The following is a 57,671-nucleotide window of genomic DNA, read 5'->3' as shown; positions in this document are numbered from 1 at the left end:
GGATACAAATCCAAAGTTGACGACAACATCGTCCACTTCGATTTCCTGCGTCTCTTTTGTTTTCGTATGAGCCAGAGTAACGCGTTCGATGTGTTCGTCTCCGTGCAATGCCACGATTTCGGTAGGGGTAATGACGCGAACTTTGGAGTTCATCAGATTTTCTACACTGTGCTCGTGCGCCCGGAATTTATCACGGCGATGGATAAGCGTAACCTGCTCTGCGATCGGTTCGAGCATTAGCGCCCAATCCACAGCGGAGTCCCCGCCCCCGCTAATGAGCACCTTGCGTCCGCGGAACCGGTTTAAATCGCTGACGAAGTAGTGCAGGTTGGTCTGTTCGAAACGCGGAGCCTCTTCAAGCTCCAGACGACGCGGCTTGAACGCCCCGACGCCAGCTGTAATAATGATGGCCCGCGCGTAATGAACGTCTTTGTCTGTCGTAACGACAAAGTGGCGTTCGTCTTTTTTCTCGATGCGCAGCACTGTCTCCCCTAGACGTACGTCTGGATTGAACAGCTTGAGCTGTTCATTCAGATTGTTAACGAGCTCCTGGCCGGTTACTTTAGGAAAACCAGCGATATCGTAAATATATTTCTCAGGGTAGAGGGCGGCTACTTGTCCCCCAAGCTGAGGCATACTTTCGATTAATTTGACCGATGCTTTTCTCATGCCGCCGTAAAATGCGGCAAACATGCCTGCCGGACCTCCCCCGACGATAAGCAGGTCTGTAAATTCACTCCCGGAATTCAAGGATGACACTGGCAAACACCTCCAGATAGTATTCAAACATTCATAATGTCAATTCTACTTTATTATAAGCGTCCGCCTTACTGTTGCAAAGTGAACGCATTATGGCAGTTTTTTCAGCTCGATTTATGACTAAAAACCCGCTAAAACCGCGTAAAATAAGACTTGATCTTTTATAGAAAAGTGGATATCATTCAAATTGTGTGCGCACATAAATGTGACGAAATAGGTAACTATTATGATTAGGAACATATTTTTTTTGATAAAACGGTGATAAAGGTTTAAAATTAATGTGACAAATGTCGCATTCCTCGTCGCGCATAAGTTATGGATAATTACCAGAGACTATAATTTTATGTGTTAATTTTCACATTTTCAGTTTTTGGTTTTATTTAAAATATAGAGTGTCCATACTGGAAGGAGAACAAACTCATGAGTACCATACCTAAAATTGTTATTCTTGGAGCAGGCTATGGCGGTATCCTGACGGCTCAGCGTTTGCAGAAAGAATTAAACTACAATGAAGCCGACGTAACGCTGGTCAACCGTCATGATTATCATTATTTCACGACGCATTTGCACATGCCTGCAGCAGGAACGGATTCGATCGAGAATACCCGCGTTCCGATCTCCAAGCTGATCGACGAGTTCAAAATCGATCTGGTGAAATCGAATGTTCAGGAAATTCGCATCGCGGACAAGAAGGTCGTGCTTCAAGACGGAACCCTGTCTTACGATTACCTGGTTATCGCGCTTGGCGGAGAGCCTGAATCTTTTGGTATTCCTGGACTTGGCGAATATGCCATGCCAATCCGCAGTATTAACTCGGTTCGCTTGATCCGTCAACATATCGAATACCAATTTGCACTGTACAAAACAGACGAAAGCCGTACGGACCGCTTGAACTTCGTAGTAGGCGGCGCAGGCTTCAGCGGCATCGAATTCGTTGCCGAACTGGCCGACCGAGTGCCTGAATTGTGCAAGGCTTATGATGTAGATCCAAATCTGGTTAACGTATATAATGTAGAGGCAGCTCCTACCGCTCTTCCGGGCTTCGACCCTGAATTGGTGGAATATGCCATGGATGTACTGCGCAAGAAAGGTGTTCAATTCAAAATCGGCGTAGCGATCAAAGAATGTACGCCAGACGGTGTTATTCTTGCTACAGGCGAAGAGATTAAAGCAGCGACCGTCGTGTGGACCGGGGGGATCCGCGGTAACCGCCTGATCGAAGCAGCTGGTTTCGAAACCGCTCGCGGCCGTGTGAAAATCGATGATTACCTGCGTGCGCCGGAGCATGACAATGTATTTATTATCGGAGACAACTCGCTGATGTTTAATCCGGAGGGCCGTCCTTACCCGCCAACGGCTCAAATTGCCATGCAGCAGGGCGTAACCTGCGCACAAAATGTCGTGGCTTCGATCCGCGGCAAAGAGCTGAAGAAATTCGTGTTCAGCAACAAAGGTACCGTTGCTTCCCTAGGTAAAGGCGAAGCCATTGCTTCCGCATTCGGCAAGAAATATAAAGGCTGGGTAGCGGCTCAATTGAAAAAGGCAGTGGACATGCGTTACCTCTTTACGATTGGCGGCATTCCGCTCGTTCTGAAGAAAGGCAGATTCCTGTAAAATGCGCCATTGCAGTGTTCAGGTGCGAGGTCTGTTGACGCGCGATGAGCTTGACAGGTACAATGCCTTGATGGAGGTCGGCTCTTATTTGGAGTCGCAGCAAAAATACGATCTGGCTTATCATGTGCAGAAGGAAGTCGATATTCTCATTCTTCCGGCGATTGAAAGATTGAAGGAGAAGGGGAGAGCCCGTGACCGTGCGACGGCGGAGTTTCTGGAATCGCTGCGGGATGCAGAGGAATAATCATTTACAAAAAATAAAAGGGGTGTTCCAGCATTGCTGGAACACCCCTTCTTACGTTTATCGCCTGAATCACAGCTTCAGCATTTCCTCGAAAAGCTGCTCATTCAACAAATTGCCAACGTAGAATGAGCCGAACTCGCCGAAACGGGCGCTAACTTCGTCAAAGCGCATTTCGTAGACGAGTTTTTTGAACTGCAGAGCATCGTCGGAGAAAAGGGTAACTCCCCATTCCCAATCATCCAGTCCGACGGAACCGGTAATGATCTGCTTCACTTTTCCGGCATAGCTGCGGCCGATCAGACCGTGGCTGCGCATCATCGCCCGGCGCTCATCCATTGAGAGCATGTACCAGTTGTCGCTTAGATCGCGTTTCTTATTCATCGGGTAGAAGCAGATATATTTCGATTTAGGCAGAATAGGCTGCAATCTCGCCATAACCTCTGGATTGGCTTTAGGGTCGCCGCCTCCGGATGCCAGGTAGTTGCTAAGCTCAACAACGCTGACGTACGAATAGGCTTTGACTGTATACTCTGCAAAAGTCGTCTTGTTAAAGGCGTTCTCCAGCGCGTTAAGCTCTTCGAGCGTCTCGCGGAGATGCATGAATACAAAGTCTGCTTTTTGGCCTACAACGGAGTAAACCGCTGTGCTTCCGTTCTTGGATTGTTCCACGCTGCTCCATTCCTGCAAGAAAGCGTGAAGCTCCTCCAACGCGACAGCGCGCGTCTCATCGTCGGCCTCTCTCCAGGCCGTCCAGTTCATGGAGCGGAAATCGTGCAGGGCGTACCAGCCCTCCAGGGTTAATGCTGCTTCATTCATTTATGATCACTCCTAAGGTTTCCTATAATTCCAAGTGTAGAATACATTGATCTTATTGTATCCTATGGCTGGCAAGGGGGCAAATCCATTCACAATCTATTCACGCAAAGTTCGTTGCTTCGCAACATTTTTTCTAGTAAACTTACTACTAGTGCAAAAAGATGTGATCTAGCTTATTGAGCTTGTTGAAGAAGGGTTGGGGAAACAATGGGTTGGCTAGTCGTATTCATACTGATGGTGTTATTTTTCGTGATGATGTTCGGTATCGGTTTCATTCTTAATATGCTGATGAAAACAACATGGTTTCCGGCCTACGTATTCATTATTGTCATTCTGCCGATCGTGGTATACTCGCTATGGAACCATGAGCAGAACTTCTGGACTTACGTCGCCTCCTATCGCCTCGTCGATTATTTGACGGCGATCGCCGGACTGCTCGGCGCGATCCTGAGCGGCTGGACGATCCGCAAGCTGCGCCAGGGCGGGTACAAAATGTTCTAGCCGTCGCTTCTGACGGCAAGATGCAACGTCTTATAGAGAAGCCCCGGGCTGCAGCCCGGGGCTTTGTTTTTTTAGATCATGTTATTTCCGTTCCGCGTTCCTGCCTTGTCCTTGCTTCCACTTCTGAAACGCCAGAAATTCCTTGAACTCCTGCTTGCTGATCCCTGAATCTATCGCTTCCTGCAATAGCAGAGACCACTCCGGATCGAGCAGATGTTCAGCCGGCTGATCTTCAAACAGCAGCATGGGAATCGTAACATTCAGCGCGCAAGCGACCTTCTCGATGAAGTGAATGGAAGGATTGCCCTGTATGTTCCGTTCAACGTTGCTTAAGTAGGACTTGGCGACATCCGCTTTTTCGGCTAGCTCCGATAACGACATTTTCTGCTTCAGGCGGAATTTTTGAATGCGCTCTCCAATATGTTCTGCCATAAGGACGACGCCTTTCTATCTTAATAGAAGATATTTCTCAAATCATTATAACAAAATGTGCAGCAGCCGACAAAAACGGACGGCAAAAGGACACCCTGATCCGCGGATGACGGATAGAGGTGTCCGGGACGGGGGAAGTAGCGGACTATTTAGCCGTGCCGGTTCCTTGCCGCGCCTCAAAGGTCCATTTCAGCTGGAGGGCGTCTCCTTGGAACTGGTTTTGATCCTCGTTGTTATCCACAAATTCAAATTTGACGATGAGATTATCCGAGGTGCCGGCTTTTAGCCCGCCCCGTTCTTCGAACCACTCCTGCCATTTGTTATCTACCGCGTCCGGCGCCAGGGATTGCAGTTCGTAAAGCGTCGTTTCATAAATGACGTCTTCCTGTTTGTCGAGATTGGTTAAAAACATCACCTTAATGTGTTTTCCGAAGTCGTCTGTATTTGCCGGGGCTCCCGCCATGTTGGTCACACTGTAGGAAGTGCGGAGAAGAACCTTTTCAATATCCAGCGTACCGTTGTTAAACAGCTTGAAGGTCCGGATCCCATAGTCGCCAGGCTTGATGTTGTCAAGGTTGATGACTACGGTAGGCTCTGCATTCAAGTCAAGCGTCCCTGAAGCGAAAGTCCCCGACGTTTCCACCGAATCGCTGAAGTAAGCGAACGTCCCTCCGCCAATCAATGCCAGACCTAAAGCGGCCGTTGCCATACCGAGACCTAATGTTTTCTTGATTCCCATAATCAAGCTCCTCCTTAAGGATAATTGATATATTGCGGCCTTATGATGGGCATAAGGACAACAATCAGGAGATAAAAATCATTCTGGCGCGTCAGCCCCTGAATCGGCTTGAACGCCGGAGCCTTGCTCCAGCTGGGAGATGGCCTTCCATATGGAGCAAGCGCCATAGAGAAGGAGTATCAGCCCTGGAACGATAAGGAGGAGAAGGCTGCCGGCTTTGCTGCCGGCAAAGTGAAGCAAATATCCAGCGTACGGGATGGTGAATCCGGTATAAACGCCGACGATATTGGCCGGGACAACGAGCGCGCTGTCAGGAGCATCATTGTTGTCTCCCTGGGTACGGTACAGTATCTGACCGCCGGCTTCGCTGGTTATGACCTCGATGATCCTATGGGTAATTAGCCGCTGTTCATCGGCCCGGTACGTGATGATATCCCCGTCCCGGAAAGGAATCCCCGTTCCAGCATGATGTGGAGAAATGGCGATGACGGATCCCGTTCGAATCGTGGGTTCCATCGAACCGGATAATACTGTTTTTAGCTGATATCCGTAGAAATTCGGCTCACCGCCAGTTATTCTGGACAACAGTACTGAGCCGAGAACCGTCAGGCAAACCGCAGCAGTCAAGTAATAAACCGTTTGAGCAGCCAGCTTCCATAGCAGCCTCATTGATCCTTCCTCCAATCCACCCCATTATTTGTTTTGTAATACCTCTTGGACCGAGGCGTCCTCCGTACTCTCCTCAGCGGATTGACCTTCATCACTGAACTGTTCTTCCGTTAGGATTATTGGCGCTGCCGCGAATTCAGCCTCTTCAGCCTCTTCTGCTTCCATCTCAGGACGGTCCTCTTCTGAAGTTACAAAATGATCGGGTTGTTCCTCGACAGCTGCCAAGTTCCCCTCCTCCTGGACCGTCTTTTCGCCATCCTGCAGACGATTCTCCTCAGCGGCAGCTTGGATCGCGAATAAGCGCGATTTCAGTATGTGAAGCTCTGCCGCACTTTCCCGTAACTCGGCTTCCAGCGAACGCTGCGAGGCTTCGTAGCATTGAAGCAGCTCCTGGCTTACCGCATCGCCGGTTGCTTCTCTCGGCATGGGATAGTAATCTTTCGCTACCTCTAGTTGATTTGTGAGCGAATTCGGGACGTTCTGAACCGCAATCCCGGCTTCATATACTTGTCGCAAGTATTCGATGAGATCGGCTAAGGAAGCAGAGAGCGGGGGGGATAACGAAGTATCCGCTTCAGAGAACCATTCTAGCTCCTTGAGCAAGCCCATCCCGGAGATCCTGGCACAATTGGCCGGAATATCCCTGACTAGCCGAACCATTTGGTTCAAGGCCGCGGATCCGGAGGCAAGTTCATACTTAAGTTCGTGGAAGGAAGCGGATGAGCTGGCAAGGCTGTCATTCATTGCACTAATCTTTTCCTGGAGGATGCTTATCTTCAGAGATGCATTCTCCGCAGCAGTTTCAAGTTCAGGGAGACTTAATCGGCTTAAGGAATTCTGTTCCGGTTCCAGATAGGTAGCGTTTGTTGCGGATGTAATGAGGACAGGTGCAGCCGTAACGGGTGTGTCCATAGCAGGTTCAAAAAAAGACGAGGGGGTCGAAGATTGGAGCCGACTAGCGAGAACGCTTGCATTCCGAAAATGAGCATGCATATCGGAGAGTCCGTTCTCGACTGCGCTGGGGAAGACAGGGCAGGCCTCAACACTAAAAGCAGTGTCGCTAAAGCTTGAAAACTCGCCATATGTGGCACCGATTTGATCTGGGAGGTAAAGTAAAAGCCCGGAAAGAAGGAGGAGCGTTTTCAGCAACGGTCTATTTCGCGGCTTCCTTCGCTTGCAAACCGCGGGAGCCTTAGTGCTGCGCAAAAGGATTCCTCCTTTCCAGAAGTTTGTTTCGCACCATTTGTTCGTTATTAAGAACACTTATTGAATTCAATATATACGGTTTAAGGCTAAATATAAAACTGTAAAAACTGCCAAATGTTCTTTATAAAGAACCAAATGATCATTATTTCTCCATCAAGCTTTTGATATCTTCAAATTTCTGGAATTGAATGGATGCTGTATGTAAACGAAAATTCCATCATGATTAGGAGGCGATGGGTGATGAATAAGGCTGTGCAGGTTGCGGGAAGCGGGGAAGTAGCCGAGCATGAGGCAGCGGAATGGTTCGAATTGCTCGTGACGGCCAAGGAGGCGGGAATTCCGATTGAAGTGGTGCGTTCCTTCCTGCAGAGAAAGTTTCCTTCTGCGGCGGAGCAAGCCGCATTCCGCAAATTTATCGGCAGCGGAAGCATTCAGGAATAAGAGGAAGAAACATCGTCTACCGTGTTGAGAGACTATGCTTTTCGGCGAAATTTGTAGGGTATTCACGATTCAGGGAGAATGCTTTTGTGATAGAATAGAGAAAGTCTACACGTACGTGAGCTGGGAAGGAGCGAAGAAATCATGCGCATCAACAATATGCTGCACTTTACCGAGAACCACCGTTATTGCGTATACCGCGACTTCGGCCTCAGCGCTGTCGACGGCAGAATGCTTAGTCTGGTTTATCAGCCGATGGCTGGCGCGTTTGCCATCGGCTTTTATCGCCTGCTTGCCGAACGCGTCTCCTTGGAGCAGGTCGGATATTCCCCGATCGAGCAGCAGCGGGAGCTGTTTCTTACGCTGGGTCTTGAGCCGAGCGAGAAGGGGCGAAAATATTTAATTGAACAGGCATCAAAGCTGGAGGCGGTTGGGCTCCTGCAGACAAGTCGATTGTACATACCGGAAAGGGATGACTACATTTACGAGTACGAGCTGCAGGCCCCGCTTTCTCCTGCCGATTTTTTCCGTACCCAGCATTTGACCTTGCTGCTCCGCGACAAGATCGGCAAGTTCGCCGTCCTTGCGCTGCGGGAGCGAATGTTCTGCGAGGAGCCGCCTGAGTGGACTGGAATGGCCTACAATAAAGAGAACATATCGGTGCCTTTCTATGACATATTTGAACTGAACACGCATGCGATCGATTACGAGCTGGAACAGGCGATTGCTGAATCTTCCATGTCCAGGCAATCCGGGGGATTGCAGGGCGCAGAGGAAGAAGCGATCAATTATGCCGACATCATTATCCGTTTTCCGCGGGAATCAGCGAACCGGGCTTTTGTGGAGGGGCTGCGATTCAATTCCGAAGGAATGGGAATCGCCAATTATGTCGCCCGCAAATATGAGCTTAGCGTGCAGGATCTATGCCGCCTGCTGGATGAAGATGGCGTATTTGCCCCTGACGGCAGCCTGCTGCTGGAAAGCCTGCAGCATAAAGCGAATCTTCATTTCAGGCAAGGCAAGCGGCGGAGGGACGAAAGAGAGGTCGCTTATGCCAAGGTCGTAGCTCTGCGCGCCTCCGAAACGGCTGCCGGCGAAGGGATGCCGGAGGAGGTTGCCGTTCAAATGGAATATTACGTCGAAGTTCCTCCGCAGTTCCGCAGCAAGTGCGATATACATCAGTACAATATGATGCTGCGCAATGAGCCGTATACCCGGCTGCTGAAGACGTTTTTCCCGGGCTCCGTACCCGATAATCTGCTGGATATTTTTGAGAAAATCGATCTGAACTACAAGCTGCCCGGCGAAGTCATTAACGTGCTGATCCATTACTTGATGGAAATGCTCACTTCGGGCGGAGAGCAGCGGATCAACCGCAATTTCGTGGATGCGATCGCTGCCAATATGCTGCTTAAGCGCATCGATTCTTATGAGAAGGCCGTTCAATATATTCGCAATCAAGCGAAGGTCCGTAAAGAGAAGAGCAGCGGGGCAGCGCCCCAGGCCGCGGCGGGAAGAAGCCGTGCTTACGGCAGAACTGGTACGGTCAAGCCGGACATTCCGATCGTGGAGAGCTCAGCGAACGGGGATGCCGTCACCGAAGAAGAATTTGCTGAGCTGCTCAAAATGGCTGAGCAAATGCAGGCCAGCAAACAAAATAAAGCAAGCAAATAAGGAAATATGGAATAAGAAGCATGTCATAAGGAAGGTGAATGTTAGCTTATGGAATCACTCGGAGAACTGCTGACGCAGATGAAAAGCCCGGTGCTGCGCCGGCGTTCGGAGGAATTGACGGCGAAGCTGATGAGCGATCCGCTGGTGCTGGAGCTAAGAGCTCGTTATCCTGAGCTGAGGGACGAGCAGCTTACGCTAAATATGGCCAAGCTCTACCAATATGTGCGAAGTTCGCGTCACTGTGACAGCTGTCCGGGACTTGATCGCTGCCCGAATGATTTTCCCGGCCATTATACAAAGCTAACGGTCGATACGCTCTACGGGGATGCTGCGATCAGTGACCGGCAAGTGCCCTGCAACCTGCAGATCCAGCGGGAACGGGATCTCGCCATCAAGAAGCGGATCCATAGCTTCTACATAGATGAGCGGGCGCTGGAGGAAGGCTATAGCGAAGTAGAAATCATGACCAAGGATTTGGATCGGGCACCTGCGGTAGGCCGGGTATTCCAATACATCAATGAGGTGAAGGAGAACGGATTATCGCCTCGCGGTTTGTATTTGGAAGGCCATTTTGGGACAGGCAAAACATTTCTGATGTGTTATCTGCTGCATGAGCTGGCCAAGGCGGGATATTCCGGGGTTATCGTCTATATGCCGGAATTCGTTGAAGATTTGAAGTCGATGTTCCAGGACAGCCAGAAGCTGAAGGAAACCGTGGAAGTGATGAAGCAGGCTGACCTGCTCATTTTCGACGATATCGGCGCTGAGAATTTGAATCCTTGGGTCCGTGATCATGTGATGGGTTCGATTCTGAATTTCCGCATGAACCGGAAGCCGACCTTCTATACATCGAATTACTCGCTCGCAGGACTCGAGAAGCATCTTAGCTTTACGAGCAAGGAAGGGGAAGAACTTCACAAGGGACAGCGTCTTATGGATCGTATTGCGCCGTTCGTGGAGGTAGTTCAGGTTCGCGGCGTGAACAAGCGGGGACAGAAGTAAGAAATATCAGGGTAAAAAAATAGCAGGCCGGAGCGGTACGCCCGGTCTGCTATTCTTCATGCTGCAAAGGGTTCCTTATGTATAAGTTTGCCTAGGAGACCCGTGCTGCCATTGATGATTCACTCATCATTAGCCGGCTAGAAACTTAAAAATGACCATGCCGAAGAAAATAACGGCCATGACCGTCAGCATGCCAAAAAAGCCATTCATCAGGTCAAACAAATCGTTGCGCGGTTCTTCGTTGATATGCTCCCGCGGGTCATTTACGTGCGTATTTGCGTCCATGGCGATGGGGCCTCCTCGAAAAATAATATTTATCAATGAAATACGTCATAGACAAAACGGTTTTGGGTTATTATTAGTATAACCAAACGTTCAACAGTTTGTAAAGAACAAGCAGGGAGTACGATTTTTCATTTGCTATATATTTGTGGTATACTTTGAATGACGCTAATTTTTAGCGGCATTATCCAATATGTATGACACAAACCATGTTTAATGAACATGTTATACATGCCCTTAACATGAAGGAGGAGATTTATATGGCAATCGTTAACGTATCCGATCAAACTTTCAATAGTGAAGTGGAAAGCACAGGAACCGTTCTGGTTGATTTCTGGGCTCCATGGTGCGGTCCTTGCAAAATGATCGCTCCTATTCTGGAGGATCTGGCATCTGAAGTAGGCGATTCCGTCAAAATCGCTAAAGTCAATGTTGACGATAATCCAGAATCGGCTTCCCGCTTTGGCGTGATGAGCATTCCGACGCTTATCCTCTTCAAGGACGGACAACCGGTCGATAAAGTGGTCGGTTTGAACTCGAAAGACGCTCTGAAGAGCCTTATCGCTAAGCATCAATAAGCTTTGGTGCAGGGATCGTGCTTTTTCACGCCTCCGGAATCTCCGGGGGCGTTTTCTATGTCATACCTTAGTGTAGTATCATGGGGAGAGGGGGAACATGGGTATGGATGAACCGGTGAAGGGGCTTCAGGAATTAGATCAGGATAAAGAGAAGGCGCTGGAAAACATTCGCCACAAGCTCGCGCTGCTGCCAGACTTGCCCGGCTGCTACTTAATGAAGAACAGCAAGGGCACGATCATCTACGTGGGTAAAGCCAAAGTGCTTAAAAACCGCGTGCGGTCTTATTTTACAGGCAGCCACGACGGCAAAACCCAGCGGCTTGTCTCAGAAATCCGTGATTTTGAATATATCGTAACGGCCAGCAACATGGAAGCGCTCATTTTGGAATGTAATTTGATCAAACAGCATCATCCGCGTTATAACGTTCTGCTTAAGGATGACAAGACGTTTCCCTATTTGAAGATCACCAATGAACCTCACCCAAGGCTGGAGGTTACCCGGCGGGTGCTTAAGGATAAAGCGAAGTATTTCGGTCCTTATCCGAACGCATATGCGGCCCAACAGACGAAGAAGCTGCTGGACCGCATGTACCCGCTGCGCAAGTGTAACGTGATGCCTAAAGAGGTCTGCCTGTATTACCACATCGGCCAATGCATGGCGCCGTGTGTGGAGGAGGTGCCGCAGGAGAAATACGATGAAATTACGCAGGAAATTCAATCTTTCCTGAGCGGCGGCCATGAAGAGATCAAAAAAGAGCTGCAGCGCAAAATGCAGGAAGCGGCCGAGGAGTTGTATTTCGAACGGGCCAAAGAGCTGCGCGATCAAATTATGAGCATCGATGCGCTGATGGAGAAGCAGAAAATTACGATGGCCGACGCCAAAGACCGCGACGTGTTCGGTTATGCTGTCGATAAAGGCTGGATGTGCGTGCAAATCTTGTATATGCGCCAGGGAAAAATGATCGAACGGCATGCCTCGGCATTTCCTTTCTACGGCGAGGCCTACCAGGACTTTCTATCGTTTATAACGCAATATTATAGCGATAACCCGGCATTGCCCCAGGAGATCCTGCTTCCGGCGGAACCAACCGGCACGGAAACGGGAGAGGACGGTTCAGAGGCGGATGCCAAGGAAGGCGCGGACGCGATCAGCGGGGCCGCGGAACTGCAGCAGTGGCTTGGCGTCAAGACGCTGGTGCCGCAGCGGGGGCTGAAACGGCAAATGATCTCCATGGCCGAGGAGAATGCCCGGGTGTCCCTGGAGGAGAAGTTCCGGCTCATAGAGCGGGACGAGGAGCGCACCTCGAAGGCAGCTGAAAATTTAGGCGCTGCGATCGGGTTAGAGTCGCTGTCGCGGATCGAGGCGTTCGACAACTCGAACATTCAGGGAACGAACCCGGTATCCGCCATGGTCGTATTCATTGACGGGAAGCCGGCGAAAAAAGAGTACCGGAAATACAAAGTCCGCACCGTAGAGGGTCCAGACGATTACGAGACGATGCGGGAAGTGATTCGCCGCCGCTATGAGCGGGTGCTCAAAGAGAATTTGCCGCAGCCGGATCTGATCGTCGTGGACGGCGGGAAAGGCCAAATTTCAGCAGCGGTTGACGTGCTGGAGAACGAGCTGGGCTTGTTCATTCCCGTGTGCGGACTCGTCAAGGATGATAAGCACAGAACCGCCCAGCTCATGGTTGGAGATCCGCCGGAGCCGGTGCATCTGCCTCGTGACAGTCAGGAGTTCTATCTCCTGCAGCGCATTCAGGAGGAGGTTCACCGCTTCGCGATTACGTTTCACCGGGAGCAGCGGGCCAAATCGATGGTGGCTTCGCGGCTGGACGCGATCCCGGGGATCGGAGAGAAGCGGCGCAAGCTGCTGCTGAAGCATTTCGGTTCGCTCAAAAAAATAAAAGAGGCCTCCGTCGAAGACTTTCGGCCTCTTTCGATCGGCGACAAGCTCGCCAATCAGATTATAAATGCCCTTCGGGATGAGGAGTCGTAAACTGCGGCTCCTCTTCTTTGCGTTGTACCGGCGGAATGCTCTCCGTCCGGCCCGGCGGGTTGAACAAATATATAACATAGGCTACGATCGCCGGCAGAGCGATGTAAACAATCCCTGCGGTCCAGTTCAGCACCCCGCCCATCAGCATAAGGCTGAGCGACATGAGAATGCTGTTGAAGATGACATGCGTGAACATGGCGGTAATATAGCCGTAGCGCAGAAAAACAAAGCTGAACAACAGCCCGACAATCGTCAATTCAATCGGGCGTGAATAGACGGGATAAATCGGATACAAGGAATGTCCGAACGCCCAAATCATCGATGAGATCAAGCTGGCTACGAACGTGCTGCGGAATATTTTCTTCAGCATCGGGATGCCGAACAAGCGATAGACAGCTTCCTCGCCGATCCCTGCTACCCAGGCGAGCAAGGGGAACAGGATGGGATAGAGCATGTTGTAGGCCGACTGGGTGGCATCAGTCGTTGACCAGGTGCCGATCGTGTGTCCAAGGACAAAGAAGATGACCGATTGCGCCCCGAGCAGGATCAAAGCCCACAAATAGGCGCTTTGCATCGAGAACAGGACATGCTGCCCGTATCCCGGCTCCTTGGCTCTGGCCCATAAATTAAGCCCCTGTTTGCGCCAGAGTCCGTCTCCTCCGATCAGGGAGAAGTAAATAGAGGCCGATATTACCAAAGTGAGTGCGCCTTGCACGATGAAGCCGAGGATCAGGACCTCTGTTCCGAGCCCGTCCTTCTCCAGCATCGGAAGCATATTAACCGCTCCGACCATCGTAAAAATAAAGTAAGCAGTGGACAGAACCAGGCCGCGCAGAAAAGAAGAAAACGGTCTGGTCTTCACACTGTAGATGATCGCCAGAATGCCGAGCACGAAGGTGAATAGGGCGTAGCCAACCCAGGTGAACCAGCTGGCCAGCTTCTTTTGGCCTTTTACATACTCCAGATGAGCGGCAGGGGGATCGAAATATGCTTCCATGGAGGACACGGTTCCGTCTTGGAAGCGAAATTCGATTAGCCCGCGGGATTGACCGGCTTCATAGCCCGGAATTTCGTAGATCAGACCCGATTCGTTTTCGGCGCTCTCGATCTTCAGTTGAGCGGGATCGAAGTCAAATGCCTTAAGATACGGAGCAGCCAGGCTTTCTTTGTCCTCGGGCGTCAAGTCTCCCTCCGTGACCTGCAACCCCCTGCCGCCCGTGATGCCTTGCTTCTGCAGCAGATCCCTGGTGGCGTTGCTGTAGGTTTCGATACGTTCGAATCCGGCCACTCTGCCGCCATACATGTTAACGTCCACGGTTAAGGCGCTAAGGATGCCGTCTGGCGGCTCGAAGCGAACGCGAAATATCTCGAGCGGAAACTGTTCATCGTAATTTTGCATATAAGTTTTCATCAGGCCCGCTCGGGTTAAGTAACCATATATGTCCGATCGAGATTCGTATGTAACCAAAGCATCGTCCAATGTTACAGGCAGCTCCAGTGTCGAAGCGGCGAACTCGGCAGCGATTTCCTTCGCCTGCTGCTTGGTGATCGTCTTCTGAATTTGCTGCAATGAATCCGGCGTGGCCATCGGCAGAACCTGCAGGGCCAGAAAAATGAGGAAACCTACGGCGGCCAGTACCCGAAGCGTGGTGCGCTTCGGAGTTCGCCCTGCGGACGAAAAGTTGGATAACATTCAAAAACCCCTTTGCTCTAGTGTAAATGGATATCATTGTAAAGATTATCATAAGCATGGAGCAATCGCCAGAATCGAACGAGCCAAGCGCAGAAAAGAGGCAATAATTCCGCAAAAATACAGTATGGCTCAGAGAATGAAGGATGGCGAGCTCCGTTTCAGGCGGCAAAGGTGATTTTCATGGTATTTCGGGTAAATCAAGCTTTGTGGTGAACGTTAATTAAGCTTATAATCCAATTCATAGAGATGGAATGAAAATGTGAAATGAAAGAATTGAAAAGAATATCGGCCGAATTTCCAATGGAAAACGGGGGAACCAATTTTTTGGGGTGAATTTCTCAGGCTCTGCACGGACCGGAAAGTCCGGCGCAGGAGGCGAATAGGGCTGCTCTGCAGGCCCGAACCCGTCAGCTAACCTCGTAGGCGTATTGCAGCAGGAACCATTACCGAAAGGGCTCTGGATTTCCAGTGCTTTTTTCTTTTGCCAAAGTGTCCATAATAAAGGGGTATAAATGTGAGGAACGCAGATCAAGGAAAGAGGAGGTGAGCACGATGCCGTCCCAATGGTTTAAATTATCACCACCGCGTATATTGGTGCTTGGCTTTGCGGCGATTATACTGGCCGGAACACTCCTGCTGATGACGCCGCTCGCCACCACAACCGGGGAATCTCTTCCTTTCGTTGATGCGTTGTTTACGGCGACCTCGGCCACTTGCGTCACCGGGCTTGTCGTCCGCGATACAGGGACTTATTTTTCAACATTCGGCCAAATCGTAATTATGACGCTTATTCAGATCGGCGGACTCGGCTTCATGACGATGGCAACCCTCTTCTCCCTTGTGTTCAAGCGGCGGATTTCACTGCGGGACCGCCTTCTGCTGCAGGAGGCGATGAATCAGAATACGATGGAGGGCATCGTGCGCCTCATACGCAAGGTACTGATGTATTCCCTGGTCATTGAAGTCAGCGCCGCCTTATTGTTTGCGATTCGCTGGGCGTTTGACATGCCGCTAGGACGGGCCGCCTACTACGGAGTGTTTCATGCGGTGTCACTGTTCAATAACGCCGGCTTTGATTTATTCGGAAATTTCCACAGCCTGACGGGTTATGTGGACGATCCGCTCATTAACTTCGTAGCGATGTTTCTGATCGTATCGGGCGGGCTCGGTTTTATTGTGCTGTCCGAGCTCGCGGATTTCCGCCGCAGCCGCAAGCTGTCGCTGCATTCCAAAGTGGTTCTGTCCATGACCGGATCGCTTATTATCATCGGGGCGCTCGTCATCTTTATATTCGAATTTACGAATGCCAAAACGATGGGCTCTTTGGATTGGAGCGGGAAAATATGGGGTTCGTTCTTCCAGTCGGTCACGACGCGGACGGCGGGCGCAAATTCAGTGGATATCGGGACTCTTCGCCAGGCCACCCAATTCTTCATAATCATCCTGATGTTCATCGGCGCTTCCCCGGGCTCGACGGGAGGCGGGATCAAGACGACGACGTTCATGATATTGGTTGGCGCGGTCATTTCTATGATTCGCGGACGCAATGATATGGTGCTCTTCCGCTATCGTTTGTCCCAGGAGCGGATTTTTAAGGCCGTCACGATTACGATGCTGGCGCTGTTTCTCGTCATAGCGGCGGCAATGATATTATCCACGACCGAGGAAGCGGGGTTTCTGAGCATTCTGTTCGAGACGACGTCTGCTTTTGCCACGGTCGGTTTAACGATGGGACTGACCCTGGATTTGACCGATATCGGCAAAATTATTTTATGCTTCATGATGTTTACCGGCCGCCTGGGTCTCTTGACGCTGGCGTATGCGCTTGGTCCGAAAAAGGGTAAGGAATTATACCGTTATCCCGAAGGGAAAATGATTATAGGATAGGAGTTCGACCAATCAATGAAAATGCAGCAGTTTGTGGTGATCGGCCTGGGGCGCTTCGGCTCCAGCCTGGCGCTTGAGTTAATGGATCTGGGATATGAGGTGCTTGGCGTCGACCTGAACGAAGAGCTGGTCAACGATATGAGCGCTTATTTAACCCATGCCGTCGCGGCTGATGCTACGGATGAAGATATGCTGAAATCGCTGGGTATCCGTAATTTCGATTGCGGCATTGTGGCCATCGGCAGTGATATTCAGATGAGTATCCTGACGGCGATTCTGCTCAAGGATTTGGGCATCAAAACGGTCGTCGCAAAGGCGATTTCCGTCCTGCACGGCCGGGCGCTGGAGAAGCTTGGCGTGGACCGGGTTATTTTCCCAGAGAGAGATATGGGGGTTCGCGTGGCGCATCAGCTGGTGACGCCGAATTTGCTCGATTATATCGAGCTGTCGAAGGAGTACAGCATCGTCGAGCTGAGTGTGCCTGCATGCCTGGCCGGCAAAACGCTGGGCGAGATCAATCCGCGTGTGAATTACAGCTGCAGCATCGTTGCGATCCATAAACAAACGGGAGTCATTGTCGCCCCTACCGCGATGGATGTGCTGAATGCCGGAGATATTATGGTCATGATCGGTTCTAATGAGAATATCGATAGATTTGAAGCTGTCATTAACGAGGACGAGTGACGGATACAATGGCAAAGGAAGCTGAGTCAGCCGGGAGGGGCGGACACAGCTTCCTTTATATTTGGCTCTTTTTTGCCGCTTATTTCAGAAAGACTTCAGCTCAGCGCTTCGGTACAGCCGCCAGCAGATGAAGGCCGCGCCGATGGAAATGGCGATGGCGAAATGGGGAGGGAGAATATCTACCAGTGTCTTGGCCGTCGCATCGATGAGCGTGGGATTGTTCGTACGAAGAGCATCTAGACTCAGAATATAAACAACGATTAATCCGACGCCCCAGAACAAACCGAACCGGTACATCAAGGTACTCGTCAGAAAGAACAGCATGGCCAGGAGGAAGAAGACTGCAGTCTGCGAATACCATAGCATGCCATATGAAATGACGGCAGTGCCCGGATCGAAGGTGATCAGCGGGAGCAGTTGCCTGAGCGCCGCGACAAGGAGCGTCTGCGCAAGGGATACCGCTATGCTGAAGGCAGCGAAATAGATCAGGCTGCTCCAATAGTATTGCTTGCGCGTCCAGCCCAAGCCCATTAACAATGGGAAAGAGCTGGCGGCAGTAATATAAGCGGTTAGCAGGATGAAAATAGAAATTGCGGCAAAATTATTATTCATCACCAATGCGATTGCATTTTCGGGCTCATATATGCCGTATCCGGCAATCAGCCAAAAATCAAGGAATAGGACGATAGCTCCAAACCATAACAGCCGCTTGCGGTGATTATGCCAATGGAAGGTGAGCTGGGTACGAAACGTTCTCATGGATGGACACCTCCGAACTTAACTGGTTCTTTGCGGATGAAATGTATTCTCAAGGAAGGCTCAACTCGTTGTATTACCCCATTTCCACCCTCGTGAATCATCGTAATGAAGCAAACGTTAGAAGAATACGCTAAAATCACTCCAGTTCCAAGGCATGGATCAGACTGCCCTTGATATCATTAATCCACTCTTTGGTCTCTTGAGTCAGCTCCGAGCTGCTGCCATAAATGAGACAGGTCTCCCGGCGCGTTTGCTCCAGCTCTTTCATTGGCAGAGCTACCAGTTCATTGTCTTTCAGCAGTTGGGGCCTCAGATACGATTGCGGCAGCAGCGCAGCGGCCCGGCATGTCGGGAGGAGACGCACAATGGCTTCGAAGGAATCGATTTCCATGCGCACATCCGGTATGATGCCGTAGCGCCCGAACAGGTCATCAATCAGCTTCCGGTACCATGTCCCTTTGGAGAAAATGATCATAGGCAGGCCGTTCATATCCTCCATGGCGGCCGGCTTTTCCCCGGCCAGGGCATGGTTCCGCGGGACGACCAGCTCCAGATGATCCTGGAACAGAGGGATGCATTTCAAGCCCTGCTCGGAAATCGACGAAGCGACGACGCCGAGATCAACTCTTTTATCACGGACATATGAGACGATTTCATGGGTTTTGCCGGTAACAAGCTTCACTTCGATGTCCGGCGATTTGTTCATCAGCGCGGTCACGAGCGGAGGGAGAGTCGTCTGAATCGTTGTCAGGCTCGCTCCGAGCGTGATGACCCTGCGTTCGGCCGTTTTAAAGCGGGAGACCGATTGCAGGAAATGTTGATGGCGCTGGCGCTGCTCCATGGCGTAGATGTAAGCCTCCTGGCCGACGCGGGTCAGCTCAAGCCGCTTTCCTTTCCGCTCGAAAAGCGCGACGCCCCATTCCTCCTCGAGCTTGGCTATTTTACGCGACAGGGCCGGCTGTGATAAATTCAGCAGCTTTGAGGCTTTGTTTAAGCTGGACTGCTCGACAACCGTAGTAAAGACGAGTAAATCTTCCATCATAGGTAACATCCCTCCGATTGTTAGACGTATAGTTATATTGAAAGAGAACGGTTTCTTAACTTGATCACCTTTTAATAGAAACTTTATGCTTGTAAATGGATATGCATAAATGTTATAACGATTAATACGTATATTGCAATTCCATTATAAGATAAAAAGGAGTAACATTAAAAGTGACACAAGATGTTCACATGTTATTAAAATCACATGTGGATATGGCTGTTTTGATGTGGAATATGTCATAGTACTTTCCTGACGGCCGGTGTCGAACGATGTTATCGAATAGGGAACGATGGAAACGAGAAAGGGGAACACGCACTTATGAAAGGGTTTTATTCCAGAAAGCTGCACTCGCTCCTGGGTGTCATTCCGCTAGGATTTTTTATTCTGGAACACATGATTACGAACTTTTCAGCCGTTGAAGGCGGAAGGCAGGGATTCATGGATGCCGTCGCATTACTGAACAGTCTGCCGCTTGTTATTGTTATCGAAGCGTTATTTATTTGGCTGCCGCTGCTGTACCACGGCGTATACGGCATGTATATCGCATTTCAAGCGAAGCCGAACAATGGCAGATTCCGCAATGAACGGAACCTTCGCTATTTGCTCCAGCGGATTAGCGGGGTTATTGTATTTGCGTTCGTAATCTGGCACGTTTGGGAGACTCGGGTACAAGTCGCATTGGGTAACGTGACGCACGAGGAGCTTGGTGCAGTGATGCACGGAATCGTTACGCAGCCGATTTTCTTTATTATTTACTTTATCAGCGTGATCGCGGCCTCGTTCCACTTTGCCAACGGCATGTGGTCTTTCCTGGTTAGCTGGGGAATTACGGTCGGCCCGCGTGCGCAGCGCGTTTCTTCGAATATTTTCATGGGGCTGTTTGTGATCGTGTCCGTGATGTTTATCTGGTCGTTGTTTGCATTCCGCAACGTAGAATTTGCTGCGGAAGGAACGGCTTTGCTGCAGACGCTGAAGTCGTTTGTCGGCTAGGATCGATAAATGAAATGATGTAGTAACGCCGAACAAAACTAAGCGAATGCTTACGAAGCAAGTTTTGTTACGAAGTAAATCGAAGAAGTAACGCTCAACAAAACTAAGCGAATGCTTACGAAGCAGTTTTGTTACGAAGTAAATCGAAGAAGTAACGCTCAACAAAACTTTTAGGAGTTGAAACATATATGGCTAAACAAAGCATTATCGTCGTAGGCGGCGGGCTGGCGGGGCTCATGGCTACGATCAAAGCGGCGGAGGCCGGGATTCAGGTGCATTTGTTCTCCCTTGTCCCGGTCAAGCGTTCGCATTCCGTCTGCGCGCAGGGCGGAATCAACGGCGCCGTTAATACGAAGGGCGAAGGCGACTCCCCATGGGAGCATTTTGACGATACCGTATACGGCGGAGACTTCCTGGCAAATCAGCCGCCGGTTAAAGCGATGTGTGAAGCGGCTCCAGGCATCATCCATCTGATGGACCGGATGGGGGTAATGTTTAACCGTACGCCGGAGGGCTTGCTGGACTTCCGCCGTTTCGGGGGAACGAAGCATCACCGCACGGCGTTTGCCGGAGCGACGACAGGCCAGCAGCTGCTGTATGCGCTTGATGAGCAGGTGCGCCGCTATGAAGCAGCGGGTCTAGTGACAAAGTATGAGAGCTGGGAGTTCATGTCCGCGGTGCTGGACGACGAAGGCGTCTGCCGCGGGATCGTGGCGCAGAACCTTCGCTCGATGGAGGTCGTTACCTTTGCTTCTGATGCTGTGATTTTGGCGACAGGCGGCCCGGGGATTATTTTCGGAAAAACGACGAACTCGGTAATCAATACAGGTACTGCGGCTAGTGCCGTGTACCAGCAAGGTGTGTACTACGCGAACGGGGAGTTCATTCAAATTCACCCGACGGCGATTCCAGGCGACGACAAGCTGCGCTTGATGTCGGAATCGGCTCGCGGTGAGGGCGGACGGATTTGGACTTACAAAGACGGCAAGCCCTGGTATTTCCTCGAGGAGAAATATCCGGCGTACGGCAACCTGGTGCCTCGCGATATCGCTACCCGGGAAATATTCAATGTCTGCGTAGAGCAGAAGCTGGGCATTAACGGCGAGAATATGGTATATCTCGATTTGTCTCACAAGGATCCGAAGGAGCTCGACATTAAGCTCGGAGGCATCATCGAGATTTACGAGAAGTTCATGGGCGATGACCCTCGTAAAATTCCGATGAAAATATTCCCGGCAGTCCATTATTCTATGGGCGGCATGTGGGTTGATTACAACCAAATGACGAATATTCCAGGCCTCTTCGCGGCTGGAGAATGTGAGTATCAGTATCACGGAGCGAACCGCCTGGGAGCGAATTCTCTCGTCTCGGCGATTTACGGAGGCATGGTGGCTGGACCGAAGGCGGTCGAATACATCCGCGGCCTGAAGAAATCGGCGGAAGATCTTAGCCCGGCGATCTTTGAGAAGAATCGCAAGGAGCAAGAGAGCAAGTTTGAGGCTTTGCTGGCGATGGACGGCACAGAGAATGCTTATGTTATCCATAAAGAGCTCGGCGAGTGGATGACCGACAATATGACGGTTGTGCGCCATAACGATAAGCTCGAGGCGACGATTGGCAAAATCAAGGAACTGAAGCAGCGCTATCAAAAGATCAACATTAACGATACGTCCCGCTGGAATAACGCCGGTGCCGCTTTTACCCGTCAGCTCTGGAACATGCTGGAGCTCGCGGAAGCGATGACGCTGGGCGCATTGCTGCGCAACGAGAGCCGCGGGGCTCACTACAAACCGGAATTCCCGGATCGTAACGATGAAGAGTTCCTGAAGACGACGAAGGCAAAATGGACGCCGGAAGGACCGCAAATCTCATATGAAGAAGTGGATGTATCGCTGATTACACCGCGGATTCGCGACTATTCGAAGGATAAATAGGAGGGGAATGTCATGGCTACTGCGGAAACAACAGCCAAAAAGGTGAAGTTCATTATAACGCGCCAAGACAAGCCGGATTCGGCTCCCTATACGGAAGAGTTCGAGCTGAACTATCGTCCGGGCATGAACGTGATCAGCGCCCTGATGGAAATTCAGCGCAACCCGGTAAATCTAAACGGCAAGGACACGGCTCCAGTATGTTGGGATTCCAACTGCTTGGAGGAAGTATGCGGTGCTTGTTCGATGGTAATTAACGGCAAGCCGCGTCAGGCTTGCGCTGCTTTGATCGATAATTTGGAGCAGCCGATCCGGCTGGAGCCGATGAAGACGTTCCCGGTTGTCCGGGACTTGGTCATCGACCGCAGCCGCATGTTTAATGCGCTGAAGCGCGTCAAAGCTTGGATTCCAATCGACGGAACATATGATTTGGGTCCAGGGCCGCGCATGGCGGAGAAGAAACGCCAATGGGCATACGAGCTGTCCAAGTGCATGACCTGTGGCGTCTGCTTGGAGGCCTGCCCGAACGTGAACGAGAAGACCGATTTTATCGGTCCGGCAGCGATCTCCCAGGTAAGGCTGTTCAATGCTCATCCAACGGGCGAAATGAACGCGGAAGAGCGTCTGGAGGCGCTGATGGGCGACGGCGGAATCGAGGGCTGCGGCAACTCGCAGAACTGCGTACGCGCCTGCCCGAAAGGCATTCCGCTCACGACGTCTATCGCTGAAATGAACAAGGCGACAACCAAGCACATGTTCAAAACTTGGCTGGGCGTGTAAATCGTGAACAGCTCTTGCATCCGTGCCTAACAGAATCTAGAGAGGCCAGTTTTCCCCATTTAGTTTGGGAGAAAGCTGGCTTCTTTTTTTGGGGAGGAGGACGATAGGCTGCTGGTGAATGATAGAATAGTGCTATGAGAAGGCAGTAATAACCAGATGCTTAGTCCCTTCCATGTCATATACTCTGCTCTACTAAAAAGATCTTTCGCAATAATGCTGTGAAATGATGCAATATATGTTTTATAAGACTCCGGTTCAAATCAAGTTAAGGGGCCGTGTAACTAAGTCAGTTTTTGCTAGCGCTTTATTGTTGGGATGGCGGCTTATTTACTTAGAATGGCTTAGAGTGTTGGTGGCGACCCTCCACGAATATAAAAGGGTAATTTAAAAATCGGAATGTATTTTATACATCTAGTTAGGCGGTTTTATACAAAAACCATGCGTTAAATGCAAAACATGCAGTTAGTTTGCCTGAATGGAGCGAATTCGCCGAAATAACTTGAAACTAAATGCAGGTTTTGCAGTTAGTTCTCTCAGAACCGGTCAAATCCCCTGAACTAACTGCATGAAATACATCTAGCTTGCTGATCTCGGCCAACCAGTCATAACCTAGCTACCGATCCGGGCCAGCTAGTCATAAACCTAGTACGGCCCCCGATCAACAGTCGTAAAACTAGCTAGCTGACCCCGTCCAACCAGTCATAAATCTAGCTACCTTACCCTGACCATCTAGAAACAGGCATATATCAGCAGTTTGGGAAGATAGACTCCAGTTCAATTAAGGAGGCTTGAGGAAAATGCAGGAATACTGTCCTCATCAAACTCAACCTGATTTTGACATTATCAAAACCGATTCGACGATACAAAAATAAATGTTGCTTTTTCGAAAAAATGCCCTATAATAAAATCCATACTTAACTTATAGGATTAATTTTAGTATTTGAGGGGGAGCAAAATGAAGAGGTCTTTTTTGGTAGTTATATTGGCAGGATTGCTTGTCGGTCTGTTGGGCGGTTGCGCCGCAAATGACGGATCGACGGCTAAGAGCGATACGATTCGGATTGGCCTTGCGGCGCCGATTTCCGGAACGCAGGCTCAATATGGACAGGCCTTCAAGAATGGCGCTGAACTGGCCGCAGCTCAAATCAACGACGCAGGCGGAATCGATGGCAAGAAGGTGGAGATCGTCGTTCAGGACGATAAAGGCGATTCCAACGAGGCTGTCAACGTAGCGAACAAATTCGTATCGGACAAGAGCATCCTGGCTGTCGTTGGCCACTTCAACAGCTCGGCTACGCTGGCAACGGCACCTGTATACAACAAAAATAAAATTGTCGAAATTTCCCCGTCCTCCAGTGCGCCTGGCGTAACGAATGCGGGTGAATACACCTTCCGGGTAATTACGACGGATGCGTTCCAAGCTGATTATTTGGCAAGCTGGTCCAAGGAGCTTGGATACAGCAAGGTTGCTTTAATTTATGAACAATCTGACTTTGGCCTCGGACTACTGGACGTTTATCAAAAATCTGCTCCAGCCAACAATATCGAGGTTGTGGCGGCAGAAGCCTATAACCCTGGCGACAAGGATTTCAGCACAATTCTGACGAAGATTAAGGACAAGCAGCCAGAGGCTATCTTTATCGGCGGATTCTATAACGAGGCGGCTCTCATCTCGCAGCAGGCGAAGAAGCTCAATCTGAGCGTTGATTTTATCGGTGTTGACAGCTTGTATTCCGAAGCTCTGCTTGAGCTTGGCGGGGAATCCGTGGAAGGCTTCAAGCTGATCGGCTTCTTCTTCCCGGGCGGAGACAATGAGGAGGCAACGAAGTTTGCCGCGGATTATGAAGCGGCGTACAGCAGCCAGCCGGATACCTATGCAGCTTATTCCTATGTCGCAACTTCGGTGGTCATCGAGGCAATCAAGGAGAAGGGCGCAGACAGAGAGAGCATCAAGACCTACCTGGAAACCTTGAAGGATTACAAAGGAGCGACCGGCGTCCTGAGCTTTGACGAGAACGGCGACGTTGAGACGATTCCTTCTAAATTGACGGTGCAAGGCGGAAAGTTCGAACTTTATAAATAAGCGCTTCTGGAGCAGGACTGAATTTCAATCCTGCTCCCTGGCTTTGAAAGGATGTTACTATGCTCCTTCAACAACTAACCAACGGATTGACGATCGGGATGATTTACGCCCTGATTGCGCTCGGCTATACGATGGTCTACGGCATCCTAAAAATCGTGAACTTCGCGCATGGCGATATTTTCATGATGGGCAGTTTCCTGGGGCTTTTTTTCATGAAAGAACTGGATTTGCCGTTATATCTAGCATTTCTGCTGTCTGCGGTCGTGACCTCCGGGATCGGAATCCTGATTGAGCGGCTTGCTTACCGGCCGCTGCGGATGGCAGACCGGATCGTTCCCTTGATCAGCGCGCTGGGCGTATCCACGTTTCTGATCAGCTTGGCCCAAAAATTATGGGGGACGGAAATGCGTCCTTTTCCGACGGCATTTGGCAGCCGTACTTATACCTTGGGCAGCATTACGTTTTCCGAAATTCAAATTTTAATTCTGATTCTGTCTTTTATTCTAATGCTTGGCCTGCATCTGTTCGTCACGAAGACGAAGACTGGCACGGCGATGCGGGCGACCTCCATGAGCCTGACCAACGCGGCTTTGATGGGCATCAATACGAACCGGATGATCAGCCTGGCCTTCGGAATCGGCTCCGCACTTGCCGCCTGTGCAGGTATCATGGTCGGTATTTACTATAACGCGGTCTACCCGACAATGGGGTATATGGCAGGGATCAACGCCTTTACGGCGGCGGTGCTCGGGGGAATCGGCAGCATTCCCGGAGCGATGTTAGGCGGCGTATTGCTCGGGCTGGTGGAGACGCTGGGCGGCGCTTATATTTCCACGCAGTACAAGAGTGTCATTTCGTTCGCGATCCTGATCATTGTGCTGCTGATCCGGCCGTCCGGCATTCTCGGCAAAAAAGATATCAACAAAGTGTAGGTGATGAGCTTGAGCTTAAGAAAAACAACGGCAGTAGGAGCGGCGGCTGCCGTATTGATCGTTCTGCCTTTGGTGCTGCAGCAGGTCAACGATTACTGGATGCACATCGTGATCATGATCGGGATTTTCTCCATCCTGTCAATGAGCCTCAACGTCATTATCGGATATGCCGGACAGTTCGCGCTCGGACACGCTGCTTTCTATGGCATTGGCGCTTACTCCGCGGCCCTGCTCATGATACATTTTCAAGTTTCATTCTGGATCGCACTGCCTGCCGCCGCTATGATTGCAGGATTCTTCGGCTTTTTGCTGGGAACTCCGGTCATTCGCCTGAGGGGGGACTATCTCGGGATCGTAACGCTCGGCTTTGGAGAAATCGTGCGGCTCATTTTCGTCAATTGGGTGGATGTAACGCGCGGGCCTATGGGCTTGCCGGGGATTCCTGCGCCGACTTTGTTCGGCTACACCTTTAGCGGCAAAACGGAGTTTTATTATTTGATTCTGGCGCTTGCGCTCCTTACTTTTTTTGTCATTCACCGCATTGTTCATTCCGGCGTAGGCCTCAGCCTAATGACCCTGCGCGAGGACGAGACGCTGGCGCAATCGATCGGAATTCGTCCGAATAAATACAAGCTGCTCGCTTTTACAGTAGGAGCGTTTTTCGCCGGTATCGCCGGAGCGTTCTGGGCTTCCTATATTTCCTTCGTCAGCCCTGATGCCTTCCGTTACTTGGATTCGGTCAATATACTGGCGATGGTGATCCTGGGAGGATCAGCCAGTCTGCCCGGCTCCGTGCTCGGCGCGGTCATTCTCGTACTCGCTCCTGAGCTGCTGCGGTATATGAGCGACTATAGAATGATGCTGCTTGGACTCGCGATCGTCCTGATGATGATCTTTAAGCCGACCGGATTCTGGGGAGAGAAGCACCGCAAGTATAATTTCTACGGCATGGTGCGGAAAGGTGAGGACAAGTGATGGAGAACGTACTGGAGCTGGAGAAGGTGTCAGTGAAATTCGGCGGGCTGGTTGCATTGAATAACGTGGATATGACGGTACGCCGGGGCGAGATTCTGTCGATCATTGGACCAAACGGGGCAGGGAAAACAACGCTGTTCAACCTGCTGACGGGCATCTATCAGCCGACCTCCGGCAGGATCATTTACAAGAGCCGGGTCATCAACAAGCTGAAGCCGTTCAAGCGGGTTGGCCTGGGGATTGCCCGAACCTTTCAGAATACGCGATTGCTGAAAAATATGACGGTGCTGGAAAATGTGCTTGTCGCGCATGCGGAGTGCAACGGGGAAGGCCTGCTGCAATCGATTTTTGCCCGGAGTTCTACGGCTAAGCGGCGTGCTGCCATCGTTGCGGAATGTACTCAGAAGCTGGAAGTCGTAGGCCTGGCACATAAGCTGGACGTCTTAGCCGGAAGCCTGCCGTACGGGGAGCAGCGGCTGCTTGAAATTGCAAGGGCGCTGGCTACGGGCTGCGAGATTCTGCTGCTGGATGAACCGGCGGCGGGCATGAACGCAGCGGAAAAAGCCGAGCTCGTGAAGAAAATCCGGCAGCTCTCCAAGGAATTCAACATCGAGATCATTTTGATCGAACACGACATCGGCATGATCATGGATATTTCCGACCGCATCGTGGTCCTGAATTACGGTCAGAAGATCGCCGAGGGCAGCGCGGAAGAGATACAGAACAACCCTGATGTCATTCAGGCCTATTTGGGCGGGGAGGTCGAGGAGCTTTGACTAGCGGCAGCCAAGCTATTTTGGAAATACAAGATTTAGGCGTAAATTACGGTGTAATCGCGGCCGTAAAACAAATGAATCTGCATATTCAGCGAGGGGAAATCGTGGCCTTGATCGGGACGAACGGCTCGGGAAAAACATCGGCCCTGCGCAGCATTTCTGGCCTGAATAAGAGCATTCAGGGACAGATTCGCTTCGAGGGGCAGGAGATTATGAAGCTGGATCCCCATAAGATCGTGGAACGGGGCATTTCGCAGGTGCCTGAGGGCCGGGGCGTATTCCCCGATTTGACCGTGCTGGAAAATCTAAAGCTCGGCGCCTATGTCCGGAACGACAAAGCGGGGGTTGCCGCAGATATTCAGGGCATGTTCGAGTTATTTCCGCGGCTGGAGGAGCGCAAGAAGCAGCTCGCCGGGACGATGAGCGGCGGGGAGCAGCAGATGCTGGCTATCGCCCGCGCTCTAATGGCCAGGCCGAAGCTGCTGCTGCTGGATGAGCCTTCGATGGGCCTTGCGCCGCTGATCGTGAAGGAAATCTTCGCGGCGATCCGCAAGGTGAACGAGGAAGGCGTATCCATATTGCTGGTGGAGCAGAATGCTACCATGGCGCTTGCGACCGCCCATCGCGGCTATGTGATGGAAACGGGCAGCATCGTCGTGGAAGGCGATGCTGCGGAGTTAAGGAATAACGACGTGGTCAAATCCGTCTATTTGGGCATCGGCTAGCAGTAAAATAGACAGAGTTCAAATTTTATAAATGGATTAATAGTAGTTAGTTTCTGCGATAAGGAAGGAAAAGTAAATTTAAATGGATTTCATGTCGTTAGAGAAAGGGGAATGGCCAATTATGGGCAGGATTCTTGATTTTAGGTGCATGAAATCCATCTAATTCCCTAACTCATTCATATAGAGCATAGTTAGATACATGAATTCCATCTCGTGTACGGCAGTTATACATGATGAACTATAGGACGTACTTTGAGATACATTCATTTTAATAGTCAATTTTTATAGTTAAATTAGACCATATTGCAATGATTTTAGTGTTGAAGCTAGTACAGATAGATTAATCAAGGAGGCGTCTGAAGATGAGCCAAGAAAAACAGGACAAACTACAAGAGGAATCCCAGCAAAAGCTGAATCATGACGAAAGCCTGGAGCCGGTATCACCTTATACGATCATGGCGAAATTATTTGCCCACCTCTCCAAAGCGGTCGTTGACCGTTTCGGAGAAGAAGGGAAGGACGCGATCCGCGAGGGAGTACGCACGTTTGGCGAGGAACGTGGCCGGGATATTGCCCGCCGTGCCGCAGCTGCCGGACAGCCGAATGATATTCACAGCTATTTGCCGAATTATGATATGGGACGCAGCGATCTGTTCGAATATGAAACGGAATATCATCCGGTGGAAATCGAACAGAACTTTACAAGATGTGCGTTTGGGGATCAGTGGAAAAAAGACGGCATGGAGGAATACGGCATCCTCTACTGCCAGATGATCGACCCGGCCATCGCAAAGGGCTACAACCCTAATTTCGAAGTTGTGCACGATAAATATTTGCTTAAAGACGGACATTGCCATTTCAGGTTCCAGATGAAATCATCGGAGAAGGAGCCTGGGGGTGAGGAGAATGGAAATCAATAAAGATCGTCTGTGGGCGAGATTGATGGAGCTGGGGGAAATCGGAAAACAGTCTAGCGGGGGAGTCACCCGCTATTCTTTTACTCTCGATGAATCCCGCGCGAAGGATCTCGTTATCGCTTATATGAAGGAGGCGGGGCTAGCCGTACGTGAGGATGCGGCCGGGAACATTGTCGGCCGCCGGGAAGGGACGAATCCCGCCGCCTCTGTAGTCCTCACAGGATCTCATATCGATACGGTTCCCGATGGCGGGATGTTCGATGGGGCGCTCGGCGTGCTCTCGGCGATCGAAGCGCTGCAGCGCATGAATGAGCTGGAAATCCGGAACGTTCACCCGATTGAAGTCATTGCTTTTACGGATGAAGAGGGCTCCAGGTTTGGATTCGGGATGATCGGCAGCCGGGCCGTGGCTGGAACGCTGCGGCAGGAGGACTTGGAGCAGCGGGATGAACAGGCTATTTCAATTGCCGATGCGATGCGGAACGCGGGCCTTGCGCCTGAGCGCGTAGGGGAAGCGGCAAAGCCGCCGCACGAAGTGCAGGCTTATGTAGAACTGCATATTGAGCAGGGCCGGGTGCTGGAGAATCTGGATGAGCCGGTAGGCCTCGTGACAGGCATTGCCGGTCCACTTTGGCAGCAGTTCACCCTGATCGGTCAGGCAGGCCATGCGGGGGCGACCCCGATGCATCTGCGGCGAGATCCGCTGCAGGCGGCCGCGGAGATCCTAAATTACATTTTTGCGGAAGCGAAAAAATACGAGAACGCCGTGGCTACGATAGGGAAGCTTAAAACTCTGCCAGGCGGGGTAAACGTCATTCCCGGTGAAGTGCAATTCTCGCTCGACTTGCGGGATATCGATGAAGCCGAGAGAGACCGGCTGGAGGCGAGTATCCATGCCTACAGCCAGCAGGTATGCGAGAAGCTGGGGGTTGAGCTGCGGATCGATCTGCTGCAAAGAGTCGCTCCAGCTCCCAGCTCTCCTAAGGTACAGGAGGCCGTAGCCCAGGCTGGCAAACTCGCCGGACTGTCAGAGCTGCCGCGATTGGTGAGCGGCGCCGGTCATGATGGAATGCAGTTCAGCTCCCTATGGCCGCTGGGCATGATTTTTGTGCGCTCCCGTGGCGGCATCAGCCACAATCCCGAGGAATGGAGCTCTCCCGAGGACTGTGCGGCGGGAACGGAAGTGCTGTATCATACTTTGCTGGAGCTCGCGAATGAAGGATAGAGATTAGCCGGTCACTTTGCTCTGAACTGCACCTCCATGTTAGATACGATCTGACATTGGAGGTGCAGTTTTTTTATAGCTTTCGGGGATTACCGTTGATAATTTTTCTTCAGACAGATAAAATATTATCATTCAATTTCATACTAAACTAGATCCCTCATTTGACCCATTCGTTCCAGATTACCGGAATCAAAGCTAGGGCAAAGGGGATTTTTTTGTGTTAAGACTTAGGATGATATGGGGGAGTACGATGAAATGGCTCAAAAGAAGCTTATTTAGAAAATTGCTGGCCGTCATGCTGTGTGTGGCGATTCTGCCCTTCCTGATGGCGAGCGTGTTTGCTTACCGTACGATTTCAAGCTCTATGGAGCAGCAGGTGATTGATTTAAACCAGGATGCAATGGAGATTATTTCAAATAACCTCAAAATCTATTTCGAGGATTTGAATATGCTGACAGGTTCTTTTTATGTAGATCCCCAGCTTATGAAATATTTACGCTCCACGGAAGTCTCCGCCTTTCAGAAGCTGTACATTTACAATAAAGTGAATACGATGTATATCAGCCGCCCTGAGTTCCATGGAGTTCAGTACATCAGCAGAACCAAAAATCTAACCTTCACTTCTTCGGACGTAGGCAACAATGAAATGAAAAAAATGCTTAGCGATTATGATGAGATCGAGGGCGAGGCTACGGTCTACAGCGTGAAGAAATTGGGCGGCAAGAACATTTTATTGATCCAGAAAAATCTGGTCGATTACCCGGGGGCGACGATCCTCGGAACGTTAAATATTTATGTGAGCCTTAGTGAAATCGATAAAGTGATTCATACTCAGCGTTTGCAGGATAGCGCTTATTTTTTAATGATTAATGAACAGAAAGAATTCCTGTACAGTTCGCTTGAGCAAGCGACTGGGGTCGAGCCTGTGCATAGCAAGATGGCGGGGATCAAGGGATCATTCGCAGGGGAGATGGATGGGAACAAGGGCGTATTTATCTATTTGAACAATTCGAATAAAACATTGCTTTTCACCCTGGTGAAGTATGTATCCGACTCACTCATTAATGCCCCTGCTTACAAAACGTTGAACCAATCGGTCGTGATCCTGCTGATCGCGATTATCTTCGTTATCATTTTTGCCGTCATTTTGTCCTATTTTATTATTCTTCCGATTAAAAGATTGCTTCGCAACATGGTCCGTGTCGAGCAGGGGAACTTTAACATTCAGAAGGAAAGCCAGAGATTGGACGAGCTTGGCATTTTGGAGAATCGCTTCTATATCATGGTACGGAATCTGGATGAGTTCATGAATCGGGAATACCGGTACAGGCTGGAGCTCTCTACGGCACAATTGAAAATGCTGCAGGCGCAAATCAACCCGCACTTTTTGTACAATACGATGCAGTATATCGGTACGGTTGCGTTAAAAGCGAAAGCTTATGATCTTAGTGATAAGATCGCCGAGCTAGGATCGATTCTGCGGTACAGCATGGATTTTCGCACCGACGTGGTTAAGCTGAGTATGGAAGTCAAGCATATCGAAGACTACATGTCCATTCAATTGGGGAGGTTCAAAAATAAATTAACCTATTCTATGACCTGCCATCCGGAGGCAACTTCCATGGAAGTGCCGAAGATGCTGCTGCAGCCTCTGATTGAGAACAGCATTGTGCATGGGATCGAAAAGGGCCGAGGTTACGGAAGCATCCGGCTTGAAATAGATTTAGCCCCAAACGAGGAAACAGGAAAGCAAGTTCTCCTAATTCGCGTAATCGACAACGGCAAGGGAATACCGGCTGAAAAAATCGAGGCGATCCGCAATGAGTATTTAGAGGATAAGCTGCATTACGGCGATAACGGGATCGGTTTAATTAACGTGTTACAGCGGCTGCGGCTGCTATATGGCTCCGGTTTCACATGGGACATGGCCAGCGTGCCTTATGAGGCGACGATTATTTCATTAACTATCGCATTGGACAAGACAGGAGAAAGGAACGAATAGCAATGAGAGTTTTAATTGTCGATGACGAGGAGCATGTCAGGGAAGGAATTGATCTGGCGGTAGATTGGGAACAGTTCGATATTGATGAGCGATTCCAGGCCGAGAATGGGAGCGAGGCATTGGAGATGATACGCCGGCATAAGCCGGGAATCGTGTTTTGTGATATGAGCATGCCGGAGATGAACGGGATTCAACTGCTGGATCTCATTCGCCGCGATTACCCGGACATTCAGATTATCGTCGTCAGCGGATACGATGACTTTATTTACACCCAGGCTACGATTCGCGCTAAAGGCGTAGATTATATATTGAAGCCCTTTAAGAAGCGAGATCTCGAACAAGCGCTGTCGCAGGCAGTTGCCTTGTGCAAGCAGCGGGAGAGCAGTATGCGGGCCAAGCGGGATACGGGGTTCCTTGTGCAGCAGGCGGATTATGTCGTGATGGAGCAGAAGATGTCCCAGATGTTAAAAGGGGATGACACATCCATGCCTGAATTGGAGAATTACTGCCGTAAACTCGGCATGTCGCCAAGCTGTGTCAGAATTTCCCTCATATTAATGAGGAATGGCTCCAGTCTGATGAAGCGGCGTTATGACGGAGATAGCGGATTGTTCTCCTTCGCGGTCAAGAATATAGCTGAAGAATCGTTAGAGGGGTTTGGAAGTCATCTTTTGTTCCATTTTGAGGAAGAATTATGGGTGTTGGTTACAGGAGAAACTCCGGGCAGCGAAATGACGAGCTCATTGAATTTCTATATCCGTAAAATGACGGAGGCATGGAATTCGACGATCGGGCTTAAAACGTTCACGGGGGTTAGCCGGCAGGTCTCCGGTTTGCTCCAGATTCAGCAGCAATATTGGAGCGCGAGAGCGGAGCTAACTCAGTCTCCGATTTTGGCTGGGCAGCGAGCTGGCCTTGATAGACCCGTATTGTCCGATAGGGAATTGCAGTTGAACATTGCTCTGGAAAATGGAGACAAGCAGCGGATCGAAGAGGTAATTCATGGATTTACAGATGAGCTTCAGCAGTGTGGGAATGTTACCTTGGCAGATCTCCAGCGTTATACCAAGGAAGCCAATTATATGACCGAGCGGGCCTGCCTTCAGATGGACAAGGACATGGAGGGTCTATCCCTTTCTATATGGATCAGCTATATCGAGGAATGGGGAAGCAAGTGGATTCAGCAGTGGTGGCGGCTGATCGAGGAGTGCGGGAACCACGGCTACGAAGGCAGGAGCATTCAACTTATACATGATTATATTGAACAGCACTTTCATGAGAATTTTTCCCTCAATGAGCTGTCGGAGAGATTCCATTTCAGTCCGCAGCATATCGCGAGGAGATTCAAAGAGAAGTATAACATGACCGTCATTACCTACCAGACGGGGCTGCGCATGCAGAAGGCCAAGTCCTTGCTTGAGCATACCGATCTGCCGGTAGTTAAAATTTCGGAAATGATCGGCTACCAGGATGAGAGCTATTTCAGCAAAGTGTTCCGCAGGCAGCATGGCTTGTCCCCGTTAAAATATCGCAAGATGGTACGAGGTTCATAAAGTACTAGTTTCGGCGAAGATCGTCTATGTTTCGACATCAGGGAAACTCATAGAATAAAGTTGTAGCAAACAACAACTTAGGGGGTATATAAAGATGCGCAAGGTTATGTTAATGCTTCTCACCAGTGTTGTACTTTTGTCCCTGATCAGCGGATGCGCTGGCGGAAGCAGCCCGAAAACCAATGAGGGAGCAGGGGCGGATTCCGAAAAAGTAACGATTAAAATTATGGATTTCAAGACGGAAATCACGGATAAAATCAAAGCGATGGCCGCCGACTATATGGCAGAAAATCCAAATGTCATTATTGAGGCCCAGGTTACCGGCAATTACGATACGCTGGTGAAAACCCGCTTTGCAGCCGGGGACGGCCCGGATATTTTCATGACGAGAGCTTATACGGACATTCAGGATTGGTCGGAAAGACTTGTTGATTTGTCCAGTGAGCCGTGGATGGACAAGGTTATACCTTCGTCCGTACCAGGGATGACCGTCGATGGCAAGAAATACGGCTTCCCGCTAGCGGTTGAGGGCTATGGCTTCATTTATAACAAGGATTTGTTCGCGCAAGCAGGCATCGAGAAGCTGCCTGAGACATTAACGGAATTGAAGGAAGTCAACGAGAAATTGAAGGCGGCAGGCATTCTATCCTACTCTGAAGGCTATAACTCGTTCTGGGTGCTCGGCCAGCATTTGTTCAATCTTCCGTTCGCTTATGAGCCGGTTTCGGAAGGCATGATCGAGAAAATGTACAAAGGCGAAGCCAAAATCGCCGATCTGAAAAATTTGGACGGTTTCTTCGATGTATTGGACATGACGGTAGACTACGGTAAAGGTACGGATACGATCGGTCTTAACTACGACAATCAAGTGTCTGAATTCGCCTCCGGCAAAACGGCTATGATCCAGCAAGGCGTATGGGCGATCGATTCGATTACGAAGATCAATCCAGATATGAACATCGGGATGTTCGCGATTCCTTTAAATGATAACCCAGAGGATACAAAGATGCCTGTAGGCGTATCTACTTATTATTCCATTAACAAGGATTCCAAGGCGATTGAGGAAAGTAAGAAATTTTTGACCTGGCTGCACGAGAATGGTCAGAAGTATATTGTAGATTCTTATAAGATGATTCCTGCGTTCACGGACTTGGAAACGACGGCTGATTTAGGGCCTTTGGCGGAAGATCTCGACAAATATTTGAAGGATGAGAAGACGCTGATCTGGTCGTTTCAGCTGTGGCCATCCGGGATTGCAGAAGACTTCACAGTACCTCTACAAGCTTATGTTGGCGAACAATATGACAAAGATCAAACCATCATAGAACTGCAAAACATCTGGGATCAAAAAGTCAGAAAATAGGAATGATTGGACATGGCGATTAAATCACGCGGATGGTTGATATACGCAGCTTTCGTTGCGCCAGCTATCCTGTTCTTTACATTGATTATTCTGATTCCATTCCTGAGAGCGATTATCTTCAGCTTTCAGGATTGGGATGGAATTAGCAGCAATATCAATTGGGTCGGGTGGAGCAACTATCAACAGCTGCTCCACGATGCCTCCTTCTGGAAGTCTTTTAAATTCACGGCTAAGTATGTTGCGGCGACTACGGTTCTGCTGAATGTTTTTGGACTGCTCCTTGCGCTTGGCCTGAACCGGGCGATCAAGCTCAGAAATTTGCTGCGGACGGTCTATTTCTTGCCTTATGTTATGGGCTCGGTCATTGTGGGCTTTATCTGGAAGTTTATTATTACGAATTTGTTCGCCCAAATCGGAGAGGCTACCGGTTGGTCTATGTTTCAAAAGAACTGGCTGAGCCTGCCTGATTATGCGTTCTGGTCCATTGTTATGGTTGCCGTATGGCAATCTGTGGGCTACTTCATGATCATCTATCTATCTGCCCTGCAGGGCGTGCCGAAGGATTTGATAGAAGCTTCGGAAATTGACGGAGCGGGTTATTGGGGTAGAATGCGAAATGTCGTATTTCCGCTAATCAGACCAGCGATTACGATTAACCTATTTCTGGCAATTGCCAATGGCTTCAAAGGATTTGACCTGAACTACTCGTTGACGGGTGGAGGACCTTTCGGTACTACGCAATCGTTGGCTTATCACATTTACACCGAAGGCTTCGGCAGAAATTTGTTCACCTATGCTTCTTCAAAGGCGGTTATATTCTTCCTTATTCTAGCTACCGTCACTATTGTTCAGTCTATTGTGCTGAAACGTAGGGAGGTAGAGATGTAATGAAGGCACGCGAGAAGAAACTGAATTGGATCATTTTTACAATCCTATTTGTAATTGCTATATTCGTTTTCTTTCCATTGTATGTCACGTTGGTGAACTCATTTAAATCCTATAATGAAGTTGTTTCATCGGTAGCTTCATTGCCAAACCTATTGCGCTTTGATAATTTCAAGACGGTATGGAATCAATTGAATTTCGGCGGCGTGTTCATGAACTCATTGATCATCACGGTCGTTTCCGTAGTTGGGATTTTATTGATCAGTGCGCCTGCCGCATATCAATTCGTACGGCGTCCCGGATGGGTGAGCACGGTACTGTTCATGCTGATTCTGTCATCCCTGGTCATCCCGTTCCAGTCGTTGATGATTCCGCTGGTGAAGGTAGCCAGCGACCTGCATATGATGGACTCGATCGCCGGGGTAATCATCATGTACTGGGGCTTCGGTATCCCGTTAGCATTGTTTTTGTATCACGGGTTCATCAAATCGATTCCTCGAGAGCTGGAGGAGGCCGCATTAATTGACGGCAACGGCATAGTTGGCGCATTCTTCCGCATTGTACTGCCGCTGCTTAAGCCGATCACGACAACGATTGCCATTCTGCATTCCTTATGGATCTGGAATGACTTCCTGCTTCCGTTGATTACGCTCAGCTCCAAGAAGAATCAGACGATTCCGCTTGCTTCGTCGGTTTATTTCGGGCAATACATGAATGAATGGCATTTGGCAATGGCCGCCCTGACAATGGCGTCGATCCCGGTCATTCTCTTCTTCATTATCATGCAGCGCAACATTATAGATGGAATCACTGCGGGCGCGGTCAAGGGTTAAGGGTTAAGAAGCAGCTTGCACGGATCATTTGAATGATTGATGCCCGTATTTCCCTGTTTTCCGATGGGGAGACGGGCTTTTCGTTTATACCTATTGGGACAACAAATTAAGATATAAATTGCGATGCGGGAAAACAGCATCGGATCGGAGGAATTTAACGTGGGAATGAAATATGATTTAGGAACCGGCGAGGAGAAAAACTGGATTGTGGCCGAATCCTCCTTTTCCAGCAATTTGCTGGGGAAAGCTGAAGCGATTATGTCTCTCGGCAACGGATATATGGGTTTGCGCAGCGCAGCGGAGGAACCCTATGTCGGTGAAGTAAGGAATCTGTTCGTCGCCGGAACCTTCAATAAATCGGATACGCAGGAAGTATCGGAGCTGCCCAATGCCGCCGATGTAACCCGGATGAATATTTTTATTGATGGAGAACGATTGGATGCATCCGTGCGGACGGAGGATTACGTCAGGGCGCTGAACCTGAAGACTGCGGAGCTGAGAAGAACGTTTATTTGGACAACCTCCGACGGGAAACAGGTGGCATTGAAGTTTAGAAGGTTCGTGTCGCTCGACAACCTGCACGTTATCGGCATGCAGATGGAGTTGGAGGCATTGAGCGATGACGTACATGTGAGCGTGGAGAGCGGCGTGAACGCCCAGGTATCCAACAGCGGGGCGCAGCATTTCTTTGAAGGCGAGAAGCGGATCTACGACAAGAAGTATGTGGAGATGGTGGCGAGAACGAAAGAATCCCTTATCGACTTTATGTTCCATACGGTGCATCACGTTACTCTTGGGGGGGCGGAGCTGAATGAGCCGTTTATGCGGATGGATCGCCGGTTGATTATGCTCAGCTATAAAGGTACCCTCGCGAAGGGGCAGAAATTCTCGCTTGAGAAATTGACGACCGTGCACACCTCCCGGGATAAAGCGTTCGACGGTTTGACGCTGCAGGAGATGCGCGATCGAGCCCTGTCAACCTTGAAGCAGTGCGCAGCCAAGGGTTATGAAGGTTTGTTTGCGCAGCATGTGCAAGCGTGGGAGCAGAAGGTGTGGAAGCAATACAAGCTTAACATCGAATCCGAAGACGCCTTTGACCTTCTGGCGGCGCGCTTTGCACTCTATCATTTGACTATTATGACTCCGGCCCATGATGAGCGGATGGGGATTGCTGCCAAGGGGCTTAGCGGCGAGGGCTATCAGGGTCACTCCTTCTGGGATACGGAGATGTTCATTCTTCCGTTCTTTATTTATTCCAATCCTGAGGTGGCCAGATCGCTCTTGATTTATCGTTATTTAGGTCTTGAAGGGGCGAGAAAGAAAGCGCGAAGCAACGGCTACGAAGGGGCCATGTACCCCTGGGAGGCCGCCTGGCCGAGCGACGGCGAGATGGCCCAGGAATGGGGGCGTGTGGATATCGTCACCGGCAAGCAGACGAAGATCTGGACCGGCTTTATTGAGCAGCATATTACTGCTGATGTAGCGTTTGCGGTATGGCAGTATTATAAGGTAACCGGCGATCAAGCCTTTATGGACGATTATGGATATGAAATTATTTTTGATACGGCCAGATTCTGGGGAAGCCGTCTGGAATGGAATGACGACAGAGGACAGTATTGTATTAATGACGTGATCGGCCCTGACGAGTATAAAGAACATGTAGACAACAATGCGTTTACGAACTATTTTGCCCATTTCAACATGCAGCTCGCCATCAAGTACTATAGCCGTCTAAAGGAGAGCGATTCTTCCGTATTTCACCGTTTGAATGAAGCGCTGGATTTGGATCAGGCGATGGAAGTCTGGATGACATGCATTGATAAAATTTATCTTCCGCAGCCGGGAGATGATTTAGTTATCCCACAGGATGATACCTACCTGACGAAGCGGATTATCGATTTGACAAAATATAAAAACCAGACGCATGTAAATACGATTTTCGAGGATTACAGCTTGGAGCAATTGAGCGATATTCAGGTATCCAAGCAGGCCGATTTGATGATCCTATTCTATTGGCTCGAAGACAAGTTTACGCATGATGTGAAGATTGCCAACTACAATTACTACGAGCCGAAGACGATCCATGACTCCTCCTTGAGCCTGTCCACGCATGCGATACTCGCCAATGATTTGGGTGATCGTCAGCTTGCTTACCGGTTATTCAGGCAGGCTTGTGAGATCGATTTGGGGCCGGAAATGAAATCCTCCGATTTAGGGATGCATACGGCTTCCATCGGCGGCATCTGGCAGGTGATCGTGATGGGCTTTGCCGGAATGCGCATGCTGCATGGCGAATTAAGGATGGATCCGAAGCTGCCTGAGCATTGGAGCAAGCTGGAGTTCATGATCAATTGGCAAGGGCAGCGCTTAGAAGCGGAGATCACGAAGGATCGGCTGGTGATAGAGGCGACGGATCGCGTCCCGGTTAAGCTGGAGGTTTACGGGAAGGAATATCGCTTCAGCGACGTGTTGACAATTAACCTAGCAGAAGCGAAAGGGGAGAGAGACTGACATGAAACTGCAAGCTGTATTATTCGATCTGGATGGTGTCATTACCGATACCGCAGAGTATCATTACCTGGCGTGGAGGCAAATGGCAGAGCAGATCGGGATCGATATCGATCGTGCTTTCAATGAGCAGCTCAAAGGGATTAGCCGCATGGAATCTCTGGAGCGGATACTGGTGCATGGAGGCAAGGAGCAGCAATATACAACGGAGCAGCGTGAGCGATTAGCGGCAGACAAGAACAAGCATTACGTTTCACTGCTCACGCAGCTTACGCCTGAGCATGTCTACCCGGGAATTCCTGAATTGCTCGACCAACTGGCGGAGCTTCAAATCCCCGCCGTACTGACATCTGCGAGCAAGAATGCGCCGCAAATTTTAAGCTCTCTGCGTCTTAATGAACGTTTCCATACGATTGTGGATCCAGACGGTATTCCCGGCAAGCCGGCACCCGATATCTTCTTAAAGGGAGCGGAGGCGGTGGGAGCGGATCCCGCGTGCTGTATCGGGATCGAGGATGCACAGGCAGGCGTTGAAGCGATTAAGGCGGCAGGGATGTTCGCGGTAGGGATCGGAGAGCAAGGGCTGCTTTGCGCCTCCGGTGCGGATATCGTGTTCGACAGCACGGCCAAGTTGAATTTAACTGCATTGCTGCAAGCGGCAAAGCTGGATTAGCAGCAGGCGAAAGTAAGCTGTATGGCTTATATAGCTTCCTCCCGCTTTAACGGGAGGAAGTTGCACAAAAAAAGTTAAACCATAGCAGAACCCCGTGAGAACCCTGCGGGGTTCTTTCTATTATCGTACTTTGATAGACCTTATTCTGTTATCAGCTCAGTCAAGTACGGTTTTGACCGGGTATCCGAACTGGCTGGAAATCCCCCCCGCTGCAGCTAACAATTCCGCGAGGACTTGCTTCTCGTTCTCCTTGATTCGAGATAGCGAACCGATGATGCTGATCGTGCCGATCGTTTGCCCGGCGGCATCCTTTATGGGTGCGGCGATGCTGTAGGCGCCCGCCTCGATTTCCTCGTCTTCAATGCTGTACCCCTGCTCCCGGATTTGCTGCAGGTTATTCAGAAGCTTCCTTTTATCGGTAATCGTCTTCTCCGTCAGCTTGGTTAACTTGTAATTCTGCAAAAAGCTCTGCAGTTCAAGCTCTGGCATATGGGCCAAAAATATTTTGCCTGATGCAGAGGCGTGCATCGGCAGCTTGCTGCCGGCCCGCGAGCTAATGATGAAATAGTTATTCGGCGACTCTACCTTGTCCACACAAAATATCTGCTCGTGCTGATAGACATATAAATGAGAGGTCTCATGAAATTTCTTGGTCAGCTCTGTAAGATACGGATGGCCGATCTCCTTGAGGTCGAGGCTTTGCGACACTAGGTTGGCCTTCAAGAGGAATTCGAGGCCAAGCCGGTATTTGCCGTTGTTCGGATTTTTATCAATATATGAGTAGGCACAGAGCGTATTGATGAGACCATATACCGTGCTTATGTTCAAATTAAGCCTCTCGCTGATTTCGGTGAGCGACAGCTGAGTATGTAACGAATCAAAGCAATTCACAATATCAAGCGCCCGTTTCACAGATTGAATCAGACGGGGATTTTTCTCGTTCAACACTATAACCTCCAACTGTATTCCTGTTATTTTTATCTATATCCACTATGTTCAGGTCTTTATCTGACAATGTCAATAGGGGTTTGATATGCAGACCCTAGCAAACAACTAGGAGTAGTACAAACATGAACATAGGCTTGAAACGTATATTCTGCTATAAAACGGCCTTGGCCCGGATTCGTCCGGATCCAAGACCGTTTTGTTTTGCCTGTGTAAAGCGGCGCCATCCAGCAAGCTTCACTTAACTGCACTTTAATATAAAGATTATACCCAGTAAATAGAATGGATTTATAGTAAACGTATAGACGTCTAGACAAATAAAAAAGAAGGAGAACGATTTGAATCGGTTATTAACGAGCTCCAAGTATGTTTTAGCGGGTTTGATACTGTTGTGGACGCTGTTTCCGATTTATTGGGTGACGGTCATTGCCACGCAAAATTCGTCGGATTTATTTTCTAAGGTGTCACTGCTGCCCAATTCCATCACAGTGCAGCATCTGGTGGGCATTTTTACAGAAGATCATTACGTGTTTCCGTTATTCAACAGCATGCTCATTACGGTGTGTTCCCTGCTGATTGTGTTGTTGTTCGGGGTGTCCAGTGCTTATGTATTGGGAGGAAGAACGTTTAAAGTCGCGTTTAAGAAAACGCTGCTCATATGGATTCTGCTGGTCAGAGTATTGCCGCCGATTACGTTTGCTCTGCCTCTCTACATATTAATGAACAACGTTGGTTTTCTGAGTACTAAGATCCCGATTATACTAGCCCATGTGCTGGTCAACATTCCTTTGGTGATTTGGTTTATGATAGGCTTCTTCGCGAACGTTCCCGATGAGATCGTAGAAAGTGCGCGGATCGATGGAGCCTCCGAATTCCAAATCTATACCAGGGTCGTGCTGCCGTTAGTGGTGCCAGGAATTGCCGCCGTGACAATATTATCGTTTATGGCCTCATGGAATGAATATTTGTATAGCGTTATTTTTATTCAAAGCCCTGGTGATTTTACGATTCCTCTGAAGCTGGCCACGTTAAACAGCGAACAGGAGTTGACGGAGTGGGGCAAGGTTGCAAGCGGCGGCATCGTGTCTTTAATACCCGTGATATTGATCGCTATGTTAATGCAGAGATACTTGATGAGCGGTCTTACCGCGGGCGCAGTGAAAGAATAGGAGGATTACAATGAAAAAGAATGTCTTCATACTAATCAGTTTTGTTATAGTCGCGAGCATACTGGCAGGCTGCCAAAGCAAGGGGGCGGACAAGCTAGTCGTCGCTGCAAGGGGAGGCTCTCATGTGACGGCGATGGAAGCCGTGAAGGAGGCCTTCGAAAAGGAGCATAACGTGCAGGTCGAAATTATCGGGCTCGAGGCAGCGGATTTGAAGCAAAAAATATCGTTGGACGCAAAAAATAAAAACGGAGCCTACGATTTAATTATGGCAGACGACCCTTGGATGCCGGAATTCAGCGAAGCGGGCATTTTTGCTAATCTATCCAAACTGGGCGTTACCGAGGACGCCGATTTTGAAGCATCGTCTCTGGCCTTGGGCAAGCATCCGTATGGTACAGGCGAGCTGTATGCTCTGCCTTTCTCGGGAAATGTCCAGTTGTTCTTCTATAATAAGCAGCTGCTCGATAAGCATAACTATGAAGTCCCTCAAAGCTGGGAAGAGGTGCTGAGTATGGCGAAAACGATCCATGAACAGGATGGAGTCGCCGGTTACGTGATTCGCGGGCAGCAGGGAAATCCGATCGTATCCGACTTTTTGCCGATTTTTTGGGCGTATGGCGGACAAGTATTCGATGACAATTGGAATGCGCAGATTGATTCCGAAGCAGGCAAAAAAGCATTAAACACATACATTGAGCTTCTCGCCGTTGGGGCGAATTATGAAACGACAGATATCGTCAGCTCGCTGGCGACGTCTCAGGCAGCGATGGCATTGGGATGGCCGTCGTGGTTTATTACGGGCGAAGAGGCTAGCGCTGAGTATTCGCCGGTTCCGGCTCAGGCTGCAGATGGCGCTGAAGCGTTCGCTACAGGAATGATCGGCAACTGGATGATGGGAGTAACGGCCAATTCGAAAACACCTGAGCTGGCCGCCGAGTTCTTAACGTTCATTACAAGCTCTGAAGTTCAAAAACAAATGGTCGAGCATGGCGGGGTGCCAACAAGAAAAAGTGTGTATCTGGACAGTGAATTGTCCGCGAAATACAAGCATTTTCCGGTTCAATTGGAGGCGCTGGAGAACTCCGTGGCAAGACCGAGAACACCGCTTTGGTCACGCGTAGAAGAAGCGCTCGGCACGGAACTGTCCGCAGCGATTGCTGGCACGAAGACGGTGGAGGCCGCACTGTCCGCAGCGAATCAAGAGATCAATCAGATTATGAAATAAGGTTCATTCAAATGTGAAGGAGTGGAATGAACTTGCATAGCAAGCAGCGGTTTCAATGGGCCATGCTGGCCCCGGTTATTTTACTCTTAACTGGATTAACGGTTTTTCCAATCGGTTATACGATCCTGAACAGTTTTACCGATTATTATTATTTAGCCAGCGAATCCAAGCAGTTCATCGGATTTGCCAATTACATCAAGGTTATTCAGGATGAAGTGTTTCTTAAAGCGGTTTGGAACACGGTAAAGTTCATGGTGCTGGCCGTTACGGCTGAAATTGCATTGGGACTGGGAATGGCCGTGCTTGTCGAAAGCCTGAAAAGGGGCTTGAAAATACTTCGTATTTCGCTTCTCCTCCCGTCTTTGCTGCCGCCCGTGACCGTGGCACTGATTTGGCAGATGATGCTTAGCAATCATAATGGCATTATCAATCATTTGCTGTCTTATTTCGGGAGAGGGCCCTTTAATTTCTTAATGGATATCCACACGGCCTTTTATGCTGTCTTGTTCATTGATATTTGGCAGTGGACGCCATTTGCATTCTTGTTGATCTATGCTGCGCTGCAGGCAGTGCCCAAGCTGCAGTATGACGCCGCCAAGGTGGACGGGGCAGGAAGAGGCCGCATATTTCTTCATATTACGCTGCCGAATATTATGCCAAGCCTGATGATGGTCATTTTGCTTCGCACGATCGATACCTTCAGACTGTTCGATAAAGTGAATATATTGACCGGCGGAGGGCCAGCCAATTCCACAACGACGATCACTCAGTATATTTACAGGCACGGTGTATATAATTTGCAAATCGGATATGGAGCTGCCGCTTCCATGATCATGGTTCTTTTGGTGCTGACGTTCTCGATATTTTATATTAAGCGGTCGATTGGAGGAAGCGGGCATGACATGCGTTATTGATTTTTTGAATGTTGGCTTCGGTGAGGCTGCAGTTGTACGAGTCGAGGACGGGGAGCGTTCCTTCTGCCTTGTAGTGGATGCTGGCGATCTGAATTGCGATAAGCATGCGAGAAGATGCAGCCTGGGGCAGTATATTCGGGAATACGGGATAAACAAAATCGATGCGCTTATTTTGACTCATTTCCATAAGGATCATATCGGCGGGGTGCATGAAGTGCTGGGGCGTGTTCCTATAGGGGAAATTCTGCTTCATATGCCTTTGCCGGCGCATCTGTCCAATAGTAGGCTGAACGATCATTCCACGCCGATCTTGGCCTCGCTATCTCTGTACATTTCTATCTTGAGACAAGCCGAGGAGCGTGGTATTCCCGTACGCCAGATCAGCGAACCAATTGTTCTGTCAGGCCTAGCGGCTGAGTTCAGGCTGCTTATGCCAAACCAGGCGAAGCTTCAGCGGCTCCAGGCTGAGCTGGAGAGCTTGGATGTGGAGGCGCTGAACCTGCAGGAGGAACGTTTAACGAGGATTGATCGTTTGCTCAACGATACCGCTCTGGCCGTGTTAATTCGTTACGATAATGAACCTGCTGCGCTCTTGACTTCCGACGTTGGACTGGATTTCTGGGATCCGTACAAACCGGAGATCGAGAACATCTTTCTACTGCAAGCGCCGCATCATGGAGATTCGAGAAATATTTCCCGGGCATTGTTACACACCGTGTCGCCCCAGGTTATCGTGGTCAGCGCCGATGATGAGGGGACATATCAATTGCCGCATCCTGAATTTGAGGCCGTGGTACAAGAGCATTCGGAGGTTCGCATTTACTATACGGAGGAAGCCGGGAGCACGCATAGAATTATTCGCATGGACTTGAATGAGCGGACGATACACCTGATTAACTAAGAGATGGAATTCAGATCAGATCGAATAAGGGAAAAGTGATGGCATGAATTTGAACAACTTGATGATTGAGGTGGAGGAGTGGGTGGAGCAAGCAGCGGCCCTCCAGCTGGATGCGCTGAACCGCAAGCATATGCAGGTACAGACCAAAGCGCATGATACGGATTTTGTTACGAATATTGATCTTCAATCAGAGAAAATCTTAATCGATTGCATATTGAAGCGTTATCCCGATCATAGCATATGGACCGAGGAAGGCGGCAAGCTCGGCCAGCAAAGCGAGTTTGTATGGGTCATTGATCCGATCGACGGCACGACGAACTTTATCCATGGTTTTCCGTTGTCATCGATTTCGATCGCCTTGCAGCATAATGGGATTACTCAACTGGGGATGGTCTATTCCCCGCCGCTTTCCATGAAGTTTCAGGCGGTTAGGGGGCAGGGCGCCTATTACAACGAGCGGCGTATTCAAGTGTCGCAGACGAAGGATTTAAAGAGCAGCTTGCTTACGACTGGCTTTCCCAGCTGCAGCCATGAGCCTATCATCAATCTGAAGTATTTTAGCAAAATGATGGGCAGGGTGTCGGGCATTCGCCGTACGGGCAGCGCTGCGCTTGATCTATGTTTTGTTGCGGCATCGTATTTTGACGGGTATTGGGAGTTCGATCTTAACGCTTGGGATTGGTGCGCGGGTGCATTGATCGTTGAAGAAGCGGGGGGGACGCTGTTCATGACGGAGGTGGACGGCCATCCGCTTTTGATCTGCGGCAATCCGGAAATAGCGGAGCTGCTCCAGTCCATTTTGTTAGAAGAAGGATGAACTATACAGGAATCGGAGGCCATCGATTGGTTAGTTACCAGAATATTAAATTGGAAATTGAAAAAATGATCGACAGCAAACTGTGGAAAGTCGGGCAAAGGCTTCCGTCGGAGTATGAGCTGGCGAAGTATTTCAATGTAAGCCGGGAAACGCTTCGGGCGGCCATCAAGCTGCTGGAGCAAGAAGGGAAATTGCTTGTGAAGCACGGCGTGGGCACGTTTGTCATTAAACCGCTGCCGGTGATACCGAGCCGCTTGGAGTTCCTTCAAAGCATCGGAACGATGATTAAGCTGTCCGGCTTAACGGAGGAGAACAACAAGGAAATGATCGGGGAGGTGTCCTGCACCGAGGAATGGGCCAAGGCGCTGAACATTCAGGCCGGCGATCAAGTTGTGAAGCTGGAACGCATTCGTTATGCAGACGGAGAGGCCGTCACCTATTCCATCAACATCATGCCAAAAAAACTGGTAGGCGATGCCTTCGAACGTGTGGATTTTAACGGCTCGTTATTCCGTTTTCTTGAGGAGGAATGCAGCATGGTGATCGCAAGAGCGGATACGGAATTGCTAGTTCCGTACAAAAAGGACAATCATGTGCAGCGACTGCAGGTCGATAAGGAGGAAGAAACGCCCGTTATTTTGCTGAAACAACTCCATTATGACGAGCAAAACAGAGAGGTACTGTACTCTTTCGATTATTTAAGGAACGATGTCTTTCATTTCTGGATCCGCAGGGAACGAAAATAATTCCGATTAAACGCCTTTCAAAAAAGGAGTGGTACATGTGATAAAACCGTATTCATCGACCATTAGACGGTTGACGGCCGCATTTAGCTGTATCATGTTGTTTTGCGTGATGACAACCGGCGTGAAAGCCAGCCCCGGATCGATCGATGCCAATCCGTATAAAGCCTTTCATGATACGTATGATGAGAGCGATCCGGATCAAAAATTCCTTGATGCGCTTGCATTGAAATTTTATAACGTTGAGCTGGATATTATGGTCGATACGGATCATAGCACGTATTCCGGTGCTCAGTATCCGGACTATCTGCAAGGACAAGTCAAGCTGTATGTCAAGCATGATGCCGCATCCTGGCCGAATACAAGGCATTTATATCAATATTTTGAAGACGTAGCTGAGCAGGTGGCGAGAAACAGAGGAAGTGTGCATGGCGACGGGAAGAGCATCATCATCAATCTAGATATGAAAACAGCTAATAGACCGGATTATTCTGAGGTATCCAGCTCTTTGCAAGCGATCTTTGAGCATTATGGCGATATGCTAAGCTACAGCCTGCTGGAGGATCATCAGAGCTTTAACGAAGGCGTAATTACAGTCTGTTTGTCCGGCGCGGAAGAGCTGAAAAATACGTATTATGATCACATCGCTTCTTCTACCAAGAAATTGTATGCTTTCAGGGATAAGGTATACAGCGTCACGGACAGCAGGTTCAGCAATGTAGCCGATTATTTTCCAAAGGAAGCGGATAACTATCATCGCTTTTATGCGGTGCATTGGAAGCATATCGAAAGCGGCTTTGACTTGCTGATGCCTGGAAACTGGTCGCACGAGGAAGAGAAACGGCTGGAAGAGATGATGGCTTTGGCTTCGCAAAAAGGGTACACGTTGCGGTTTTACAGTCTAAACGGCAATGAGGGAGCCTGGCATTATAAGTTTCCGAACGGGGACGGGGAAGCCGCGCAAAGATGGACTCAATTCGCATACGCCAACGATAAGCTCGGGACTCGACATTTTGTATCTACGGATTCTTATTTAGCGATGACCCGGCTTTATGATCATTTCCTCGTGCCGCTTCGCGATTACAATCATAGGGTCGAGAAGACTGGCGGAACGCAGAACGGACAGGATGCTTCCGTATCCATTACTGATGATGGACGAGTGATCGAGATTCATAAAGCAGAAGGAGTTTTTAACCATAATTTATGGTATTCGGTCGGTTCGATACAGCCTGATGGATACATACGATGGACAACGAATGAACGAATCAATCCGGGCGGCAGCAATAAAAACGGTATACAGCCGCATAGCGACGTAACCAAAATTAACAATCAATACGTTGTGCTTCAAGTCAATCAGACAGATGGCTCCGGTTCGGGTCTATGGGCAAACATCGGAAGGTTGGAACCCAACAATACGGTCACATGGATGACCAACGAGAAAATTGCTATCGGCGGTCAACATACGGAGGGCGAATGGCCGCATATCGCGCTGGATGGAAATAAAGTTATTCTAAGCTATTCGAAAGGGGGCAAGCTGTTCTATCATACCGGGCTACTTCATCCAGCCGAGTACCGGATCGAATGGATGACGCAAGGAACGATAAATGATCAGAACGGGGAGCGCCCGGATGTAGACCTTCGCAATGGGAACATTATTGTCGTATATACTAGCGGCGGCAAGCTCCGCTATACTACGGGAAATTGGGCTGGCAGCGGGCAAGTGACGTGGAGTGTCAGCGGCAGCATGCAGGATCAAAGCGGCAGAACGCCAACAGTGGTGTTCCTTGGGGACGATAAGTTAATCGAATTGCATACGAGTGAAAACACGGGTTTGATTTGGTATAACATCGGTGAACTGCAATGGCCGAATATCCATTGGATTCATAACAATATCTGGGATTCCGGCACATCGTCCAATCCAAGTGTGGATTACAGTGCAGATAGCAACGTTCTCATCGATATACACAAAGCAGCCGCCAACGATGCATTATGGTACAACACCGGCAGGATCAACGATTAAATTTAATTTACAGGTACCCATGAATTTGGACAGGTCAAGCCAAGAAGCGCTTGACCTGTTCTATTGTTTCGGTCCATATTATAGACATTAACCGATCGCCTGAAAAATGAAAGAAAGGAAAATGCTGATGGACGTGACCGCTTTTTTTCGGGTAGAGGATGCTCCCGATTTCGGGTTGTATTCGACTTCCCATCTCGCAGTAATAGGGTTATTGCTATTGCTGATAGCAGCACTCTTTGCAGGGAGAAGGCATATTGGTTCCAGCGTGTTGGCTAGGAAGGCCATTCGCTATGGCTTGCTTGGCATACTGCTGCTATCTGAGATTGCCCTGAACTTATGGTATGTGCTTGAGGGACAGTGGGATATTAAGAATACCCTTCCGCTGGAGCTGTGCAGTGTGTCCCTGCTGCTGTCAATGGTAATGCTGCTGACGGGAAATCGGCTGCTGTACCAGATCCTGTTTTTCGCCGGAATCGGCGGGGCGCTGCAGGCATGGCTGACGCCAAGCTTGGACTTTGGGTATCCGCATTTTCGTTTTTTTCAATTTTTTATCGCGCACGGGGCAATCATTCTCGCTTCGCTCTATATGACCTGGATCGAACGCTATCGCCCGACATGGAGGTCCATTGCCTGGGCGATGCTGTTCCTGAATGTGCTCGCTTTGGCCGTCGGTGCGCTAAACTATGCGATCGGTGCTAAGTATATGTTCTTACGAAACAAGCCGAGCACGCCATCCATACTGGATCTGTTCGGGCCATATCCTTATTATTTGCTAGCCGAAGAGTTGATCGCGCTTACGATGTTTATAATGATGTACGGACTGTTCTTCTGGCTCCCTGACCTGAGGAGAAAAGCAGGAAGACAGCCGGCGAGTAGAGAGCTTACAAGATAGAGAACAGGTGAAATATGTTGCTATAAACGGCAGTAACTTACGTATCTCAATGAAAGTAGTTCACATGAATCCGTGTTAGCATGTTTACATCGAAGGAGGAAGCTATGTCATGCGGGAAGCAAATGAATCCATAGAGATCCAGGAGATTGCGGATCATTTGGATTTCGGGCTGAGCATCGTGTTCATCGGCTTTAATCCCAGCATCCGTTCCGGTCAGGTTGGCCACCATTACGCCAATCCGCGCAACAATTTCTGGCGTATTCTGCATAGCTCCGGTCTGACGCCAAGGCTGTATCAGGCCTCCGAAGACGGGGAACTGCTGAAGCTTGGGTACGGCTTCACGAATATCGTGGCCCGGCCGACGAAGGGGGCGGAGGATATTACCCGGGAAGAGTATGCGGAGGGCAGGACGATATTACGTGCGAAGCTGGAGAAATACCGTCCAGGCGTGGCGTGCTTTGTCGGCAAAGGCGTATATACGGAGTACAGCCGCAAGTCCCATGTGGAATGGGGATTTCAAGAGAATCCTGTCGTGGAAGGAATTCATGAATTCGTAGCCCCTTCCTCCAGCGGCCTGGTACGAATGCCGATGTCTGAAATCGTAGATATATATAAGAAGCTGAACGCGTTTGTTACCGGTATTTCAACCCCCGAATAACAACAAAACTTCTGCTATGGAAGTTTATGACAGACTATCATTTCCCTCGACTCTTTCATGGTGATATGTTATGATATAACCTTGATAACGTATTAACGAACTAAAGTATTTAGGTTGTACGGACTAGACGGGGAGGGTCAACATGAAGAGAAATAGATGGGTTGTACTAGGGGTAATTCTATCGATATTGATGGTTGCATTAGCAGGGTGTGCCGGCACTAACAGCAGTAGCGGCGGAGCCAAGGGTGACAAGCTGGTTATTGGAGTAGACGATAAATTCGCACCGATGGGATTCCGGGACGAGAAGAACGAATTGGTCGGCTTTGACATTGATTTCGCCAAGGCCGTTGGCGAGGAAATGGGCGTGGAAGTCACCTTCCAGCCCATTGACTGGAAAGCGAAGGAATCCGAGCTGAACAGCGGACGGATCGATCTGATCTGGAACGGCTATACGATCACCGAGGAGCGCAAAGGCAAAGTCCTGTTCACGAAGCCTTACTTGGAGAACAGCCAGATCATTATTACGCTAGCAGATTCTGATATTCATTCCATCAAGGATTTGGCTGGAAAGAATGTAGGTCTGCAATCTTTGTCCTCGGCGGCGGACGCGCTGAATGCCAATCCGATCCACTCCGAAGTGAAGAGTGTTACCGAGTTCGCGGATAACGTGCTGGCTCTTACGGATTTGAAGACAAAGCGCCTTGATGCGGTAATCATTGACGAGGTTGTGGCCAGATACTACATGTCCAAGGATGAGGGAATTTTTAGACTGGTTGAGGAGACCCTTGCTCCAGAACAATATGGCATAGGCGTCAAGAAGGGCAACGAAGCCTTGCTGGAGAAGCTGCAGCAAGCGATCGACACGCTGAACTCCAATGGCAAAGCCGCTGAAATTTCAACGAAATGGTTTGGCGAAGACAAGGTTTTGAAATAACATTGGATTGAGAAAAGTCATCATACGATAACCGGATCGCTAGTTATCCGGTTTTTGTTTTTGGGGAGACGAATGATATGAGTATAAGTTACCTATGGGACATCACGATACCGATGCTGCAGGGGGCCAAAACGACGATTTTGCTGTTTTTGCTGGTTATCCTGCTCTCGATTCCGCTGGGCTTCCTTGTTACGTTAATGATGAACAGCCGTGTGAAGCCGGTTAGCTGGCTGGCTCACGGTTATGTTTACGTCATGCGCGGAACGCCGCTCTTGCTGCAGCTGTTGTTCTTCTGCTTCGGTCTGCCGATGCTCCCGGTTATTGGCGAATATCTCGTGCTGGACCGTTTTGCGGCGGCTGGGCTTGCTTTTATTCTCAACTATGCTGCTTATTTCGCGGAGATTTTCCGCGGAGGCTTACTGGCCGTGGATAAAGGGCAATACGAAGCAGCGCAGGTGCTGGGATTGAGCCGTTGGCAGACATTAACGCGGATTATTATGCCGCAAATGTTCCGGGTGGCGCTGCCTGCGGTATCCAATGAATCGATTACGCTCGTCAAGGATACAGCCTTGCTCTATGCGGTATCCGTTCCCGAATTGCTACACTTCGCCTATACGGCGGTTAACCGCGATTTCACCATCGTTCCGTTCGTCGTTGCCGGGGTTGTCTACCTGCTTATGATTTTAGGTCTTACCGTACTGTTCAAGGCGCTTGAGCGAAAGTTCAAATTCGAGTAAAAGGACTGTCTAGCTATGGCAATCATTGAAGTTAACAATTTGAAAAAGGTATTCGGCCAGCTTGAGGTGCTAAAAAACATCTCCTTCAGCGTAAATCCGAGCGAAGTCGTAGCCGTTATCGGCCCTTCCGGCTCGGGAAAATCGACGATGCTCCGCAGCCTGGTTCATTTGGAAGAGGCGAACGGCGGCAGCATCCGGATCGGTGATCAATATCTCGTTCACGACGGCGCCTATTCCAATGCCCAGCAGATTAAGGCGATGACCTCACGGATGGGCATGGTGTTCCAGCACTTCAACCTGTTTCCGCACCTGACGGTAAAGGGGAATCTGGAGCTGTCTCCGAGGCTGGTTAAAGGAAGGTCTGCTGCTGAAGTATCCCGGATGAGCCGGGAGCTGCTCGACAAGGTCGGCCTGGCCGATAAGGCGGACGTCTACCCGTCCAGTCTCTCGGGGGGGCAGAAGCAGCGGGTAGCCATCGCCCGGGCTCTGATGATGAACCCGGAGATCCTGCTGTTCGATGAGCCGACCTCTGCCCTCGATCCCGAGCTGACGGGGGAAGTGCTGCAGGTCATGAAGCGCTTGGCCGGGGAGCAGATCACAATGATCGTCGTGACGCATGAAATGGGCTTTGCCCGGGAGGTCGCCGACCGCGTCCTGTTCATGGCGGATGGCGAAATCATCGAGTCCGGCACGCCGGAGCAAATTTTCGGCAATCCGCGGCATGAGCGGACGCGCTCGTTCCTGAACCGGGTACTAGCTTGATTTAGTCGCCGAATGCTTTCGGATAATTGTATAGAGGGCTGTTCCCAAGTCATGGTTGCATGACCTGGGAACAGCCCTCTTTTGTGTACACGAACAGCAAAGACAAAGCCTATAATCAATTTGACTTATTCCTGCAAAGCTGCTGGTAAAGCAGGCATTCTATATTTATATCTACGCTAAGATGCAAAAAAATAAGAAGCATACACTAGCTGCATACACTAAGGTGTCTTTACTGAGATACGTACACTAAATGGAGTTCATGTATCTAATTATGCTTTTAAACGAATATTTCAACAAATAGATGGATTTTAGGCCCTAAAATGCAAGAATTCGGGCCATGATTGAGAGTTCCTTTCTCCTAACGACATGCAATCCATTTAAATCTACATTCTCTTTTTTATCGCAGAAAATAACTACTATAAATCCATCTATATCAACTGTTCCTGCGACCACCGTATCTCTCAGGTGTTTGGATGATATGAAGGTTATAAAAGAGGCGTGAATCCGCTCATAAGGCGACCAGAAGCTCATGCGTCCGAAGCAGCCTTCTAGCCCGAAGCAGCCTTCTATTAGAAAGTTTCCCGTTTCTTCGGAATTATGATTTCTTCTTTGCTGCAAGGTCCGCTTTATAGTGCTTCCCCCGAGTTTTTTCATCACAATTCCCTCAAATTGATGCAGGAAAATATTATTGCACGTACTGGCTCGCTTTTAGATTTCCAGCTTGCTTCGATAATCCTTCGGAGTCATACCTTCCTGCTTCTTGAACACTTTGCTGAAATACTTGACATCGCGAAAGCCGACCATCTCGGCAACCTGCGCAATTTTCAAATGGGGATTATGCATGAGCTGCTTCGCTTTACCGATCCGGTAAGTGGCCAGATAGTCGGAGAAATTTATGCCGAATTCCTGCTTGAATTTGCGTGAAATGTACTCCCGGCTGACGAAAAAAGTGCTGGCGATGTCCAGCAGGGACAAGTCGTCCATGTAGCGCTGCTCGATATATTTAACGATATCGTCGATCGTCCGCTTGTCTTTGGCTTGCCGTTCGTTGATCATCCGGGCCAGATCGGTCATTAAACCGTAAGACCAGTCCCGCCAGGCAAACAGCGTAAAAGCATAACTGCCCGGGAATGGAGGCTGATTCTGCCGGTCGCTCTGCTCCAGCACAGTGAGGGCATTCCCGGAGGCATCGCCCAATGTCTCCCGCAGAAGCTGGGTGCGAAATTGCATGGCCGCGGATGTCCAGTGCTGAAGCTGCTCCGGCGTAACGGTCCCGATCCGGCCAAGCTCACCGGTCCATTTCTGGGCGGCGGCGGAAATTTGCCCGTCGTTTCCGCTTAGGACAGCCATCTTCCATTCCTCTCTAACCGAGCTGAAGGTGAACTGGCCGTGCCTGTCCGCCGGGTCCTCGCTTCCTGCTCCCAGCGAATGCACATAGGCATCGCTCCGCAGCAGGTTCCGCCTGGCCAGCGCCGATTTAGCTTCAGCATATTGCGCTGGGAGGCTATGCGGGAGCCGGCCGGCCGGGCCGATCCCAAAATGCATTCTCCGCTGCAAAGTATGGAGCAACCCTTCATTGATGCGGGAAATCAGCTTCTGGATGTCGCAGGCCGGCTCCCAGGCCAGAATTATGATTTCCCAAGGAGCTCCCCAATATTTAAAGGCAATACCGGAGCGCTCCTTGGCCAGGAACTCATTGCAAATATTAATGATGGCAAAATGCATCAATTCGCTGTCATTGCCGAACCGCTGGATGAGCAGCGCGTCGCTGGCATCCAGCTGCAGCAGCGCTAGCTGCACGGTATCGGCCTCCATCGGAACGGCGCCCTCATTGCGTAGACGGCGAATGGAAGCCTCCGCGGCGTTTTGGTCATCAATGAGAGAGGAAAGCAGTTTCTCACCGTAGACTGGTTTGAATTCATTCAACTGGATATTTTGCCGCTGCATATCGATCCGTTCCCGTTCCTCTTCGCGCCATTCCGTCACCGCCTTATGAACCGCGGCATTGATGGCTTCCGCGTCAATCGGTTTAAGGATATAGTCGATTCCGCCGTGGCGGACGGTGTTGCGGACGAAATCGAAATCATTATGCCCGCTGACGACGATGAATTTAATGCTGCCGGCAAATTCGCTGATCCATTCCATCAGCTCCATGCCGTGACCGGAGGCCATCATCATGTCCATGATGACGAGTCCGGGCTTGGACTCGCGGATGAGCTCCATCGCTTCGTTGCCGCTTCCCGCTTCCATAATTTCATCGATGCCGTGGACATCCCAATCCACGAGAAGACGGACAGCTTTACGGACTCTGGCTTCATCGTCTACAATAAGTGCTCTCATCTCTGATCACGCTCCGCTTCTGTTCTGATCAGGAATGATCAGGGTAATTTGTACACCGACCGGATCAAGATTGCTGATCGTCAGGGCGGCGCTGTCTCTATTGACAAGCTGCAGCCGGGCCAGAACATTGGCTAGACCAATCGAAGGGCGGCTTGCCTCATCGCCCTCATCCACGGGATGATGGATTCTGTCGGCGGATAAATCGCTCAGCTTCTGCTGCAGCTGCTGCAGTCTGCCTTCCGGAATTTGCGCTCCATTGTTCCGCACGACGATCTCGAACTGACCTTCGCCCAGCCTTCTTGCGGCCAGCGTCAGTTCCCCGTCCGAAGCCGTACGGTCTAAACCGTGCTTAAAATAGTTCTCAACTACCGGCTGCAGAATCATTTTCGGCATAGGAAGATCAAGCAGCGAATCATCCACATCATATTGGAACTGAAAACGGCTTTCAAAACGTTCCTTCTGCAGTTCGATATAGGCTTTGACATGTTCCAGCTCGTCCCGCAGGGTGACGTTTTTATCCTCGAAATGCATGCTGTAGTGCATCATTTTCGCAAGGGCCGACAGCAGCGCATAGATTCGCGGCATCTTCAGTTCCAGCGCCAGCGTGCCGATAATTTGCAGCGTATTGTTCAGGAAATGAGGGTTGATCTGCGCCTGCATCGCCCGCAATTGATTCGTTTTGTTGGCCAGCTCCAGCTTGTATTCGCGCAAAATCAGGTTGTTGATCGTGTCCATCATACTGCGGAAACGCAGCATGACCGCACCGATCTCATCATTGCTTGCCGGTTGAATATCGACATTCAAGTTACCAGATTGAATCTGGTTCATATATTTGCCGAGCTGCTTGATCGGGGCGGTAATTCGCACCGAGATAATGATGGTCGCCGCAGCGATGACGATTAATGAAACAGCAAGCAGCAGCAGGTTGATTCCGGCGGCATGGTTTGCTTCCCGGACCAAATAAGACACGGGGATCTGTTTAACGATCGTCCACTTCATGCCTTTCCCGGTAATTTTGTTGTAAATGAATAGGCTGCCGTCCTGCTCGAAATGGCCGCTCGTTCGGCCTGAGGCGGAGATTACCCCCGAATACCAGCTCTCCTGCAGCGGCTCGCCGAGCTTGCTCTGCTCATCGGCATAGATTAAATCCCCGTTCTCATCGACAATGAAAATCTTCTCCCGTTCTTTGTTATACAACTGGTCGACGATGTCGGTCAACGCCGTCAGGCTGACATCAATCGATAAATATCCGATGACCTCGCTTGAGGGAACATTTTCGATTCTTCGATGAAGCGTAAATACCGGCCGCGAAGGGTAGCGCGGCTGTAAAGCCTTAAGTCCGTAAGTATGGCTCATATGGCTTTTTTGCACCCATACGGTAGGACGGTCTTCGGTCAGCACATCGGTATAAACGTCGGTGTTGTAATTGCGCTGCGGGGTGTTGAGCGTCACCAGCGTTGCTTTGCGGTTGCCGTTCTCGTACAAATACACCTGGAAAATATCCGGTACGGACGTTGCGATATTGGATAACACGGCGTAAACGCGGGAATCGCTCTGCACATCCTCGTACCCGGCCTTGAGCTGATTAGAGATTGAGAATACATTGGAGGAGCTGCGGTTCAAATCCTCCACCAAATTGACGATATGCCTTCCGCCTTGGTACAGCAGCTTCGTATCTTCTTCAGCGACCCTCGTTCTGAGCGAATGGGCTGTATAGGAATAAGTAACAAACATCGTGGTCACGATCGGTATGACGGTAGCCAGGAGTAGAAAAATGATCAGTTTTGCGCGTATGCTGTTCCACTTCAATATTTTATCCCCCGATCAATAAATTGCACCTGAGTGTTCACCTCTGTCGGTGTTTATCGTAGCCAATTCAAGTCATAATGACAATACACTAGTTTTTCGGAATAAAGAAAGGGGGCTGCGCCATGAGCAAGAGAAGATTGTCCGGATGGGGGCTGCAGTTGTTTTTTGTAGGACCGGTCCTGCTGTTCTTCACAGTCATCATGGTTATTCCGTTCTTCCTTGGCATGTACTACTCGCTGACGGACTGGAACGGCGTGGCGGGTACAGTCAATTGGGTAGGCTTGGCCAATTTCAAAACGATATTTACGAATGACCCTGATTTCTGGTCATCGTTCTGGTTTACGACCAGATTCACACTGGTCGGTATCGTTTTAACGAACGTTGTCGGATTTTTCCTCGCTTATTTTTTGACAAAGGCGTTGAAGCTGCGCAACATTTTGCGAACGATTTTTTTCATGCCTAACGTCATCGGCGGGCTGCTGCTTGGATTTATTTGGCAGTTTATTTTTATCAAAGGCTTTAGCACAATGTATGATGTTACGGGCTGGTCGTTCTTCGGCCTTCCGTGGCTGGGAGATTCCGTTACTGGCTTCTGGGGCATTACGATTGTGTTCGTATGGCAAACTGCGGGTT

54 protein-coding genes and 1 riboswitch (2 of these 55 cut by a window edge) are annotated in these 57,671 nt (G+C 49.8%); of the genes, 40 read left to right on the top strand and 14 right to left on the bottom strand.

Annotation, left to right across the window (positions count from 1 at the left end; all coding sequences use genetic code 11):
- Nucleotides 1-759, bottom strand: partial view of an NAD(P)/FAD-dependent oxidoreductase gene (locus tag MKX50_RS20450; protein ID WP_213593217.1) — the 5' portion only. 243 nt of this gene lie to the left of the window's left edge; only the first 759 of its 1,002 coding nucleotides appear in the window; its start codon is at nt 757-759; its stop codon lies off the left edge, out of view.
- Between the two features lie 420 nt (nt 760-1,179).
- Between MKX50_RS20450 and MKX50_RS20445 the strand changes: the two genes are divergently transcribed.
- Both MKX50_RS20445 and MKX50_RS20440 read left to right on the top strand, forming a co-directional pair.
- Nucleotides 1,180-2,373, top strand: coding sequence for an NAD(P)/FAD-dependent oxidoreductase (locus tag MKX50_RS20445; RefSeq protein ID WP_155612683.1), 1,194 nt, complete (start codon nt 1,180-1,182; stop codon nt 2,371-2,373).
- 1 nt (nt 2,374) lies between these two features.
- The gene (locus MKX50_RS20440) at nt 2,375-2,617 is read left to right on the top strand and encodes a hypothetical protein (RefSeq protein ID WP_155612684.1); all 243 of its coding nucleotides are present in this window, start codon (nt 2,375-2,377) and stop codon (nt 2,615-2,617) included.
- Between the two features lie 69 nt (nt 2,618-2,686).
- On the opposite strand, the gene hemQ is transcribed toward MKX50_RS20440, so the two are convergent.
- Nucleotides 2,687-3,433 carry a hydrogen peroxide-dependent heme synthase gene (hemQ, locus tag MKX50_RS20435; protein WP_213593219.1) on the bottom strand — a complete coding sequence of 249 codons (747 nt, stop codon included), beginning with the start codon at nt 3,431-3,433 and terminating at the stop codon, nt 2,687-2,689.
- A 207-nt stretch (nt 3,434-3,640) separates the two neighbouring features.
- On the opposite strand from hemQ, the gene MKX50_RS20430 reads away from it, so the two are divergent.
- Nucleotides 3,641-3,934, top strand: a complete 294-nt coding sequence (locus MKX50_RS20430) for a YuiB family protein (protein WP_155612686.1) — start codon at nt 3,641-3,643, stop codon at nt 3,932-3,934.
- Between the two features lie 81 nt (nt 3,935-4,015).
- Here the strand turns inward: MKX50_RS20430 and MKX50_RS20425 are convergent, their stop codons facing one another.
- From MKX50_RS20425 to MKX50_RS20410, 4 genes are all read right to left on the bottom strand, one after another.
- Entirely contained in the window at nt 4,016-4,366 is a 351-nt protein-coding gene (locus MKX50_RS20425; RefSeq protein ID WP_213593221.1) for a helix-turn-helix transcriptional regulator, read from the bottom strand.
- A 145-nt stretch (nt 4,367-4,511) separates the two neighbouring features.
- On the bottom strand, nt 4,512-5,105 hold the full coding sequence (locus tag MKX50_RS20420) for a TasA family protein (RefSeq protein WP_213593223.1): 594 nt from the start codon (nt 5,103-5,105) through the stop codon (nt 4,512-4,514).
- Nucleotides 5,106-5,183: 78 nt separating this feature from the next.
- Nucleotides 5,184-5,774 carry a signal peptidase I gene (locus tag MKX50_RS20415; RefSeq protein WP_213593225.1) on the bottom strand — a complete coding sequence of 197 codons (591 nt, stop codon included), beginning with the start codon at nt 5,772-5,774 and terminating at the stop codon, nt 5,184-5,186.
- Between the two features lie 24 nt (nt 5,775-5,798).
- A complete protein-coding gene (locus tag MKX50_RS20410) occupies nt 5,799-6,518 on the bottom strand; it encodes a hypothetical protein (protein WP_213593227.1) in 720 nt (239 codons plus the stop codon).
- Nucleotides 6,519-7,220: 702 nt separating this feature from the next.
- Here MKX50_RS20410 and MKX50_RS20405 point away from each other — a divergent pair.
- The 3 genes from MKX50_RS20405 to dnaI all read left to right on the top strand — a co-directional run bounded on the left by MKX50_RS20405 (nt 7,221) and on the right by dnaI (nt 10,094).
- Nucleotides 7,221-7,421, top strand: coding sequence for a hypothetical protein (locus MKX50_RS20405; protein ID WP_213593229.1), 201 nt, complete (start codon nt 7,221-7,223; stop codon nt 7,419-7,421).
- 141 nt (nt 7,422-7,562) lie between these two features.
- On the top strand, nt 7,563-9,092 hold the full coding sequence (locus MKX50_RS20400; RefSeq protein WP_213593231.1) for a helicase DnaB: 1,530 nt from the start codon (nt 7,563-7,565) through the stop codon (nt 9,090-9,092).
- Nucleotides 9,093-9,140: 48 nt separating this feature from the next.
- Nucleotides 9,141-10,094, top strand: coding sequence for a primosomal protein DnaI (gene dnaI, locus MKX50_RS20395; protein WP_339157688.1), 954 nt, complete (start codon nt 9,141-9,143; stop codon nt 10,092-10,094).
- 129 nt (nt 10,095-10,223) lie between these two features.
- Here dnaI and MKX50_RS20390 read toward each other — a convergent pair whose 3' ends face one another.
- A complete protein-coding gene (locus tag MKX50_RS20390) occupies nt 10,224-10,379 on the bottom strand; it encodes a YqzM family protein (protein ID WP_213593234.1) in 156 nt (51 codons plus the stop codon).
- Between the two features lie 257 nt (nt 10,380-10,636).
- Between MKX50_RS20390 and trxA the strand changes: the two genes are divergently transcribed.
- Nucleotides 10,637-10,954 (top strand): thioredoxin, encoded by a 318-nt coding sequence (gene trxA, locus MKX50_RS20385; RefSeq protein WP_213593236.1) that lies wholly within the window; start codon nt 10,637-10,639, stop codon nt 10,952-10,954.
- 103 nt (nt 10,955-11,057) lie between these two features.
- The gene (uvrC, locus tag MKX50_RS20380) at nt 11,058-12,953 is read left to right on the top strand and encodes an excinuclease ABC subunit UvrC (RefSeq protein WP_213593492.1); all 1,896 of its coding nucleotides are present in this window, start codon (nt 11,058-11,060) and stop codon (nt 12,951-12,953) included.
- Here uvrC and MKX50_RS20375 read toward each other — a convergent pair.
- Complete coding sequence (locus MKX50_RS20375; protein WP_339157687.1) at nt 12,922-14,646, bottom strand: type II CAAX endopeptidase family protein; 1,725 nt, start codon at nt 14,644-14,646, stop codon at nt 12,922-12,924. The two genes, uvrC and MKX50_RS20375, sit on opposite strands and share 32 nt — an antisense overlap.
- Nucleotides 14,647-14,923: 277 nt before the next feature.
- A riboswitch (cyclic di-AMP (ydaO/yuaA leader) is annotated at nt 14,924-15,087 on the top strand.
- A 111-nt stretch (nt 15,088-15,198) separates the two neighbouring features.
- On the opposite strand from MKX50_RS20375, the gene MKX50_RS20370 reads away from it, so the two are divergent.
- On the top strand, nt 15,199-16,533 hold the full coding sequence (locus tag MKX50_RS20370; RefSeq protein WP_213593240.1) for a TrkH family potassium uptake protein: 1,335 nt from the start codon (nt 15,199-15,201) through the stop codon (nt 16,531-16,533).
- A 15-nt stretch (nt 16,534-16,548) separates the two neighbouring features.
- Nucleotides 16,549-17,217: a TrkA family potassium uptake protein gene (locus MKX50_RS20365; protein WP_339157686.1), complete on the top strand. Its 669-nt coding sequence runs from the start codon at nt 16,549-16,551 to the stop codon at nt 17,215-17,217.
- An 84-nt stretch (nt 17,218-17,301) separates the two neighbouring features.
- On the opposite strand, the gene MKX50_RS20360 is transcribed toward MKX50_RS20365, so the two are convergent.
- Both MKX50_RS20360 and MKX50_RS20355 read right to left on the bottom strand, forming a co-directional pair.
- The gene (locus tag MKX50_RS20360; protein WP_213593244.1) at nt 17,302-17,976 is read right to left on the bottom strand and encodes a DUF4052 family protein; all 675 of its coding nucleotides are present in this window, start codon (nt 17,974-17,976) and stop codon (nt 17,302-17,304) included.
- Nucleotides 17,977-18,112: 136 nt separating this feature from the next.
- Entirely contained in the window at nt 18,113-19,018 is a 906-nt protein-coding gene (locus MKX50_RS20355; protein WP_213593246.1) for a LysR family transcriptional regulator, read from the bottom strand.
- 321 nt (nt 19,019-19,339) lie between these two features.
- On the opposite strand from MKX50_RS20355, the gene MKX50_RS20350 reads away from it, so the two are divergent.
- The 17 genes from MKX50_RS20350 to pgmB all read left to right on the top strand — a co-directional run bounded on the left by MKX50_RS20350 (nt 19,340) and on the right by pgmB (nt 40,172).
- Nucleotides 19,340-20,011: a succinate dehydrogenase cytochrome b558 subunit gene (locus tag MKX50_RS20350; protein ID WP_213593248.1), complete on the top strand. Its 672-nt coding sequence runs from the start codon at nt 19,340-19,342 to the stop codon at nt 20,009-20,011.
- Nucleotides 20,012-20,199: 188 nt separating this feature from the next.
- On the top strand, nt 20,200-21,945 hold the full coding sequence (gene sdhA, locus MKX50_RS20345; protein WP_155612703.1) for a succinate dehydrogenase flavoprotein subunit: 1,746 nt from the start codon (nt 20,200-20,202) through the stop codon (nt 21,943-21,945).
- 12 nt (nt 21,946-21,957) lie between these two features.
- A complete protein-coding gene (gene sdhB / locus MKX50_RS20340) occupies nt 21,958-22,722 on the top strand; it encodes a succinate dehydrogenase iron-sulfur subunit (RefSeq protein WP_339157685.1) in 765 nt (254 codons plus the stop codon).
- Nucleotides 22,723-23,677: 955 nt separating this feature from the next.
- Complete coding sequence (locus tag MKX50_RS20335; protein WP_213593252.1) at nt 23,678-24,805, top strand: ABC transporter substrate-binding protein; 1,128 nt, start codon at nt 23,678-23,680, stop codon at nt 24,803-24,805.
- Between the two features lie 59 nt (nt 24,806-24,864).
- Nucleotides 24,865-25,737, top strand: coding sequence for a branched-chain amino acid ABC transporter permease (locus MKX50_RS20330; RefSeq protein WP_213593254.1), 873 nt, complete (start codon nt 24,865-24,867; stop codon nt 25,735-25,737).
- Nucleotides 25,738-25,746: 9 nt separating this feature from the next.
- Nucleotides 25,747-26,712: a branched-chain amino acid ABC transporter permease gene (locus MKX50_RS20325; protein WP_339157684.1), complete on the top strand. Its 966-nt coding sequence runs from the start codon at nt 25,747-25,749 to the stop codon at nt 26,710-26,712.
- Complete coding sequence (locus tag MKX50_RS20320; RefSeq protein WP_213593259.1) at nt 26,712-27,488, top strand: ABC transporter ATP-binding protein; 777 nt, start codon at nt 26,712-26,714, stop codon at nt 27,486-27,488. The genes MKX50_RS20325 and MKX50_RS20320 overlap by 1 nt, the downstream gene beginning before the upstream one ends.
- Nucleotides 27,489-27,505: 17 nt before the next feature.
- Nucleotides 27,506-28,213: an ABC transporter ATP-binding protein gene (locus MKX50_RS20315; protein ID WP_339160221.1), complete on the top strand. Its 708-nt coding sequence runs from the start codon at nt 27,506-27,508 to the stop codon at nt 28,211-28,213.
- Between the two features lie 362 nt (nt 28,214-28,575).
- A complete protein-coding gene (locus MKX50_RS20310) occupies nt 28,576-29,133 on the top strand; it encodes an L-2-amino-thiazoline-4-carboxylic acid hydrolase (RefSeq protein WP_155612710.1) in 558 nt (185 codons plus the stop codon).
- Nucleotides 29,120-30,355 (top strand): Zn-dependent hydrolase, encoded by a 1,236-nt coding sequence (locus MKX50_RS20305; protein ID WP_339157683.1) that lies wholly within the window; start codon nt 29,120-29,122, stop codon nt 30,353-30,355. Before MKX50_RS20310 ends, MKX50_RS20305 begins: the two co-directional genes overlap by 14 nt.
- Nucleotides 30,356-30,605: 250 nt before the next feature.
- Nucleotides 30,606-32,357 (top strand): histidine kinase, encoded by a 1,752-nt coding sequence (locus MKX50_RS20300; RefSeq protein ID WP_339157682.1) that lies wholly within the window; start codon nt 30,606-30,608, stop codon nt 32,355-32,357.
- A gap of 2 nt (nt 32,358-32,359) precedes the next feature.
- Nucleotides 32,360-33,910 (top strand): response regulator, encoded by a 1,551-nt coding sequence (locus tag MKX50_RS20295; protein ID WP_339157681.1) that lies wholly within the window; start codon nt 32,360-32,362, stop codon nt 33,908-33,910.
- A 94-nt stretch (nt 33,911-34,004) separates the two neighbouring features.
- Nucleotides 34,005-35,273, top strand: a complete 1,269-nt coding sequence (locus MKX50_RS20290; RefSeq protein WP_339157680.1) for an extracellular solute-binding protein — start codon at nt 34,005-34,007, stop codon at nt 35,271-35,273.
- A 12-nt stretch (nt 35,274-35,285) separates the two neighbouring features.
- Entirely contained in the window at nt 35,286-36,161 is an 876-nt protein-coding gene (locus tag MKX50_RS20285; protein ID WP_155612715.1) for a sugar ABC transporter permease, read from the top strand.
- Nucleotides 36,162-36,313: 152 nt separating this feature from the next.
- Nucleotides 36,314-36,991, top strand: coding sequence for a carbohydrate ABC transporter permease (locus MKX50_RS20280; protein ID WP_339157679.1), 678 nt, complete (start codon nt 36,314-36,316; stop codon nt 36,989-36,991).
- Between the two features lie 165 nt (nt 36,992-37,156).
- Complete coding sequence (locus tag MKX50_RS20275; RefSeq protein WP_339160219.1) at nt 37,157-39,502, top strand: glycosyl hydrolase family 65 protein; 2,346 nt, start codon at nt 37,157-37,159, stop codon at nt 39,500-39,502.
- Between the two features lies 1 nt (nt 39,503).
- Nucleotides 39,504-40,172 carry a beta-phosphoglucomutase gene (gene pgmB, locus MKX50_RS20270; protein ID WP_339157678.1) on the top strand — a complete coding sequence of 223 codons (669 nt, stop codon included), beginning with the start codon at nt 39,504-39,506 and terminating at the stop codon, nt 40,170-40,172.
- 156 nt (nt 40,173-40,328) lie between these two features.
- Here pgmB and MKX50_RS20265 read toward each other — a convergent pair whose 3' ends face one another.
- Nucleotides 40,329-41,120 carry an IclR family transcriptional regulator gene (locus tag MKX50_RS20265; RefSeq protein WP_339157677.1) on the bottom strand — a complete coding sequence of 264 codons (792 nt, stop codon included), beginning with the start codon at nt 41,118-41,120 and terminating at the stop codon, nt 40,329-40,331.
- Between the two features lie 335 nt (nt 41,121-41,455).
- Here MKX50_RS20265 and MKX50_RS20260 point away from each other — a divergent pair, with 335 nt between their 5' ends.
- From MKX50_RS20260 to MKX50_RS20205, 12 genes are all read left to right on the top strand, one after another.
- The gene (locus MKX50_RS20260; protein WP_339157676.1) at nt 41,456-42,286 is read left to right on the top strand and encodes a carbohydrate ABC transporter permease; all 831 of its coding nucleotides are present in this window, start codon (nt 41,456-41,458) and stop codon (nt 42,284-42,286) included.
- Nucleotides 42,287-42,296: 10 nt separating this feature from the next.
- Nucleotides 42,297-43,511 carry an extracellular solute-binding protein gene (locus MKX50_RS20255; RefSeq protein ID WP_213593265.1) on the top strand — a complete coding sequence of 405 codons (1,215 nt, stop codon included), beginning with the start codon at nt 42,297-42,299 and terminating at the stop codon, nt 43,509-43,511.
- Nucleotides 43,512-43,543: 32 nt separating this feature from the next.
- Nucleotides 43,544-44,425 carry a sugar ABC transporter permease gene (locus MKX50_RS20250; protein WP_339157675.1) on the top strand — a complete coding sequence of 294 codons (882 nt, stop codon included), beginning with the start codon at nt 43,544-43,546 and terminating at the stop codon, nt 44,423-44,425.
- Nucleotides 44,409-45,326 carry an MBL fold metallo-hydrolase gene (locus tag MKX50_RS20245; protein WP_339157674.1) on the top strand — a complete coding sequence of 306 codons (918 nt, stop codon included), beginning with the start codon at nt 44,409-44,411 and terminating at the stop codon, nt 45,324-45,326. Before MKX50_RS20250 ends, MKX50_RS20245 begins: the two co-directional genes overlap by 17 nt.
- A 43-nt stretch (nt 45,327-45,369) precedes the next feature.
- Nucleotides 45,370-46,143 (top strand): inositol monophosphatase family protein, encoded by a 774-nt coding sequence (locus tag MKX50_RS20240; RefSeq protein WP_339157673.1) that lies wholly within the window; start codon nt 45,370-45,372, stop codon nt 46,141-46,143.
- Nucleotides 46,140-46,889 (top strand): GntR family transcriptional regulator, encoded by a 750-nt coding sequence (locus MKX50_RS20235; protein WP_339157672.1) that lies wholly within the window; start codon nt 46,140-46,142, stop codon nt 46,887-46,889. Before MKX50_RS20240 ends, MKX50_RS20235 begins: the two co-directional genes overlap by 4 nt.
- Nucleotides 46,890-46,926: 37 nt before the next feature.
- Nucleotides 46,927-48,906: a hypothetical protein gene (locus tag MKX50_RS20230; RefSeq protein ID WP_339157671.1), complete on the top strand. Its 1,980-nt coding sequence runs from the start codon at nt 46,927-46,929 to the stop codon at nt 48,904-48,906.
- Between the two features lie 106 nt (nt 48,907-49,012).
- Nucleotides 49,013-49,798, top strand: a complete 786-nt coding sequence (locus tag MKX50_RS20225; RefSeq protein WP_339157670.1) for a TIGR02206 family membrane protein — start codon at nt 49,013-49,015, stop codon at nt 49,796-49,798.
- Between the two features lie 109 nt (nt 49,799-49,907).
- Nucleotides 49,908-50,456, top strand: a complete 549-nt coding sequence (locus MKX50_RS20220) for a mismatch-specific DNA-glycosylase (protein WP_339157669.1) — start codon at nt 49,908-49,910, stop codon at nt 50,454-50,456.
- A gap of 142 nt (nt 50,457-50,598) precedes the next feature.
- Nucleotides 50,599-51,390, top strand: a complete 792-nt coding sequence (locus MKX50_RS20215; protein WP_339157668.1) for an amino acid ABC transporter substrate-binding protein — start codon at nt 50,599-50,601, stop codon at nt 51,388-51,390.
- A gap of 77 nt (nt 51,391-51,467) precedes the next feature.
- Nucleotides 51,468-52,127 carry an amino acid ABC transporter permease gene (locus MKX50_RS20210; protein WP_213593285.1) on the top strand — a complete coding sequence of 220 codons (660 nt, stop codon included), beginning with the start codon at nt 51,468-51,470 and terminating at the stop codon, nt 52,125-52,127.
- 15 nt (nt 52,128-52,142) lie between these two features.
- On the top strand, nt 52,143-52,889 hold the full coding sequence (locus MKX50_RS20205) for an amino acid ABC transporter ATP-binding protein (RefSeq protein WP_339157667.1): 747 nt from the start codon (nt 52,143-52,145) through the stop codon (nt 52,887-52,889).
- A gap of 315 nt (nt 52,890-53,204) precedes the next feature.
- Here the strand turns inward: MKX50_RS20205 and MKX50_RS20200 are convergent, their stop codons facing one another.
- From MKX50_RS20200 to MKX50_RS20190, 3 genes are read right to left on the bottom strand one after another with little or no spacing between them, the layout of a single operon-like run.
- The gene (locus tag MKX50_RS20200) at nt 53,205-53,543 is read right to left on the bottom strand and encodes a hypothetical protein (RefSeq protein WP_339157666.1); all 339 of its coding nucleotides are present in this window, start codon (nt 53,541-53,543) and stop codon (nt 53,205-53,207) included.
- 54 nt (nt 53,544-53,597) lie between these two features.
- Nucleotides 53,598-55,229: a helix-turn-helix domain-containing protein gene (locus MKX50_RS20195; RefSeq protein ID WP_339157665.1), complete on the bottom strand. Its 1,632-nt coding sequence runs from the start codon at nt 55,227-55,229 to the stop codon at nt 53,598-53,600.
- Between the two features lie 6 nt (nt 55,230-55,235).
- A complete protein-coding gene (locus MKX50_RS20190; RefSeq protein ID WP_213593291.1) occupies nt 55,236-57,038 on the bottom strand; it encodes a sensor histidine kinase in 1,803 nt (600 codons plus the stop codon).
- A gap of 122 nt (nt 57,039-57,160) precedes the next feature.
- On the opposite strand from MKX50_RS20190, the gene MKX50_RS20185 reads away from it, so the two are divergent.
- Nucleotides 57,161-57,671, top strand: the 5' portion of a protein-coding gene (locus MKX50_RS20185) for a sugar ABC transporter permease (protein ID WP_213593293.1). The gene runs 371 nt beyond the window's last position; 511 of the gene's 882 nt are visible here — the first part of the coding sequence; it begins with the start codon at nt 57,161-57,163; the stop codon falls past the right edge of the window.

It is taken from the genome of Paenibacillus sp. FSL W8-0186, from assembly GCF_037969765.1.
GTDB classification, from domain to species: domain Bacteria; phylum Bacillota; class Bacilli; order Paenibacillales; family Paenibacillaceae; genus Fontibacillus; species Fontibacillus woosongensis.
This window is presented reverse-complemented; position numbering and strand designations above follow the sequence as displayed.

Excerpts from the sequence above, each read along its gene's own strand:
- MKX50_RS20445 (WP_155612683.1), top strand. The coding sequence starts at position 1,180 with ATGAGTACCATACCTAAAATTGTTATTCTTGGAGCAGGCTATGGCGGT.
- MKX50_RS20440 (WP_155612684.1), top strand. The coding sequence starts at position 2,375 with ATGCGCCATTGCAGTGTTCAGGTGCGAGGTCTGTTGACGCGCGATGAG.
- hemQ (WP_213593219.1), bottom strand. The coding sequence starts at position 3,433 with ATGAATGAAGCAGCATTAACCCTGGAGGGCTGGTACGCCCTGCACGAT.
- MKX50_RS20430 (WP_155612686.1), top strand. The coding sequence starts at position 3,641 with ATGGGTTGGCTAGTCGTATTCATACTGATGGTGTTATTTTTCGTGATG.
- MKX50_RS20425 (WP_213593221.1), bottom strand. The coding sequence starts at position 4,366 with ATGGCAGAACATATTGGAGAGCGCATTCAAAAATTCCGCCTGAAGCAG.
- MKX50_RS20420 (WP_213593223.1), bottom strand. The coding sequence starts at position 5,105 with ATGGGAATCAAGAAAACATTAGGTCTCGGTATGGCAACGGCCGCTTTA.
- MKX50_RS20415 (WP_213593225.1), bottom strand. The coding sequence starts at position 5,774 with ATGAGGCTGCTATGGAAGCTGGCTGCTCAAACGGTTTATTACTTGACT.
- MKX50_RS20410 (WP_213593227.1), bottom strand. The coding sequence starts at position 6,518 with ATGAATGACAGCCTTGCCAGCTCATCCGCTTCCTTCCACGAACTTAAG.
- MKX50_RS20405 (WP_213593229.1), top strand. The coding sequence starts at position 7,221 with ATGAATAAGGCTGTGCAGGTTGCGGGAAGCGGGGAAGTAGCCGAGCAT.
- MKX50_RS20400 (WP_213593231.1), top strand. The coding sequence starts at position 7,563 with ATGCGCATCAACAATATGCTGCACTTTACCGAGAACCACCGTTATTGC.
- dnaI (WP_339157688.1), top strand. The coding sequence starts at position 9,141 with ATGGAATCACTCGGAGAACTGCTGACGCAGATGAAAAGCCCGGTGCTG.
- MKX50_RS20390 (WP_213593234.1), bottom strand. The coding sequence starts at position 10,379 with ATGGACGCAAATACGCACGTAAATGACCCGCGGGAGCATATCAACGAA.
- trxA (WP_213593236.1), top strand. The coding sequence starts at position 10,637 with ATGGCAATCGTTAACGTATCCGATCAAACTTTCAATAGTGAAGTGGAA.
- uvrC (WP_213593492.1), top strand. The coding sequence starts at position 11,058 with ATGGATGAACCGGTGAAGGGGCTTCAGGAATTAGATCAGGATAAAGAG.
- MKX50_RS20375 (WP_339157687.1), bottom strand. The coding sequence starts at position 14,646 with ATGTTATCCAACTTTTCGTCCGCAGGGCGAACTCCGAAGCGCACCACG.
- MKX50_RS20370 (WP_213593240.1), top strand. The coding sequence starts at position 15,199 with ATGCCGTCCCAATGGTTTAAATTATCACCACCGCGTATATTGGTGCTT.
- MKX50_RS20365 (WP_339157686.1), top strand. The coding sequence starts at position 16,549 with ATGAAAATGCAGCAGTTTGTGGTGATCGGCCTGGGGCGCTTCGGCTCC.
- MKX50_RS20360 (WP_213593244.1), bottom strand. The coding sequence starts at position 17,976 with ATGAGAACGTTTCGTACCCAGCTCACCTTCCATTGGCATAATCACCGC.
- MKX50_RS20355 (WP_213593246.1), bottom strand. The coding sequence starts at position 19,018 with ATGATGGAAGATTTACTCGTCTTTACTACGGTTGTCGAGCAGTCCAGC.
- MKX50_RS20350 (WP_213593248.1), top strand. The coding sequence starts at position 19,340 with ATGAAAGGGTTTTATTCCAGAAAGCTGCACTCGCTCCTGGGTGTCATT.
- sdhA (WP_155612703.1), top strand. The coding sequence starts at position 20,200 with ATGGCTAAACAAAGCATTATCGTCGTAGGCGGCGGGCTGGCGGGGCTC.
- sdhB (WP_339157685.1), top strand. The coding sequence starts at position 21,958 with ATGGCTACTGCGGAAACAACAGCCAAAAAGGTGAAGTTCATTATAACG.
- MKX50_RS20335 (WP_213593252.1), top strand. The coding sequence starts at position 23,678 with ATGAAGAGGTCTTTTTTGGTAGTTATATTGGCAGGATTGCTTGTCGGT.
- MKX50_RS20330 (WP_213593254.1), top strand. The coding sequence starts at position 24,865 with ATGCTCCTTCAACAACTAACCAACGGATTGACGATCGGGATGATTTAC.
- MKX50_RS20320 (WP_213593259.1), top strand. The coding sequence starts at position 26,712 with ATGGAGAACGTACTGGAGCTGGAGAAGGTGTCAGTGAAATTCGGCGGG.
- MKX50_RS20310 (WP_155612710.1), top strand. The coding sequence starts at position 28,576 with ATGAGCCAAGAAAAACAGGACAAACTACAAGAGGAATCCCAGCAAAAG.
- MKX50_RS20305 (WP_339157683.1), top strand. The coding sequence starts at position 29,120 with ATGGAAATCAATAAAGATCGTCTGTGGGCGAGATTGATGGAGCTGGGG.
- MKX50_RS20300 (WP_339157682.1), top strand. The coding sequence starts at position 30,606 with ATGAAATGGCTCAAAAGAAGCTTATTTAGAAAATTGCTGGCCGTCATG.
- MKX50_RS20295 (WP_339157681.1), top strand. The coding sequence starts at position 32,360 with ATGAGAGTTTTAATTGTCGATGACGAGGAGCATGTCAGGGAAGGAATT.
- MKX50_RS20290 (WP_339157680.1), top strand. The coding sequence starts at position 34,005 with ATGCGCAAGGTTATGTTAATGCTTCTCACCAGTGTTGTACTTTTGTCC.
- MKX50_RS20285 (WP_155612715.1), top strand. The coding sequence starts at position 35,286 with ATGGCGATTAAATCACGCGGATGGTTGATATACGCAGCTTTCGTTGCG.
- MKX50_RS20275 (WP_339160219.1), top strand. The coding sequence starts at position 37,157 with ATGAAATATGATTTAGGAACCGGCGAGGAGAAAAACTGGATTGTGGCC.
- pgmB (WP_339157678.1), top strand. The coding sequence starts at position 39,504 with ATGAAACTGCAAGCTGTATTATTCGATCTGGATGGTGTCATTACCGAT.
- MKX50_RS20255 (WP_213593265.1), top strand. The coding sequence starts at position 42,297 with ATGAAAAAGAATGTCTTCATACTAATCAGTTTTGTTATAGTCGCGAGC.
- MKX50_RS20245 (WP_339157674.1), top strand. The coding sequence starts at position 44,409 with ATGACATGCGTTATTGATTTTTTGAATGTTGGCTTCGGTGAGGCTGCA.
- MKX50_RS20240 (WP_339157673.1), top strand. The coding sequence starts at position 45,370 with ATGAATTTGAACAACTTGATGATTGAGGTGGAGGAGTGGGTGGAGCAA.
- MKX50_RS20235 (WP_339157672.1), top strand. The coding sequence starts at position 46,140 with ATGAACTATACAGGAATCGGAGGCCATCGATTGGTTAGTTACCAGAAT.
- MKX50_RS20225 (WP_339157670.1), top strand. The coding sequence starts at position 49,013 with ATGAAAGAAAGGAAAATGCTGATGGACGTGACCGCTTTTTTTCGGGTA.
- MKX50_RS20220 (WP_339157669.1), top strand. The coding sequence starts at position 49,908 with ATGCGGGAAGCAAATGAATCCATAGAGATCCAGGAGATTGCGGATCAT.
- MKX50_RS20215 (WP_339157668.1), top strand. The coding sequence starts at position 50,599 with ATGAAGAGAAATAGATGGGTTGTACTAGGGGTAATTCTATCGATATTG.
- MKX50_RS20210 (WP_213593285.1), top strand. The coding sequence starts at position 51,468 with ATGAGTATAAGTTACCTATGGGACATCACGATACCGATGCTGCAGGGG.
- MKX50_RS20205 (WP_339157667.1), top strand. The coding sequence starts at position 52,143 with ATGGCAATCATTGAAGTTAACAATTTGAAAAAGGTATTCGGCCAGCTT.
- MKX50_RS20200 (WP_339157666.1), bottom strand. The coding sequence starts at position 53,543 with ATGAAAAAACTCGGGGGAAGCACTATAAAGCGGACCTTGCAGCAAAGA.
- MKX50_RS20195 (WP_339157665.1), bottom strand. The coding sequence starts at position 55,229 with ATGAGAGCACTTATTGTAGACGATGAAGCCAGAGTCCGTAAAGCTGTC.